The organism is Parapedobacter pyrenivorans, from assembly GCF_014636865.1.
GTDB lineage: Bacteria > Bacteroidota > Bacteroidia > Sphingobacteriales > Sphingobacteriaceae > Parapedobacter > Parapedobacter pyrenivorans.
Window position 1 is genome coordinate 460,419 of record NZ_BMER01000003.1, and the last position, 46,579, is coordinate 506,997.

35 protein-coding genes (1 of these 35 running past the window's edge) are annotated in these 46,579 nt (G+C 48.2%); 16 read left to right on the forward strand and 19 right to left on the reverse strand.

Annotated elements, in window-relative coordinates; translation table 11 throughout:
* Positions 1 to 2,049: the 5' portion of a SusC/RagA family TonB-linked outer membrane protein gene (locus tag IEV98_RS16805; protein ID WP_188507174.1), read on the reverse strand. The gene continues 1,053 nt to the left of window position 1, outside the view; 2,049 of the gene's 3,102 nt are visible here — the first part of the coding sequence; the start codon lies at positions 2,047 to 2,049; its stop codon lies off the left edge, out of view.
* Positions 2,050 to 2,240: 191 nt separating this feature from the next.
* Between IEV98_RS16805 and IEV98_RS16810 the strand changes: the two genes are divergently transcribed.
* Together IEV98_RS16810 and IEV98_RS16815 are read left to right on the forward strand one after the other, a co-directional pair.
* A complete protein-coding gene (locus IEV98_RS16810) occupies positions 2,241 to 3,248 on the forward strand; it encodes a LacI family DNA-binding transcriptional regulator (RefSeq protein ID WP_188507175.1) in 1,008 nt (335 codons plus the stop codon).
* Between the two features lie 69 nt (positions 3,249 to 3,317).
* Complete coding sequence (locus IEV98_RS16815) at positions 3,318 to 4,940, forward strand: ABC-F family ATP-binding cassette domain-containing protein (protein ID WP_188507176.1); 1,623 nt, start codon at positions 3,318 to 3,320, stop codon at positions 4,938 to 4,940.
* A gap of 7 nt (positions 4,941 to 4,947) precedes the next feature.
* On the opposite strand, the gene IEV98_RS16820 is transcribed toward IEV98_RS16815, so the two are convergent.
* Both IEV98_RS16820 and holA read right to left on the reverse strand, forming a co-directional pair.
* The gene (locus IEV98_RS16820) at positions 4,948 to 5,508 is read right to left on the reverse strand and encodes a hypothetical protein (protein WP_188507177.1); all 561 of its coding nucleotides are present in this window, start codon (positions 5,506 to 5,508) and stop codon (positions 4,948 to 4,950) included.
* Positions 5,509 to 6,513 carry a DNA polymerase III subunit delta gene (holA, locus tag IEV98_RS16825; protein ID WP_188507178.1) on the reverse strand — a complete coding sequence of 335 codons (1,005 nt, stop codon included), beginning with the start codon at positions 6,511 to 6,513 and terminating at the stop codon, positions 5,509 to 5,511.
* 81 nt (positions 6,514 to 6,594) lie between these two features.
* Here holA and IEV98_RS16830 point away from each other — a divergent pair, with 81 nt between their 5' ends.
* From IEV98_RS16830 to IEV98_RS16850, 5 genes are all read left to right on the forward strand, one after another.
* Complete coding sequence (locus IEV98_RS16830) at positions 6,595 to 7,050, forward strand: type I restriction enzyme HsdR N-terminal domain-containing protein (protein WP_188507179.1); 456 nt, start codon at positions 6,595 to 6,597, stop codon at positions 7,048 to 7,050.
* Between the two features lie 180 nt (positions 7,051 to 7,230).
* Positions 7,231 to 7,926, forward strand: a complete 696-nt coding sequence (clpP, locus tag IEV98_RS16835; protein WP_188507180.1) for an ATP-dependent Clp endopeptidase proteolytic subunit ClpP — start codon at positions 7,231 to 7,233, stop codon at positions 7,924 to 7,926.
* A gap of 2 nt (positions 7,927 to 7,928) precedes the next feature.
* Positions 7,929 to 9,176 (forward strand): ATP-dependent Clp protease ATP-binding subunit ClpX, encoded by a 1,248-nt coding sequence (gene clpX, locus IEV98_RS16840; protein WP_188507181.1) that lies wholly within the window; start codon positions 7,929 to 7,931, stop codon positions 9,174 to 9,176.
* A 68-nt stretch (positions 9,177 to 9,244) separates the two neighbouring features.
* The gene (locus IEV98_RS16845; RefSeq protein WP_188507182.1) at positions 9,245 to 10,066 is read left to right on the forward strand and encodes an AMP nucleosidase; all 822 of its coding nucleotides are present in this window, start codon (positions 9,245 to 9,247) and stop codon (positions 10,064 to 10,066) included.
* Positions 10,067 to 10,138: 72 nt separating this feature from the next.
* On the forward strand, positions 10,139 to 11,500 hold the full coding sequence (locus IEV98_RS16850) for a pyridoxal-phosphate dependent enzyme (protein WP_188507183.1): 1,362 nt from the start codon (positions 10,139 to 10,141) through the stop codon (positions 11,498 to 11,500).
* 57 nt (positions 11,501 to 11,557) lie between these two features.
* Here the strand turns inward: IEV98_RS16850 and IEV98_RS16855 are convergent, their stop codons facing one another.
* The 5 genes from IEV98_RS16855 to dnaB form a co-directional block, all read right to left on the reverse strand.
* The gene (locus tag IEV98_RS16855) at positions 11,558 to 12,190 is read right to left on the reverse strand and encodes a YceI family protein (protein ID WP_188507184.1); all 633 of its coding nucleotides are present in this window, start codon (positions 12,188 to 12,190) and stop codon (positions 11,558 to 11,560) included.
* A 116-nt stretch (positions 12,191 to 12,306) separates the two neighbouring features.
* Positions 12,307 to 13,632, reverse strand: coding sequence for a UDP-N-acetylglucosamine 1-carboxyvinyltransferase (gene murA, locus IEV98_RS16860; protein WP_188507185.1), 1,326 nt, complete (start codon positions 13,630 to 13,632; stop codon positions 12,307 to 12,309).
* Positions 13,629 to 14,294, reverse strand: coding sequence for a DUF4290 domain-containing protein (locus IEV98_RS16865; RefSeq protein ID WP_188507226.1), 666 nt, complete (start codon positions 14,292 to 14,294; stop codon positions 13,629 to 13,631). The genes murA and IEV98_RS16865 overlap by 4 nt, the downstream gene beginning before the upstream one ends.
* A gap of 25 nt (positions 14,295 to 14,319) precedes the next feature.
* The gene (locus tag IEV98_RS16870) at positions 14,320 to 16,590 is read right to left on the reverse strand and encodes an ATP-dependent helicase (RefSeq protein WP_188507186.1); all 2,271 of its coding nucleotides are present in this window, start codon (positions 16,588 to 16,590) and stop codon (positions 14,320 to 14,322) included.
* A 56-nt stretch (positions 16,591 to 16,646) separates the two neighbouring features.
* A complete protein-coding gene (gene dnaB / locus IEV98_RS16875) occupies positions 16,647 to 18,227 on the reverse strand; it encodes a replicative DNA helicase (RefSeq protein WP_188507187.1) in 1,581 nt (526 codons plus the stop codon).
* Between the two features lie 345 nt (positions 18,228 to 18,572).
* Between dnaB and ubiE the strand changes: the two genes are divergently transcribed.
* The 4 genes from ubiE to IEV98_RS16895 are packed head-to-tail and all read left to right on the forward strand — an operon-like array spanning position 18,573 to position 22,779.
* Positions 18,573 to 19,334, forward strand: coding sequence for a bifunctional demethylmenaquinone methyltransferase/2-methoxy-6-polyprenyl-1,4-benzoquinol methylase UbiE (gene ubiE, locus IEV98_RS16880; RefSeq protein ID WP_229738802.1), 762 nt, complete (start codon positions 18,573 to 18,575; stop codon positions 19,332 to 19,334).
* Positions 19,331 to 20,095 carry a type IX secretion/gliding motility protein PorT/SprT gene (gene porT / locus IEV98_RS16885; protein WP_188507188.1) on the forward strand — a complete coding sequence of 255 codons (765 nt, stop codon included), beginning with the start codon at positions 19,331 to 19,333 and terminating at the stop codon, positions 20,093 to 20,095. The genes ubiE and porT overlap by 4 nt, the downstream gene beginning before the upstream one ends.
* Positions 20,096 to 20,150: 55 nt before the next feature.
* Complete coding sequence (locus tag IEV98_RS16890; protein ID WP_188507189.1) at positions 20,151 to 20,921, forward strand: SDR family oxidoreductase; 771 nt, start codon at positions 20,151 to 20,153, stop codon at positions 20,919 to 20,921.
* 58 nt (positions 20,922 to 20,979) lie between these two features.
* Positions 20,980 to 22,779 carry a M61 family metallopeptidase gene (locus IEV98_RS16895; protein WP_188507190.1) on the forward strand — a complete coding sequence of 600 codons (1,800 nt, stop codon included), beginning with the start codon at positions 20,980 to 20,982 and terminating at the stop codon, positions 22,777 to 22,779.
* Here the strand turns inward: IEV98_RS16895 and IEV98_RS16900 are convergent.
* A complete protein-coding gene (locus IEV98_RS16900; protein WP_229738803.1) occupies positions 22,776 to 23,279 on the reverse strand; it encodes a hypothetical protein in 504 nt (167 codons plus the stop codon). The genes IEV98_RS16895 and IEV98_RS16900 overlap by 4 nt on opposite strands.
* Before the next feature lie 157 nt (positions 23,280 to 23,436).
* Between IEV98_RS16900 and IEV98_RS16905 the strand changes: the two genes are divergently transcribed.
* A complete protein-coding gene (locus IEV98_RS16905; protein WP_188507191.1) occupies positions 23,437 to 25,200 on the forward strand; it encodes an AMP-dependent synthetase/ligase in 1,764 nt (587 codons plus the stop codon).
* A gap of 57 nt (positions 25,201 to 25,257) precedes the next feature.
* Positions 25,258 to 26,217, forward strand: a complete 960-nt coding sequence (locus IEV98_RS16910; protein ID WP_229738804.1) for a YihY/virulence factor BrkB family protein — start codon at positions 25,258 to 25,260, stop codon at positions 26,215 to 26,217.
* Here IEV98_RS16910 and dinB read toward each other — a convergent pair.
* The 6 genes from dinB to IEV98_RS16940 form a co-directional block, all read right to left on the reverse strand.
* Positions 26,199 to 27,263, reverse strand: a complete 1,065-nt coding sequence (gene dinB / locus IEV98_RS16915) for a DNA polymerase IV (protein ID WP_188507193.1) — start codon at positions 27,261 to 27,263, stop codon at positions 26,199 to 26,201. The two genes, IEV98_RS16910 and dinB, sit on opposite strands and share 19 nt — an antisense overlap.
* Positions 27,264 to 27,285: 22 nt before the next feature.
* Complete coding sequence (locus tag IEV98_RS16920; protein WP_188507194.1) at positions 27,286 to 30,009, reverse strand: carboxypeptidase-like regulatory domain-containing protein; 2,724 nt, start codon at positions 30,007 to 30,009, stop codon at positions 27,286 to 27,288.
* A 94-nt stretch (positions 30,010 to 30,103) separates the two neighbouring features.
* Positions 30,104 to 31,597 (reverse strand): cardiolipin synthase, encoded by a 1,494-nt coding sequence (gene cls, locus IEV98_RS16925; RefSeq protein WP_188507195.1) that lies wholly within the window; start codon positions 31,595 to 31,597, stop codon positions 30,104 to 30,106.
* A gap of 8 nt (positions 31,598 to 31,605) precedes the next feature.
* The gene (locus IEV98_RS16930; RefSeq protein WP_188507196.1) at positions 31,606 to 32,613 is read right to left on the reverse strand and encodes an ATP-grasp domain-containing protein; all 1,008 of its coding nucleotides are present in this window, start codon (positions 32,611 to 32,613) and stop codon (positions 31,606 to 31,608) included.
* An 8-nt stretch (positions 32,614 to 32,621) separates the two neighbouring features.
* Positions 32,622 to 34,469, reverse strand: coding sequence for a flavohemoglobin expression-modulating QEGLA motif protein (locus IEV98_RS16935; RefSeq protein ID WP_188507197.1), 1,848 nt, complete (start codon positions 34,467 to 34,469; stop codon positions 32,622 to 32,624).
* Positions 34,470 to 34,483: 14 nt separating this feature from the next.
* The gene (locus IEV98_RS16940; protein ID WP_188507198.1) at positions 34,484 to 35,260 is read right to left on the reverse strand and encodes an N-formylglutamate amidohydrolase; all 777 of its coding nucleotides are present in this window, start codon (positions 35,258 to 35,260) and stop codon (positions 34,484 to 34,486) included.
* Positions 35,261 to 35,471: 211 nt separating this feature from the next.
* On the opposite strand from IEV98_RS16940, the gene IEV98_RS16945 reads away from it, so the two are divergent.
* The 3 genes from IEV98_RS16945 to IEV98_RS16955 all read left to right on the forward strand — a co-directional run bounded on the left by IEV98_RS16945 (position 35,472) and on the right by IEV98_RS16955 (position 41,377).
* Positions 35,472 to 36,644 carry an efflux RND transporter periplasmic adaptor subunit gene (locus IEV98_RS16945; protein ID WP_188507199.1) on the forward strand — a complete coding sequence of 391 codons (1,173 nt, stop codon included), beginning with the start codon at positions 35,472 to 35,474 and terminating at the stop codon, positions 36,642 to 36,644.
* Between the two features lie 87 nt (positions 36,645 to 36,731).
* Positions 36,732 to 39,911: an efflux RND transporter permease subunit gene (locus IEV98_RS16950; protein WP_188507200.1), complete on the forward strand. Its 3,180-nt coding sequence runs from the start codon at positions 36,732 to 36,734 to the stop codon at positions 39,909 to 39,911.
* 2 nt (positions 39,912 to 39,913) lie between these two features.
* Positions 39,914 to 41,377 carry an efflux transporter outer membrane subunit gene (locus IEV98_RS16955; RefSeq protein ID WP_188507201.1) on the forward strand — a complete coding sequence of 488 codons (1,464 nt, stop codon included), beginning with the start codon at positions 39,914 to 39,916 and terminating at the stop codon, positions 41,375 to 41,377.
* An 11-nt stretch (positions 41,378 to 41,388) separates the two neighbouring features.
* Here IEV98_RS16955 and IEV98_RS16960 read toward each other — a convergent pair whose 3' ends face one another.
* From IEV98_RS16960 to IEV98_RS16975, 4 genes are all read right to left on the reverse strand, one after another.
* Entirely contained in the window at positions 41,389 to 42,297 is a 909-nt protein-coding gene (locus IEV98_RS16960) for a DUF6807 family protein (protein ID WP_188507202.1), read from the reverse strand.
* Between the two features lie 48 nt (positions 42,298 to 42,345).
* Positions 42,346 to 44,532, reverse strand: coding sequence for an outer membrane protein assembly factor BamB family protein (locus IEV98_RS16965; protein WP_188507203.1), 2,187 nt, complete (start codon positions 44,530 to 44,532; stop codon positions 42,346 to 42,348).
* 98 nt (positions 44,533 to 44,630) lie between these two features.
* Entirely contained in the window at positions 44,631 to 45,746 is a 1,116-nt protein-coding gene (locus IEV98_RS16970) for a Fic family protein (RefSeq protein WP_188507204.1), read from the reverse strand.
* A 237-nt stretch (positions 45,747 to 45,983) separates the two neighbouring features.
* The coding region (locus IEV98_RS16975) for an OmpA family protein (RefSeq protein WP_188507205.1) at positions 45,984 to 46,579 on the reverse strand (596 nt) is incomplete at its 5' end.

A 46,579-nucleotide genomic window follows, 5' to 3' on the forward strand; every position in this document is an offset into this window, starting at 1 on the left:
GAATGTTTGTCCATCACCTGTTGCATACATGGTCAGATACTGAAACGGGAGTATAGCGTCGTTCCCTAACTGCCCCCATGAAGCTTTTAACTTAAAATAATTGATTGCCTGGATATTGTTCTGCCAGAAATCTTCGCTTGAGGCGGTCCACCCTAACAGCACACTCGGGAAATTCCCCCAGCGACCGGCATCTTTGGAAAACCGCAGCGAACCATCTCGTCGAAAAGTAAATTCAAACAGGTATTTACTGTCATAATTATAGGCAAGTCTTCCAAAATAGTTTAGCCGTGCATCTACGCCTACAGACGAGGAATTACTCATCTCTTCAGTGGATCCAAAATTCAGATAAGGCAGGGCTACTGTTTGAAAACCTCTGCGATATGCCGTGATCCCCTTGTCTAAGTAATCCATACTTTCAACAGCAGCAAATGTGCTTATGGAGTGTTTGTCAAAAGATTTGTCGTAATTTATCTTCAAACTGTTCGTTACTCTTCGTGAATCGCTGTATGTATCCTCTACCCTCGGATCGGCTATTTCAGCTCTAATTTGTGGGGTGAGAAATGCCTGGCCATTTTGGCTACCATCATTTCCGGCAGCTAAATAGGCGTCTTTATCCAAAAAATATAACGTCGCCAGATCCTGTACATATTTCTGTACGCCGAAGAGCATATCGTACGAGTAGTTGCCAATTACAGATAGTCCATCCACCCACGGAATTTTTACCGTGGCGGTTAGCATATTCTGACTCGTGTAACGCTTATTATCCGTATAGCCTGTTTTGCTCGCATCCGTATCGGTTACCGGTTGCTGAGCCTTTTCAATATCAGGCCCGGGTTCACCGGTTGGCCAGATAGCGGTGGATACAGGCAGATTTCGGATAATACTGGTAAACTCCGTATTGTACGGGTCCATTATATTGGATTGAGTCCCTGCTACATTCAGGTTGAGTGTGATGTACTCATTTAAGTCTGCTTGTAAATTAAGTCTATAATTATACCGATGATGAGATGAGGACCCGGATCTATAAATCCCATCATCCTTCATCGCACCGAATCCGCCGTAATATTTAATATCTTTGGACCCGCCTGATACCCTAAAATTATATTGATCACTCTTCGAATAGTCTTTTATCACCGTACTGAACCAATCGGTGTTCGGATGCGTCCATGGATAATTACCCGATTTGAACTTTTCAACATCTTCGGCTGAATACGCCATATTTTCTTCAGAAATACCCCTGTAGGATTGCACTTCCCGTACCATTGTGGCATACGTCGTAGCATCCGTCATCTTTGGAAGTAAAGATGCCGATGACCATCCTGAGTAGAAATCGAATTCGAACCTTGGCGGACTTTCTTTTCCTGATTTTGTAGTGACAAGTATTACCCCATTCGCAGCACGGGAGCCGTAAATTCCGGCCGAAGCGTCCTTTAAAACAGAGAGACTTTCGATATCCCCGGGCGCTATGGAATTAAGGTCCCGCCCAGGAATGCCATCAATAACGACGAGAACGGCAGTATTGTCATAAGAATTACCGATAGTTGAAGTTCCTCTGATACTTAATGATGCATTATCGGCTCCGGGACGCCCGCTTGACTGTGCAACGAATAGTCCGGGCACACGGCCGCTCAATGCACTGGAAACATTGGGAGACGGTGTGGCAGTAATCTCTTCAGGTGACAAGGTTGAAACGGAACCTATCACGTTAACCTTTTTCTGAACTCCATAGCCTACAACTATTGCCTCTTCCATCTCTGTGGCCTGTCCGGTTAGCTCAACGTTAATGATTGCCCTGTTCTCAACGGCAATCTCTTGGGTCGTCATTCCGATAAATGAAAATAGCAAGACTGAATTTTCTGGAACATTGGAAAGCGAATAGTTTCCCTCGTTGTCGGTAACTGTTGAAATTGATGTGCCTTTTACGGTCACCGTGGCACCTGTAAGTGAAACCCCGGAGGGATCCGTTACCTTGCCTGAAATAATAGCCTGACCAGTCGCATGAAAAACAACGAACAAAAGCAAAACATTAAAAAATAATACTTTCCTCATAATCATAGATGTTAAATTGGACGCTTTTATGCTGAGGGCATATACTAGCTCATATAAGAGCAATGATAACGACAATAATTAATTGTAGAACTGACTTTACCTCAAAATATCTACGCAATCGATACCGGTAACGATTGCGAAACCTGTATTTCACTGAAATTTCTATATTTGTCTTCTAGCAAAATTAAATCGTGTTCAAACCCATCACTATAAAAGATATTGCACAAGCATTGGATCTTTCCCCTTCCACGGTATCACGCGCACTTAGTGACAGCTATGAAATCAACGAGGAAACCAAAAAGCGCGTCATCGAATATGCAGAGCAGCATAGTTATCGCCGCAACCCGATGGCGTCCAGCCTACGGCATGGGCGTAGCTATTCCATCGGAGTGATTGTGTGTGAGGTTGCAAACAGCTTCTTTTCCCAAGCGATTGACGGGATTGAATCGGTAGCATATGGAAAGGGGTATCACGTTATTATTTCGCAAAGTCATGATGCTTACGAGCGCGAAGTCGTGAATATCCAACACCTGGCCAATCGTGCGGTCGATGGCTTACTCATTTCGATGTCTGCTGAAACAAAAGATTTTTCGCACATCATAACCCTTCACGAACAAGGCTTACCCATTGTGTTTTTTGACCGTATTATCGATGTCTTTGATACCCATACGGTCACGTCAGATAACAAAAAGGGTGCGCAGAAAGCCACGCAGTCGCTCATCGACCGTGGTTTTAAAAAAATCGCACACCTAGCCAATGCCCCGCACCTATCCATTACTGCCGAACGGCTGGAAGGGTTTGAATCCGCTTTGCGGGCCAATAATATACCGCTCAACGAATCGCTTATCCGCTATTGCCATCACGGGGGGCGGATTCAACGAGAAGTTGAAGAGGCCGTGCGCTACTTTCTCGACCTCGATGAAAGGCCAGATGCTATTTTTGTGGCAAGTGATCGCCTAAGTATGGGCTGCTTGAGTGCTTATAACAAACTGGCACCAAAAGCCGAACATCCCGCAATTGCGGGCTTTTCCAATTCGGATGTGCTTGACCTCTTGCAACCCGGATTCACATGTATCCGGCAACCTGCCATTGAAATGGGCCGGGTTGCCATGGAGATGCTCATCCAACTGATCGAAAGCAGATATCCTGTGTACGAATTCGAAAATACCGTATTGGAAACGGAATTGATTTCACGCTAGACGGGATACAACACCTACACCTATTACATTTGGGCGGAATTTCCCTTTTTAAACCGTACCTTTGCGCCCATGATTAATGTATCCAACCTGTCACTCCGCTACGGAAAGCGGGTATTGTTTGAAGATGTCAACCTCAAATTCACCCAAGGAAACTGCTATGGCGTCATTGGAGCCAACGGTGCCGGCAAATCCACGTTCCTGAAAATCATCTCCGGTGATGTAGACCAAACCACGGGCTCGGTCAGCTTCACCCCGGGCGAACGAATGGCCGTACTGAAACAAGACCACTATGCCTTTGATGAGTATTCGGTTATAGAAACCGTCATGATGGGGCATAAGGAACTGTACGACATCATGAAAGAGAAGGACGCCATCTACGCTAAGGAAGACTTTACCGATGCAGATGGTGAGCGGGCGGGCGAATTGGAAAGCCGTTTTGCAGAAATGGACGGATGGAATGCGGAAAGTGGCGCGGCTACATTGCTTAGCAACCTGGGCATCGATGAAAGTGTACACTATAAGCTGCTGAAGGAACTGGATGGTAATCAAAAGGTACGCGTACTCCTCGCTCAAGCACTTTTCGGCAACCCCGATATCCTGCTGCTGGATGAACCTACCAACGACCTTGACATCAATACCATCGCGTGGCTCGAGGATTTCCTCGCCGGCTACGAGGCCATCGTATTGGTGGTATCGCACGATAGGCACTTCCTAGACTCGGTATGCACCCACGTAGTAGACATCGATTTCGGCAAGATGAACATCTATACGGGCAACTATACGTTCTGGTATGAGTCGAGTCAGCTTGCCCTGAAACAGCGTACGGATCAAAATAAAAAGATGGAAGACAAGGTAAAGGAACTTCAGGAATTCATCCGCCGGTTCAGTGCCAACGCTTCTAAATCCAAGCAGGCTACCAGCCGGAAGAAGGCCCTGGAAAAAATAAATTTTGAGGAAATCAAGCCTTCCAACCGGAAATATCCCGCCATCATGTTCAACACGATGGCCCGTGAGGCTGGCGACCAGATTCTACAGGTCGAAAAGCTGGGCAAATCCTTAAACGGAGAAACATTGTTCAAGGATGTAACCTTCATGGTAAACAAAGGCGATAAAATTGCAGTCCTCTCGCAAAACAGCCTGGCCACCACCGCTTTTTATGACGTCTTAACAGGAAGAGATCAAGATCATACCGGTAATTTCAAATGGGGTATCACCATCAGTATCGCTGATATCCCGATGGACAACAGCCCGTATTTCGAAGGGAAGAACGAAAACCTCATCGACTGGCTCCGCGAGTACTCCGCAACGGATAAAGATGAGCAATTCATCCGTGGCTTCCTGGGCAAAATGCTGTTTTCGGGAGAGGAAGTACTCAAGAAATGCTCGGTGTTATCGGGTGGCGAAAAAATGCGTTGCATGTTTTCGCGCATGATGCTCCAACAAGCCAATATGCTTTTGTTTGATGAGCCTACCAATCACCTGGACTTGGAATCCATCACCGCGCTCAATAATGGTATGGTAGATTTCCGTGGCAGCATCCTTTTTACCTCACGTGACCATGAGCTTACCCAAACCGTGGCGAACCGCATTATCGAACTGACACCAAGCGGCATTATTGATAAGCTGATGTCCTATGACGAGTATATCAACAGCGATGCGGTAAAAGAGCAACGGGAGGCGATGTACGCCTAAAGAGCAATCAATGTACAAACAGGCCGACCGTCAGAAACACGTTGTGCTGATGGGAGCTACGGCTCGAAAACCGGGAGTCGAACTGCTGGAAGCCATACCCCGCACTGAATAGCAGGTCTGAGCCGAGCACCAACATGTGGCCATACGTGATACCGGCCTTGGCGACAAACCCCTTAAAATAGTCGTTCCCAATGCTGGGCGCATAGCCGGCATTGGCTACCACACCAAGGGTACCCAATGGAGACAATTGTGCAAAAGGTGCCCGGAAATCGGCAAATATGGGCAACGTGTTTACCCGGCGGGTGGATCGCCTACCGTCTCCAAGGGTGGTCTTGCCTCGGTAAACATCATTACTGATTCCCAGCCCCAGATACATGCGGTCATAAAAATTGCGGCCAAATGCAAACTGGAATTGGTAGCCATGCATCGGGTTTTGATCGCTGGTGGTTGCTATACCGAAAATACCGCCCGCCTGCAACAACGTATAGGTACCACGGCGCTGGGCTTGCCCATCAAAACAACAGCAAATTAATAAGATTGCAAATACAAAAGTAGCTTTGTTCATCATTCAATTAAGGATTTTATAAACCAATTCCTTGAGCAGATCGCCTTGTTCCACGTTTGCCGCGTTCAGTCCCTTGCACTTCAAATCACAATCACGCAAATAAGCGATGATGTCAAACGTTTTCCGCCGGCTATAACTACGGGCAGCTGTATCGTATTCCCGTGTAAAAAATGGATGCACCCCCAACTCACGAGCAACAATCTGCGGCGATTTATCCGATAAGTAGTGATATTTCAGTATCTTGGTAAAATAACCGGCCATAGCGCCTAATATGACCTGTATCGGATTGCTACGCGGATTAGCTGCAAAATAATCTACGATTTGGAACGCTTTGACAATGTCTCGCTTTGCCAGCGCAGTATTCAATTCAAAAACATTGAAGTCTTTGCTGATTCCGATGTTCTGTTCGATGTCCAACGCCGAAATCTCTCGGTCCTTCGGCACATTGAGCATAAGCTTCTCCAGTTCATTAACAACTTTTGATAAGTCATTGCCCAGGTATTCGGCCATCATAGCTGCTGCCTGCGGATGGATACGCCATCCTCGGTCCTTTGTGTAAGTGGTAATCCAAGGCGCTATCTTATCGTCATATAATTTGGCTGACTCGAGCACCACTCCCGCTTTCTCTGCCACTTTATAGATCTTCCGTCGTTTGTCGAATTTTGAATGTTTATGGGCTAACACCAAAACCGTACTTTTCATGGGATTGCTCAAATACGCCAACAACAATTCGTCGTCTTTCCATTTGAGGTTTTGCGCCTCTTTAACGATAATCACCTGATGGTCGCTCATCATCGGATAACGCTTGGATGCATTAACAATGGTCGAAAAGTCGGTATCCTTGCCATACAGCACGGTTTGATCAAATCCTTTCTGTGCCTCTTCAAGCACGTTCTCTTCAATGTAATCGCTTACCAAATCAATGGAGTACGATTCTTCGCCATGAAGCAGGTAAACGGGCAGAAGCTTCTTGCCTTTTATATCTGATATGAGTTGGTTGGCATCCATATGATTCTAAACAACAACTGGGTAAACAGCGTTCTATCTTTCGGGTCGCCAAATTACACATTTAAACCCTACTTTTGCAATATGTTTATACCCATACCGCTTAATTTGCCTGCATATGCGGCCAAAATCCAACGGGATGGCAGCAGGTTATTCATATTTGACGAACTACGGAAAAAACAGCTCGTGCTGACCCCTGAAGAATGGGTACGCCAGCATTGGGTACAACACCTTATACATGTCAAAAAATATCCAAGATCACTTATCAACATAGAGGGCGGGCTTACCCTCAACGACATGCGTCGGCGGAGCGATTTGGTGATCTATGATAATGAAGGCAACAAGATTCTGTTGGCGGAATTTAAAGCACCATCTGTGAAGATCACGCAGGCTGCATTCGAACAGATTGCTCATTATAACACGGTGCATCGGGTCCCTTTCCTGCTGGTCAGCAACGGCCTGCAACACTATTACTGCCGCATTCATTTTGAACAGAAACGCGTTGAGTTTCTGACCGATTTACCCAATTATTCCTATTGAACAAATCATAAATTCCGCGACAAAACAGACAGGCTGGCAGTATAATCGCACGGCATTTTGACAGTTATATTCCCAGCAAATCCAATGGCGCGATGTTTGTCCAACCATTTAATACCATTCAAGTATTAGAAAAATTGGACGAAATCACATATATTAGCAGGATTAATCGAACAAACAACCATGAGTATAGATAAAAACGAATTCAGAAAATATGCGATCAAACACCACCGTATCGGCAGCCAGCATGTGGATGGTTTCATCGGACGTGTGGAACGCAAAATGCCTACATCGCTCACCCCATACATCATCGAAGAACGGCAATTGAATGTTGCCCAAATGGATGTGTTCTCCCGGCTAATGATGGACCGTATCATTTTTTTGGGTGATGCAGTGAGTGATCAGGTCGCCAACATTATACAAGCGCAACTCCTGTTTCTTCAATCTGCTGATGCCCAGCGCGACATCCAAATTTACATAAACTCACCAGGCGGCAGTGTTTATGCCGGATTAGGCATTTACGACACCATGCAGTACATCACGCCCGACGTGGCCACTATCTGTACAGGAATGGCTGCTTCGATGGGAGCGGTATTGCTTTGTGCGGGGGCCAAAGGAAAACGCGCAGCGTTGACCCATTCGCGGGTGATGATACACCAGCCTTCCGGAGGCGCCCAGGGCGTGGCCACGGATATGGAAATCAACCTCCGGGAAATGCTAAAATTGAAAAAAGAATTATACGATATTATCGCGCACCATTCTGGGAAACCTTACGAATGGGTTGAAAAGTCGTCCGACCGCGATTATTGGATGACCTCTTCAGAAGCCAAAGAACATGGGATGGTAGATGAGGTACTGACGTCCAAAAAGGAAAAATAGGCATGGCAAAGAATATGAAGGAAGTAACTTGCTCATTTTGTGGCATACGAAAGCAGGATGCGCTGATGCTCATCGCTGGTGATGGTGCACATATCTGCGACCGATGCATCACCCAGGCCGGTGAAATATTGACCGAAGAGATGAACCTCCGCAAAAGCAAGGCCTTACAAACCGCGCTGAAACTCATACGGCCCATCGAGATCAAAGAACATCTTGACCGTTATGTGATCGGGCAGGACGATGCCAAGAAAGTGATGGCGGTATCAGTATACAACCACTACAAGCGGCTCAACCAAAAGGTGGAGAAGGATGAAATCGAGCTAGAAAAATCAAACATCATCATGGTGGGCGAAACCGGCACCGGTAAAACATTGCTGGCGAAGACGATTGCCAAAATCCTGAACGTCCCTTTTTGCATTTGTGACGCCACCGTTTTGACAGAAGCGGGGTATGTGGGTGAGGACGTAGAAAGTATACTCACCCGGTTGCTGCAGGCTGCGGATTATGACGTGGCGGCCGCCGAAAGGGGTATTATCTATATCGACGAGATCGACAAGATCGCCCGCAAAAGCGATAATCCTTCCATTACGCGTGACGTATCTGGTGAAGGGGTACAACAAGCGCTGTTGAAAATACTGGAGGGGACCATCGTGAACGTACCGCCGCAGGGTGGGCGCAAGCATCCCGACCAAAAGATGATTGCAGTAAACACCAACAATATCTTGTTTATGTGCGGTGGAGCGTTTGATGGCATCCAGAAAAAGATAGCCAATCGTTTGCGTACCCAAACCATCGGATACAAGGTCAACAAGGATGATGTTGATATCGACATGAACAATCTGTATAAATACATTACACCGCAGGATTTAAAGAACTACGGGCTTATCCCCGAACTTATTGGCCGGTTGCCTGTACTCACCTACCTCAATCCGCTCGATAAGGAGACGCTATTGAATATCCTTACTGAGCCAAAAAATGCACTGATTAAGCAGTATAAAAAATTATTTGATTACGAAGACGTCGAGCTGAAATTCGATAACGATGTCTTTCGGTTCATCGTGGATAAAGCTGATGAATTCAAGCTCGGTGCACGCGGTCTCCGTTCGATCTGCGAGGCCATCATGCTGGATGCCATGTTCGAAATCCCTTCCGAAAAAAATAAGGGCGAACAACGGGAGCTCTATATATCACTCGAATACGCCAAACATAAATTCGAGAAATCTGACTTAAAGAAGCTGAAAGCAGCTTAACGTTTCCCCCGCCAAAAACGGGGGATTTTTTTTAAGTTTGTATTAACGCACGATATCACCCCACGGCTATGACAAAAGAAAAGACAAAACCGGTACAAAGCCCCATCAAGCCTGGTTTGAAAAGCAAGGCGGATATCGTAAACAACTGGTTACCCAGGTACACCAGTCGCCCATTGGAAGAATTTGGAGAATATATTCTGCTTACGAATTTTTCCAATTATGTTAAATTATTCTCGGAGATGCATGATAACGCCCCCATCATGGGGTTGGATAAGCCCATGCAAAGTGTCACCGCAGCGGGCATTACCATCATCAATTTCGGAATGGGCAGCCCCATGGCAGCCACGATTATGGACCTATTGTCGGCCATATCTCCAAAAGCGGTATTGTTTCTGGGCAAGGCGGGCGGGCTGAAAAAGAAAAATAAAATTGGCGACCTGGTACTCCCCATTGCTGCCATAAGGGGTGAGGGAACATCCACCGATTATTTCCCACCTGAGGTACCTGCACTGCCTGCCTTTGCTTTACAGAAAGCCATATCGACTACCATACGAGACCATGCCTTAGATTATTGGACAGGCACGGTTTATACGACGAATAGGCGGGTATGGGAGCACGACAAGGATTTCAAGAAATACCTTAAAAGTATCCGCGCAATGCTGGTGGATATGGAGACGGCTACCATATTTTCCGTAGGTTTTGCCAACAAAATCCCTACAGGCGCCTTGTTGTTGGTATCAGACCAACCGATGATTCCCGAAGGTGTAAAAACAGTAGAAAGCGATTCAAGTGTCACCGCCCAATTCGTAGAAACCCACCTAACTATTGGCATCGAATCACTCCGTCAATTGATCAACAACGGCCTCACCGTAAAACACCTGAAATTCTAAATCGGATAATTTATCCTATTTTTGTACAAATGGCCGCGCGTCCGCTTACCATTGCGGCCAAGTATATAAATTATGTGGCACAACAATATATTGGAGACGATTGGCAATACGCCGTTAGTCAAACTCAACAGCATCACCAAACAGGTGAAGGGCACGGTGTTGGTCAAGCTAGAAACTACGAACCCTGGCAATTCCATAAAGGATCGGATGGCCGTAAAGATGATAGCGGACGCCGAGGCTTCAGGCCTGCTCAAACCGGGGGGCACCATCATAGAAGGCACATCGGGCAATACAGGCATGGGACTAGCCATTGCAGCCGTGATCAAGGGATACCGATGCATATTCACCACTACGGATAAGCAATCCAAGGAAAAAATAGACGCCTTGCGGGCATTTGGCGCCGAAGTAATCGTATGCCCCACCAATGTCGATCCCGAAGACCCTCGCTCCTATTATTCCGTATCCAGCCGCCTGGAACGTGAAATCCCCAATTCCTGGAAGGCAAACCAGTACGACAACCTATCCAATACCCAAGCTCACTACGAGCAGACGGGCCCTGAAATCTGGGAACAGACCGAAGGGAAAGTCACGCATTTGGTGGTAGGTGTCGGTACGGGGGGCACCATCAGCGGCGCAGGAAAATACCTCAAGGAGAAGAACCCCCGTATTAAAGTATGGGGTATTGATTCGTACGGTTCTGTCTTTAAGAAATACAAAGAAACCGGCATTTTCGATAAGGATGAGATATACCCCTATATTACAGAGGGGATCGGTGAGGATTTTCTGCCTAAGAATGTGGATTTCGACGTTATTGATTGCTTCGAGAAAGTCACCGACAAAGATGCGGCCCTCATGACCCGCGATATTGCCCGCAAGGAGGGAATCTTTGCCGGAAATTCTGCGGGCGCCGCCGTGGCTGGTCTACTACAACTTAAAGATAAGCTTACAGAGGACGATGTGGTGGTTGTTGTTTTCCATGATCACGGCTCGCGCTATATGGGTAAAATGTACAACGAAGATTGGCTCCGCGAACGCGGGTTCCTCGAAGACGAAAAGCTCACCGCACAGACCATCCTTAGAAAACGCGGGGATGTACCCATCGTCATGGCCGATGTGGAACAATCTGTAATAGAGACCTTCAACAGCATGAAAACCCTTAATATCTCCCAGATCCCAGTCACACAACAGGGCATGGTCATCGGTAAAGTCACCGAATCTGATATTTTGAATGCACTATTGGAAAACCCGGCATTGAAGTCCGCTCAAGTCATGGAAATCTGTACGCCACCGTTTCCCTTCGTGGATCTCCGTACCTCTATTGACAAAATATCATCGCTCATCCACAAAGACAATCAAGCGGTGTTGGTGGAAGATGAATATGGAAAAATCGCCATCATTACCCAATACGACATCATCAATGCCATTTCGGGATAAACAAAAGCGGGTGCCCCCGGAAAGGGCACCCGCTGCTATTCAATTTCTTTCACCCACTTATGCCCCGGCAACAAGTTTCACTTTCAGGTTGATTTCCTTGCTGATCAGGTCATCGGCTTGACCTTTATAACTCACGCCCCAATCTTCACGTGCGATATTGAAATCGGCTGTCGCTTTCACTGCTGTATCGCTCGACTCTTCCACTTGCGCATCAAAGGTGATGTTTTTACTCACGCCGCGGATGGTCAGGTTTCCGGCAATCACTACGGCACCTGCCTCAGTGCCATCCTTTACTTCGGTGATTTCGAAAGTGGCCTCGGGATGGTTTTCCACATCAAAGAAATCCGGTGATTTCAAATGCCCTTCCAACTTGCCTTTGTATTCACCTTCTAAATCCAGATTGTTAATCGACGTCAGGTCGATAACGAAATTACCACCTACCAGTTTTCCTTCATCAACGGTCAGCTCGCCGGATTTAATTTTAACATGACCATGATGCTGACCACTAACTTTCCTACCGGTCCACTCCACGTTTGACAACGCGGTATCAACAGTCAGTTCACTGCCCCCATCAGACAGCGCAACATTTTCGACGCTATCCGCGGTTTCCGCTTTCTTTCCTTCGGGATTGCTAACGCACGACGCCAGCACCAAAGCACCGGCAGCTAATGATAAAAATACTTTTTCCATGATTTTTCTAACGATTACGTAATAGATGGTTAAACATTAATTTTACAAAAGTAATAAAGTATGCAGTGACTTTTATGCTACATAGCAAAATTAACAATCAACCGACAAAATTGTTCTCAATGAAGCGTTGGGTTTGCTTGAATACGCTTAATATCGGCGCCCAACGCTTGCAACCGAAGCTCGATATCCTGGTAGCCGCGTTCTATTTGTTCAATGTTGTGGATAATGGACTTGCCTTGGGCAGAAAGCGCAGCAATCAGCAGGGAGACACCCGCCCGGATATCCGGGGATGTCATTTCAATGCCCCGCAACCTGAATGCTTTATTCAGTCCGATGACCGTTGCCCGGTGCGGATCGCAGAGGATAATCTGGGCACCCATGTCAATCAATTTGTCGACAAAAAACAACCGGCTCTCAAACATTTTCTGATGGATCAGCACATTTCCCTTCGCCTGTGCGGCAGTCACCAGCACGATGCTCAGCAAATCCGGCGTGAAACCAGGCCAAGGCGCATCGGAAATGGTGAGGATCGACCCATCAATAAACGTATCGATTTCATAGGTATGCTGGGTGGGTATGTAAATATCATCGCCACGGAGCTCAAATTGGATACCCAATCTGGAAAACACGGACGGGATAATGCCCAGCTCATGGAAAGCAACGTCTTTTATCGTTATTTCCGATTCGGTCATCGCAGCCAATCCGATAAACGAGCCGACCTCAATCATATCTGGCAGCATACGGTGTGTAGTACCACCCAACTGGTCCACCCCGTCGATGGTCAGCAGGTTAGAACCGATCCCGCTGATCTTCGCCCCCATCCTATTCAACATTTTACATAGCTGCTGCAGATAAGGTTCACATGCCGCGTTATAAATAGTGGTTGTCCCTTTGGCCAATACCGCAGCCATAACGATATTGGCGGTACCGGTTACCGAAGCTTCCTCCATCAGGATATAGGTACCTGTTAGGTTAGTAGCATCGACATTAAAGAAATGCGTATCGGCATCATATTGAAAACGTGCACCCAGTTTTTCAAACCCAAGGAAATGTGTATCCAACCGTCTCCGCCCTATTTTATCCCCTCCAGGTTTTGGAATCGCAGCCTTACCAAACCGCGCCAACAACGGTCCGACAATCATGATGGATCCACGCAGGCCGCTGCCTTTCGCTCGGAACTCCATGGATTTGAAATAATCAAGGTTGATGTCTTTAGCCTGAAAGGAATAGGTGTCTTTATTCAACCGATTCACCCGGACACCTAAATCGCCGAGCAGCTCGATCAGCTTGTTTACATCCTTGATATCCGGGATATTACTTATGGTCATTTCTTCTTCCGTAAGCAACACCGCCGACAAAATCTGCAGGGCTTCATTCTTGGCGCCCTGGGGAATGATTTCGCCCTTTAACGGTTTTCCACCGTGTATCTCGAATGCATTCAATGCTTTTTCTTTTTCTTTTGGTTTTGATTTTGATTCTGACCTTTCTTGTTCTTTCCGCCACCATTTTGCTGGTTGTTGCTAGCCTTTATCCGGCTGCCTGGAGGCGGGGTTTTGAAATCAAGCTTCGTCAGGCTCACATTGGGTCCAAGTTGCAACTCGCCACTTGACAACTCGGTGAGATCGCTGATGATCGAATCATCTTCCACGGAATCCTTATTCCATGTCACATAGGCCATTTTCATGAAATTAGCGATAGCCTGGGCCATTTGCTGCTTCTTCTCGGGGTCAGCAATCATACGGGCACGTTCGATCATTTTTTCGATCGTATGTCCATAATGCTTATACCTGATCCGATGCTGCGGATAATTAAGCAGTTCGGGTTTCGGGTGGATGGTATCCCGGTCGGGCACCGGATACGGCGAGTCCACATCGATTTTAAAATCCGATATGATGTGCAGGTGGTCCCAAAGTTTATGCTTGAAATCCGCCACATCGCGGAGATGGGGATTGAGGAATCCCATCATGTCAATGACGACCTGCGCATAGCTGTTGCGTTCTTCCTTGGTAGGCAACGCACAGATATAATCCACCATGTTCTGTACATTCCTGCCGTATTCAGCCAAAATAAGTTTCGGCCGCGTACTATTATAATCAAATTCTATTTCCATAGTCATATAGTTCCTGTTTTCATCCCACAATTCTCAATTTTGCAAATTTAAGCAACAATTGCTTCTGCCCCAATTCTTTGAAGAAAATAGTTGCTTTTATATCATTTTTGCTTCCCTCCACATTGATGACTTTGCCAAAGCCGAAGCGTTCATGCTCCACTTCCATACCTACCTGTAAGTTGCTGGTATCCGATGGCGAAAAACCCGGCGTCGGGGTATGGGCCTTCGGCAGCATAGCTGTCGTTTTAGGCAATACCTTAGGTTTGGGCTTCGTAAAGACATCCCGTTCACCCCACGATGACCGCTCATCGGCAAAAGACGCTGCGTTATCGGGGACCATCTTGGGCTTGAAATCCAATTCCAGATAAGCTGGGTTCAATTCATCCAAAAACCGGCTCGGTTCACAGTTATTAAGCGTACCCCAGCGGTAACGTGATGTGGCGTAACTGAGCGTCAGCTTCTTTTCCGCCCGGGTCACCGCAACGTAAAACAGCCGACGCTCCTCTTCCAGCTCGCTGCGCGAATTAAGTGACAATTGCGAAGGGAATAGGTTTTCCTCCAACCCGACGATAAACACGTGGGGAAATTCCAGTCCTTTCGAAGAGTGGATCGTCATCAACGACACGGTATCTGCATTGGGATCTTTGTCATTGTCATCATTCGTAAGCAGTGCCACATCCTGCATGAATACGTCAAGCCCCTTTTCCTCGATATCCTCGCGCTCGCTGAATTCCTTGATACCATTGAGCAGTTCCTGGATATTTTCGTAACGGCTCAGACCTTCTACCGATTTATCTGCATAAAGATCTTTCAATATGCCCGAATGCTGCGCAATGTGCATGGCTGCGTCGAATGCGGAATGGTTCTTGGCGATCGCCTGGAAGCCCTGCACCATTGTTGCAAATGCCCCTACTGCCCCGGCACTACGACCGTCCAAATAGGCGGCTGCATTGCTGATCACCTCCCACAATGTCAGTTGGCGTTGATCTGCAGCAACTAGGATACGGTCTACCGTGGTGTCGCCTATTCCCCTACGGGGATAATTGATCACCCGCTTGATGGCTTCCTCGTCGTTCGGATTGAACGTCAGCCGAAAATAGGCAATCAAATCCTTGATTTCCTTGCGCTGGTAAAAAGAGGTACCGCCATAGATTTTATACGGGACGTTAAGTTTCCGAAGTGCTTCCTCCATAGCCCGCGATTGGGCATTGGTACGATAGAGGATAGCAAACCCCCGATAGTGCCCTCCAGTGAGTGCGCGTTCTTGGGTAATGGCTTCCGCAACGATCTTACCTTCTTCATTATCGCTGAATGCCCGATACACCTTGATCTTGTCGCCGGTTTCATTTTCAGAGAATACGTGCTTCTTCAGCTGATTTTTATTGTTGGCGATGATGCTGTTGGCCGCATTCACAATATTCTGCGTAGAACGGTAGTTCTGTTCGAGCTTAAACACCTTCAGATCTGGATAATCCTTTTCGAAATTGAGAATATTCTGGATGTTGGCACCCCGGAATGCATAGATACTCTGTGCATCATCGCCCACCACACAGATATTCTCGTTGATGGCCGCGAGCTTACGGACAATCAGGTATTGCGAAAAATTGGTATCCTGATACTCATCCACCATCAAGTACTTAAACTTATGCTGGTACTTGTGAAGTACATCGGGGCATTCGCGGAACAGCACATTGGTTTTGAACAGCAAATCGTCAAAATCCATGGCTCCGGCTTTGTAGCAGCGCTGGGTATACGTGAGATAGATTTGACCGAGCTGTCCCCGTCCGTTGGAAAAATCGTCAGCCTGTATTTGCTCGTTGCTGTTGTACTCCTGCGCCGAAATCAGGTTATTCTTGGCCGACGAAATCCGGTTGTAGACGAACGAGGCATTGTATAATTTATCATCCAGTTGCATCTCCTTAAGGATACTGCGGATGAGGCTCTTACTATCGTCGGTATCATAGATGGTGAAATTACGCGGGTAGCCGATGTGCTCCGCTTCCACCCGCAATATCTTGGCAAACACGGAGTGAAACGTACCCATCCATATATTCTTCGCTTCATCGCCCACGACACTCATGATGCGCTGCCGCATCTCCTTGGCGGCCTTATTCGTAAAGGTAAGCACCAAAATATGGAACGGATCGACGCCACGGTGCACCAAATGGGCCACGCGGTACGTAATCACCCTCGTTTTGCCCGAACCCGCTCCCGCCACGATCATCACGGGCCCTTCGGTTTGTTCTGCAGCGGCCCGCTGTGAAGGGTTTAAACCTGCTAAATAATCCAAAATCCTGTTTCTCTTATATCTTTTCCGATTGAGGCGTAAAGGTACGAATTTTTGGGTTAGAACGGCGAATCGTCATTCATATCGTTCATGCGCGACTGACGGACAATGCTCCCTGGCTGTTCGAACGATGCTGACGGAGCGATTCCCGAGGAAAAAGAACCCGAATCGGGGAAGCCCGAGTTGCCGGCAAAAGAAAAATCTTCTTCCAGATCGGCAAATTTCACATACTTTCCGATGAATCGCAGCTGCACCGTGCCGGTTTCCCCATTCCGGTGTTTGGCAATGATAATTTCCCCAACACCAGCGGTTGGGCGTCCGGCCTCATCTTCGGTGAGACCATAATATTCCGGCCGGTAGAGAAATAACACCATATCGGCATCCTGCTCAATAGAACCCGACTCCCGCAAATCCGACAGCATCGGTCGCTTGCTGCCCCCCGGACGGCTTTCTACGGCACGGCTAAGTTGCGAAAGCGCAATAACCGGAATATTCAATTCCTTGGCCACCGATTTCAACGAGCGGGAGATGCTACCGATTTCCTGTTCGCGGTTCCCTCCTTTTCCATCGTTTTTGCCGTGCATCAATTGGAGGTAATCCACGATGACCATCTGGATATCATATTGCGCTTTGAGCCTGCGGCATTTAGCCCTAAACTCAAAAATGTTGAGTGCCGGTGTATCGTCGATGAGCAAAGGTGCTTCGGTAAGCCGTCCGATGCGTGAGTGGAGCTGCGTCCACTCGTGATCCGCCAGGTTACCCTTGCGGAGCTTCTCCTGTTCAATTTCGGTTTCTCCAGCAATCAAGCGGTTTACCAATTGCACAGAGGACATCTCGAGGGAAAAAACCGCCACGGGTTTGCTATGGTCTACCGCTGCGTTGCGCGCACAACTCAATACAAATGCCGTCTTACCCATCGCTGGCCGCGCAGCCACGATCACCAGATCTGAAGGTTGCCATCCAGAAGTCATCCGATCCAATTCGGTAAAGCCAGACGGAACACCGGTCAGGCCATCCGTACGATCCCTGAGCGTCTCCAATGCTTCCACGGCCTCCCGCATGATGTCGTCCACCTTACGTGTATCCCGCCGGAGGTTATTCTGTGCGATATCAAACAGGCTCTTCTCAGCATGATCCATCAAGTCGAATATATCCGTGGTATCCTCGTATGCATTATTGATGATTTCGGTAGACACCTTGATCAGTTCGCGCTGGATGTATTTCTGGGAAACGATTCGGGCATGGTATTCGATATTGGCAGCAGACACCACCCGATCGGTCAACTGGGTGATGTAGTAAGCCCCCCCCACTAATTCCAAGGCGCCCATTTTCCGCAGCTCTGCGGTAACGGTCAGTAGGTCGATGGGTGAAGTTTTCTGAAATAAATTGTATATGGCCTCAAAAATCTTCTGGTGCGCTTCTACGTAGAAAGTTTCCGGCTTCAGGATATCGATGACTTCGCTGAGCGCGTTCTTTTCCAGCATCAACGCGCCTAATACCGCCTCCTCCAGATCGACGGCCTGCGGCGGTAATTTCCCCAAACCGCTCACCAGGTTATTCAACCGTGTACGTCGCTCAGCAAACGTACCCCGAGAAGAAGCACTGGTTTGGTTGGGGGCATATTCATTTTCGCTAGTCATAGTTAATAGTTACATAAAATTAATGAGGGTAGTTGGCCTAACAAAAGTATGGATTTTTGACTGCCCCGTTTCGACAAGTTGTGAACAGCCTTTTCACACACCCTTTTCCTTAAATCGTTTCCGCTTGAAACAAGTACAATTAGCAATATAGGTTATTAACACGAGCTGTGCAAAAAATGTTGAAAAAATCGAATTCCCATTGAGCTTCAAGCAGCTACACCAGTGTTAATAACTTTCCAAACTGTTAGTTATCAAAAGCAACATAATCTAAAGACCATTTTTACGGCCCTAGAAGTAAGCGCAAAATGATACCACTTGATTATCAATCCTTAGCGAAAAAAACCAATGAAATCCGTACCTTTGCCCATCATGACAACGCCCGAAACAGTAAAACCCTATAAAGATACCGACACGGATAAAAAGCAACAGGTAGCCGATATGTTCAATAACATTTCGGGCACTTACGATTTCCTCAATCACTTCATGTCCCTCGGTATCGATATCATTTGGCGCAAAAAGGCCATCCGGGCATTGAAAACCGCCAAACCACAGTTCTTACTGGACGTTGCTACCGGTACAGGTGATTTCGCATTGGAAGCCCTCGATATCCTGCAACCCGAAAAAATCATAGGCGTCGACATTTCCCAAGGCATGTTGGACATCGCCAAGGAAAAAATCGCAAAAAGAAGACTCAGCGACCGGTTCGAGGTATCTCTCGGTGATTCCGAGAACCTGCCATTCGCCGACGCCACGTTTGATGCCGTTACGGTGGCTTTCGGCGTGCGTAATTTCGAAAACCTCGACAAAGGCCTTGCCGATATCTATCGGGTACTCAAACCTGGGGGTAAGGCCGTCATCCTTGAGTTTTCGAAACCAAAAGGCTTTCCCGTAAAACAGCTTTACCACTTTTACTTCGACCACATCACCCCACTTATCGGCAGGATATTCTCAAAAGACTACCGTGCATATAGCTACCTTCCCGAATCCGTTGCACGGTTTCCCGATGGCAGGCAGTTTACCGCGATCATGCACCAGGTAGGATTTACCGAAGCCCTATACCGCCCGCAGACATTTGGTATTTGCACCATCTATATCGGTACAAAATGAAAACGTCTACCCCGATATTTATTGTGTATGCAATTTGTGTGTTCATGCTGGCGCCTGCCTATGGTCAACAGCGGTTCCAGCGTTGGGGTGGCGGCGTGGACGACGAAACCCTTCATTTCGGTTTCAGCTTCCATTACATCAATGCAGACTATAAAATTGCGTTGAAGCCTGACTGGCAGCTGCCACACCCGGATGCCACGGAGATGGGTAACCTCATTGGCGTATCTTCTCCGTTTTACCACGGCATGGGATTGGGATTATTGGCGGATCTTAAACTTGCCGAAAACATCAACATACGGTTCACCCCTTCGTTGGTTTTTTCAAACAAAATCGTGAACTACACCTTTGCTGCGCCTACTGGCTCACCAACGATCGATTCGAACACAGTCATTGAAAAATTAGTACGAGCCTCCTACATCGATCTGCCTTTACTGTTCAAATTCAAATCGGACCGCAAAGGCAATTACCGGGGTTACCTGATTGGTGGCGGCAAGTACTCCATCAACGTCACGTCGGGCAAGCGGTATGACGATACTGGTCTCGCTCCCGTTGAGAAATATTTGAAGACAAAACCCGGTTATTTCTCTTATGAGGCAGGTATCGGGTTTGATATCTATTTCGACTTCTTCAAGATGTCGCCCGAAGTGCGATGGGTACAAAGTGTCGGTAACCTGCTTGATAACAGGGATCCGAATATGTATAACCACCCGATCGAACGGCTTATGCTGCGGAATTTTCAGGTCAGTCTGTTTTTCGAGTGAGTGTGTAATCCGGCGGTCTATGGTCTAATGTCGAACGTCTAATAACTCAAACGTCATGTCCACTAACAAAATAGCATTCATTACAGGAGCAAGCGCTGGTATCGGTGAGGCGTGCGCCAGGGTATTCGCCCACGAAGGGTATGATTTGTTGCTTGCGGCACGCCGCCTCAATCGCCTGGAAACACTGTCGGCAAAGTTGGCGGATGAGTATGGTGTCAAAACCCACCTCCTTACCCTCGATGTCCGAAATGCCGAAAATGTGTTTTCCGCGTTCAGCAATCTTCCAGGCGAATGGCAGCAAGTCGATGTACTGGTCAACAATGCGGGGCTGAGCCAGGGGCTCGATCCCATCCATCAAGGTGATATCGGTGATTGGGATCGGATGATCGACACCAATATCAAAGGGCTGCTTTACGTTACCCGTGCGGTAACCCCCATCATGGCGGCACGCAAAAGTGGACACATCATCAATATCGGCTCCATTGCTGCCAAAGAAGTATACCCCAACGGCAACGTATATTGCGCAACCAAACATGCCGTGGATGCGCTCACCCAGGGTATGCGGATTGATCTGCTCGACAAACACATCAAGGTAACGGCCATTCATCCCGGCATGGTCGAAACGGAGTTTTCGGAAGTACGTTTCAAAGGTGATAAAGACCGCGCGGCGGCAGTATATCAGAACCTCGAACCCCTGGTAGCCGATGACATTGCTGAAGCGGTGTGGTTTACTGCTTCCCGCCCCGCGCATGTCAACATCAATGACCTGATCATTATGCCTGCGGCTCAAGCCAATGCCACCTTGGTGGTGAGGGACCCCCGGTAATCCCAGTTGCATATGACCTGCAATATCATTAAGTTTGCGGCTCCTTAATTGCACCATCATGAGAAGAATCCGTACTAATCTGCTTATCCTTATGACCACCGTTGCCACATCCGCATTTGCTGCGCCACGCATCCATTTTGAAGTTTCCTTTAAGGAGCCACAGGCACATTACGCCGAAATAAAAATGGAGATTTCGGATCTACGTCAGGACTATATTGATGTAAAAATGCCGGTATGGACTCCTGGTTCTTACCTGGTACGTGAATATGCAAAGCATGTGGAAAGCGTAGAAGCCTGCGATGCAGATGGCGCCTACCTGCCCGTGCAAAAAATCAGCAAGAATACTTGGCGCATCGCTTCAAATAAAAACAGTAGCGTCACCCTCAGCTATCGCATCTACGGCTTTGAAGTCTCTGTACGAACCAATTTTATCGATGATACCCATGCATTCCTGTCGCCGGCGGCTACGTTCATGTATGTGGATGGAATGATTGATCACCCTGCAACGGTTACGGTCATCCCCCCTGCTGCTTGGTCCACGATCTCCACGGGCTTGGAGCCCGTCAGTGACAAACCCAACACCTTTCATGCCGCAGATTTCGATATTTTGTTTGATTCGCCGATTGAAGTCGGCAATCAGGATGTGTTCACCTTTGAAGCGGCTGGCGTACATCACGAAATCGCGATGGTAGGCGGCGGCAATTACGATAAAGAGCGATTGAAAACCGATTGCGCGACTATCGTGGAAGAGGCGACACGCATATTCGGCGTAAATCCCAACAAACGCTATGTATTCATCGTACATAATTACCAATCCGGAGGTGGCGGGTTGGAACACCTCAACTCAACGGTGCTGGGGGCAAGCAGAAATGGCTACCAAAATGAGCGATCCTACGTCGGGTTCTTAGGACTTGTAGCACACGAATACTTCCATTTGTGGCACGTCAAACGGCTCCGGCCCATCGCGCTCGGCCCGTTTGACTATGACGCAGAAAACTACACCACATCCCTATGGATCATGGAAGGCTTTACGGCCTATTTTGACAATCTCCTACTCAGACGATGTGATTTCCTGAATGAAAGCAACTACTTGCAGGCCTTGTCTACCGACATCAATACGGTCGAAAATCGCGCCGGAAACAAGGTCCAACCCGTGGCACTAGCCAGTTTCGATGCTTGGATCAAGTACTACCGGCCCGATGAGAATTCCGCCAATACCAGTGTTTCTTATTACAATAAAGGAGCCTTGCTGGCCATGCTGCTCGATCTCAAAATCCTTGCGGCGACACAGGGGCAGAAGCGTCTGGATGATGTATTGAAGATGGCGTATAACGAATTTTACGTCAAAAAGCAACGCGGTTTCGAAGAGCACGAGCTCCAGTCACTGATCGAACAAGTCGCCGGCGTACCTGTAGCTGATATCTTCAAGGCAGCGCATACCGTTGAACCCCTGGATTACAACAGCTACCTCAACGCGGTAGGCTATGAACTGGTGAACCTCAACGACGGGCGTGAGCAAGCCGACCTGGGCATTACCATGTCGACGAACGATGGCCGCACCGTGGTGACCGGTGTAAATCGGGGTACAGGCGCTTGGGACGGGGGTATCAACGTTCGGGATGAAATCATTGCCATCAATGGTGAACGACTCGATGCCAATGGCCGGGAACTGAATCGTGTCTTGCAGACCGCGACCATCGGCGATGAACTCCGCGTGCTCGTTGCCAGGGATGGAAAAATACGTGAACTAAAAATTACCCTGGGCAAGGATACGAAAGGCGCTTTCAGTATTTTGCCCCTACAAAATGCCTCCGCAGCGCAGGAAAAGTTAGGAAAAATCTGGCTTTCGTTAGATTAAAACACAAATCGTATCGACAACCCGATGCCATCAAACCGCACGCCGGATTCTGGTGTCAGCTCCATGGTCGGCTTCCAGTCCAGTGAAAGGTTAATAGGTGCCGTTGGAATTTTGTAATCCAAACCGACAACGCCGTCAAAACTCCATGCCAACCCGCTCGCATCGGTATCTTTATAACGGTATCCGCCCAGTCCACCGCCAAAGCCGTAGTACCATCGCAGTCCTTCTACATCGATAAAGGTTATCGGTTGATGGATTTCATACAAGCCCAACACTTTGAAAATGGTAAAGCTTCTGTTACCCTGGAAATTCACGATACCATCTATTGCATGGCTATCATTAAGGAAATGTTTGTAGGTAATTCCATTTGCCACCCCAAAACGCCCCCCTATCGCTCGCGCATACGTGTCGCTCTCGTGTGAAACACTTTCCTGAGCAACAGCATGTTGCCCTCCAATAAAAATAAGCGCAATAAATAAGGTTAATCGTTTTGTATTCATGCCGCTATCCGCGCAAAACAAATGCCAACATTACGACCAGCGGCTACAATGGCAGATAATTATCAAAAACTAGGTTTTCCACCAAATAGTTATTAACTTTAGATGCGCCAAAGCTTGATTTTCGGCGCCAGGATTGTAAACCCAACAGGTAAGCTATATGACTGCTCCAACTCGCATTTTTGATATACTGATGCATTATAAAGCCCATTATGCCAAGCCGGTAATGGTTGCCGGAAAAGCGCAGGGCCAATGGACAAACTACAGTACGGATGAGTTCCTGTCTATCGTAGACAACCTCAGCAAGGGGCTGCTAAATAAAGGTATACAAAAGGGCGATAAAATCGCATTGATGTCGCATAATCGACCCGAATGGAATTTCTGCGACTTTGCGATCAATCAGCTCGGTGCTGCCGTGGTGCCTTTGTATCCTACCTTATCCGAACAGGATCTCTCATTTATCATCAATGATGCAACGGTCAAATTCATTTTCTTGAGCAACACTGAGCTGTATGAAAAAATAGCGGCCGCTTTACAGGAGAATAAGCTTGATATTCCTATTTACGCGTTTGACACCGTACCCGGTATACCGTCCTGGCAGACGCTGGTCGACGAAGGCAAGCAGCAGCAGGTAGATCTCGCTCCGTACCGCGATGCCGTTGATGAAGACGACTTGCTCACACTCATCTATACGTCTGGCACTACGGGCAAGCCAAAGGGCGTGTGCTTGTCGCACAAGAACGTGTTGACGAATGTACATGACTGTCACTACCTGTTGCCGGACTACTTTAAGAAAGCACTTAGCTTCCTACCCCTATGCCACATTTTCGAGCGCATGGTCGTCTACCTCTACTTTGCCAAGGGCGTGGAGGTGCATTATGCGGAAAGCCTGGATACCATCGTGGCAGACATCAACGATGTGAAACCCGATGGATTTACCACCGTACCCCGGGTGCTCGAAAAGGTTTACGACAAGATTGTTTCCAAGGGTAAGGAACTCAGTGGGTTCAAAAAACACATCTTTTTTTGGGCGCTCAATATGGGGCTCGGCTACAAGGAACCGGGCAAAAACGGTGCGTGGTTTGATTTCAAATTAGGAATCGCCCGCAAATTGGTTTTCGGCAAATGGCAGGCAGCACTCGGCGGCAATATTAAGTTGATCGTGTCCGGTGGTGCAGCACTTCAGCCGAGGCTTGCACGGGTGTTCTGGGCAGCTGGCATACCCGTGCTCGAAGGATACGGTCTTACAGAAACTTCGCCGGTGATTGCGGTTAACAGCTTGGAAAAAGACGGAGTTAAGTTCGGGACGGTAGGCAAAGTACTCAAAAGTGTGGACGTGAAAATCGCCAGTGATGGCGAAATACTATGTAAAGGCCCGAGCATTTTCAGTGGGTACTACAAAAACGATACAGCTACCGCCGAGGCTATCGATAATGACGGCTACCTTCACACGGGGGATATCGGTGAATTGGATGCCGAAGGTTTCCTGCGTATCACGGACCGCAAGAAGGAGATGTTCAAAACCGCTGGCGGAAAATACGTAGCCCCCCAAGCGCTGGAAAACAAATACATGGAATCTACACTCATCGCCCAGGTGATGGTCATCGGTGAAAACCGCAAATTTCCAAGCGCACTCCTAGTCCCGGCCTTCGATGTCTTGCAAAACTGGTGCAAAATCAAGGGTATCCCCTTCGATTCAAAGGAAGAGGTGGTCAAGAAACCGGAAGTCATCGAGAAATACCAACGGGAAATCGATCGGCTTAACCAAGGTTTCGGCCAATGGGAAAAGGTGAAGAAATTCGCGCTGTTGCCCAAGGAATGGACGATAGACGCCGGGGAGCTCACCCCAAAGCTGAGTTTAAAGCGGAAGGTGATCTTGCAACGCCACGAAGAGGTAATCAACGACATTTATGCGGAAAACTAATCTGCGATTTATTGGTTTCTTTAATAAGAACTACATTAACGCATGAAATTTTTCAGCATGAGGTTTTACAAAGAAACCTTCAAACTACTTAGCGACACCTTTTCTGAGTTTTCTAAAGATAGCGCGATGAAGATGAGTGCCTCGCTTGCTTATTACACGATATTTTCCATCGCGCCCTTGCTACTCATCGTTATCTGGTTGGTGGGTTTCTTCTACGGCGAATTGTTGGCAGGTGAACAAGATGCACAGACTGAGGTCTTCGAGGAATTTGCTCATCTCTTCGGATCGGATACGGCAGCTCAGATTCAGCAGATCATCAAGAACATCAGTGTTTCCAACAAATCGGGTATTGGCATTGCTATAGGAGTAGGTACGTTGGTTGTGGGATCGACGACTATATTCATGGAAATACAAGACTCGCTGAATAGGATATGGGGGGTACGTCCAAAGCCAAAAAAGGGTTGGCTGAAAATGTTGCTCAACCGTGCCCTTTCCCTTTCCATGGTGCTCGGCCTTGGCTTTCTGCTCATCGTATCCTTGATCGCAAATGGTATTGTGGTAGCCCTTAGTTCGCAAATCATGAACTATTTCCCAGACATTTCCGTTATTGTCGTCGAATGGGTCAACATCGGTCTTACTTTTATCGTTATCACCTCGTTATTCGCCATTATTTTTCGGTTTCTTCCTGATGCCCGGATGCGGTTTCGGGATGTGGTTGGCGGTGCCATCTTTACGGCCGCGCTTTTCATGCTCGGCCGATACCTGATTGCGCTTTACATGCAATATAGCGCACCCGCATCTGCATATGGAGCTGCTGGAGCCATCATTGTTTTATTGTTATGGATATACTATTCGGCCGCTATCCTATATTTCGGCGCTGAGTTCACCAAGGTTTATGCACTGAAATACGGCAAGGGTGTCTGGCCCTCTTCATACGCCGTAAAGGTTGTGTTAAAAGAGCAAGAAGTGGAAGGTGAGCCCATTCGCTTGCCACCAAGTCAAAACAATTTGAGCTGACTAGACGCCAAATTGACCCGGTCGAAATTGCTCATGGCAATTCCCAATAACCGGATTGGCATGCGGTCTTCAGCCACCACTACTTGCAGCGATTGGTGAACCGTGGCTATGATTTCATCGAAGGCATCGGTATAGTACGGTAAAGAATGGCTCCTCGTAACCGTCCGAAAATCTGAAAACTTGATTTTAAGTGTCACGGTGCGCCCTTTGAGCTTACGGTTTGTCAATCTACCAGCAAGCTTAGCGGCGATTTTGTCAAGCTCATTCTCCATAGCGCTTAGTTGGTCGAGATCTTTATGGAAGGTATCTTCCACCGCTAGCGATTTGAGCTCGCGCTCGGGCTGCACCGCCCGATCATCTATCCCACGTACAATGCGATAATAGAAGCGGCCGCTTTTACCAAACAAGCGGACCAGATCCATTTCGGCCATGCGCTTGATGTCTGCACCGGTAAATAGCTGCAATTGCCTCATCTTCGCCGCTGTCACCTTCCCAACCCCGAAAAACTTCTCAACGGGAAGCTGTTCCATAAACCGCTCCACGCGGGATGGGCCGATAAATGTAAGTCCGTCCGGCTTATCCATATCAGATGCGATTTTAGCAACAAATTTATTGATGGATACGCCCGCAGACGCTGTCAACTGAAGCTCGGTCCGAATAGCGTCCTTAATCTGTCGAGCGATTTCAATCGCAGATCCTATCCCCTGTTTATCGGTCGTCACATCCAAGTAGGCCTCGTCGAGCGATAAGGGTTCGATCATATCCGTATAACGGCTAAAAATTTGCCTGATGCTGTTGGAAACGGCTTTGTAGGCATCAAACCGGGGAAAGACAAATAAGGCGTGGGGACAAAGCTTAACCGCTCTGCTACATGGCATTGCGGAGTGTATCCCATACTGCCTTGCTTCATAACTCGCCGTTGCCACAACACCCCGGGTATCAGGGGGCCCACCCACAACCAGTGGCTTCCCGCGGTACGCCGGAAAATCGCGTTGCTCGACCGATGCATAAAACGCATCCATATCGATATGGATGATTTTCCGCATAGCTATTTACGGTTTGTGTGTATTACTTAACGGTATACCGGTAAACAGAACGCCCGATGTTACCCTGTTCGTCCACCCCTTCCACCACCACACGGTAGCTGCCTACACCGTCGGCATTATAAAAATCGAGTTGGGCGAGACCGTCTTCACCCGTCTTTACATCGGGGTTCCAATAGATCGTCGTACGGATATCATTTACCGCGCGCCGCTCGGGTGTGTCATACTTGGGTGCATAGAATTTACGGGCTTCGATATATCCCAGGGGCGTAAGGTCTACGATATTGCTTTTCGGCAATAAGCTTTCAATTTGGCTAAGTGACATCCGCGGGGCTTTCTCCACTTTTTTCGTATAGATGGATACCACACCGTTATTCTGATACATGCGGCTCACCGTGCCCAGTTCATCCCGAAGAAAAATCTCAATACCCTCCACCTCGGAAGGCATAATCCCATTGAGTGCAGGCACATCCATGGCCATACCGTTCACAAAGAATTGCACGGGGATGCGTCCACCTGCATTGTAGTCGCGCGTGATGAAGAAAAGTTGGCTCTGCGCATCGTAGGTGATACCAGTAAGCGCTGTTTGCAAACACATAATAAGGTTATTGCAACCCTTTAAGCGGTCGGCATTGATTTGATGGTCCGCCATGCCCAACCCCGAAATCGACGAATAGTCCTTATGTGAAAAACTCGGTCGGGTCGAAGCAGTTACTTCCACTTCCTCCAGCAATATCGATGTCCGGTATTCATTCCGGCTATTATCCAGGTAGCCCGCTAGTCTTTCATCGATATTCAGTACATCATCAGCCCTGTAGGCAGTCGTATCGATTTCCGGAAACCGCATTGGATCGACATTGATTACCATATTCCGATAATTGTCATTTCCCCGTGCATTGATGGTGACCCGCGCGGAATCCGTAAATAGCAGGTCCGTAAAAACGAAACGTCCATTTTCATCGGTATAAGTATCCTTACGGAAGCTCCTGTCCGGAATGGACAACAACAGCCCTCCATTGACGACCGGTTTGCCGTTGTTCAGCCGCAATACGCCCGACAGTTCAATACCCTGTTCTGGAAAGAAATGCACCTGTGGGTAGTTATCTGCGAGAATATCCGTGTACGAAAATCTGCGGTAACCCTGTGTGAGCAGCAGGGCGTCCAGTGCAGCCCGCTTCTGTTCGTCCGGTTGGATGAAATAATAATTAGGTTCTTCCACGTAACCCTTGAGATCCGACGTCAACAACAGATTGCTAAGGATACTCGTTTCTTTGCTTTCCTCATAAGGTACTTTGGTTTCATCAACTACGGATATCGAATAGTTTCCAGTCGTAGGCGTACCATTGTTTTCAACTTTTAATCCCAGCTGTACCAATTGCTTGGCGGTATATTCCTTTTTGTCGGTGCTGATCGCGATATCCAGCGGTTTGATATTTTCCACAAAAACCAATCGCTCACTCAATGGCTTACCCGTCGAATTGAATAACGTAAGCTGGGCAATGCCTGTGGGGAAACGCGCTTTGGGTAAATTTACCAATATGGATTCATTGCGCAAGGTGGCCTGTGCGGCATAGCAGAGTATCCCGTTGGCTTGGGCAATTAGATAAAACGCTTGGTCTTTATTCGAATTGTAATAAACATCGTTGGCTACGATAGCCAACTGCAATTGGGCCGTATCGGACTTCAATACGGTGACGCTGATCCCCTGGTCGGCCACGGTTGGCAACGGGTAGCTCCGGCTCTCGCCGTTTTTAAAGGTAAGGTTGGCCGTATAGGTATTACCGGCTTGGGGAACAATCGTAAAATAGCCCATCCCTTTGTGGGTATCCGCGATGGTGGCCACCTCCACTCCGTCCTTATCCACCACGTTACCTGTCACGGATAGGCCATGGCCATCACTACCGATGGCCTTGAATGCCACTTTCTTGGATAGCCCGGCGATGAATTCGCCGCCCTCTGGGAAAAATTGCACATCGGCATCCCACAATGCGGACCGCAATGGAAAACTGCCCACCATGGGCGACGCGCTCCCTCCTGATTCAACGGAGACATGTAGGTTTCCCTTTTTAAACAGTTCCCGGTCTTTTCCATTGATGTTAATGACCACATTGCCCACGGCATCGGTTTGTGCCTTTCCGTCATCGATGGGGTCCCATCCGGCAACCGCTGCCCATGTCACCTTCCGATTCCCCAACGGCTTTCCTTCCCGATCCTTAAACTGGATAACAGCTGCGGCACGCGCGCCTTTGCCTTTGCTTGCATCATTGAAGGAAATGGTGTAATGGAGATTATTATTGAGCACATCGCCAACCGGAACAATTTTATTAAAGAAGTAGGCCGCATCAAAATTTACCATCCACTTGGTATAAGCCCTGAAACGGTAATTACCCTGTGTGTACCATTCCTGGTCAAGTACCAAGTGACCCTCACCCCCATTGGCTGTCAATGGTATCCGCATGCTTTGCATCAACGAATCCTTACCGTTCATGACCTCCACATACACCACTTTGCTCAGATCGTAGTTGTACATGTTGCTGGTCAGGTAAGTCTTAAACCACAGGGTATCACCTACTGAATAGTAGGGCTTGTCGAAATGTAAATGCACTTTTTCGATGGGGTAAGCCTCCAGCAATTTCTGTGTTTTCTCAACGATGGTGTTGATGCCGACAGTATCTTGCTGGGCAGATAAACCGATGGATTGACAACAAATAAAAAGTGAGCAGCCTACTAATCTTACAATACGGTTCATTCCCATCATGTTTAGAATCAATGAGCCGCTAAGATATCTTTTTTTGACCGCTTATACCAAATGGCCGTTTAATTTTAACATTTGGCGTTCCGTCTTACAACAGGGGTGCCAATAAGCGGCATATGGAATCCAGGCCACGCTTCCATCTCGGCCGCATCAACCAAGTATCCATCGTCATGCGGGCACTGTTCAGCTTATCCTCCTCAAATTGGGCGTTCAATTGCCTGCACAGCTCTTCATCATTGATAATGGCACTGACTTCGAAATTGATGTAAAAACTGCGAATATCCAAATTGACAGTACCAATAAAGGCTAGCTTGCCATCTATACAAATGGTTTTGGCATGCATAAATCCTTTTTCGTACAGGTACACCGATACACCTCGGGCCAAAAGGGGTTTCAAGAACGAAAATGACGCATGCTGCACGAGAAACGAATCCGATTGCGCGGGCAGCATGAGCTCAACCGCTACACCCGAAGCCGCAGCCAACTGGAGTGCGGTCGTCAGCTCATCACTGGGAATGAAATAGGGAGTACAGAGTTGAATCGTTTTTTCTGCCTCAGCTATACCAATCAATATCGCCTCCATGTTGAATGGCGCAGCCGAGCCCGGATCACTGAAAGCAAAACTCACCGATGCAACGCCCGCAGAAATGCGATCCGCCATATAAAAATAATCGCTTCCGAGATTAAAGGGGCTGCCGTCGGCAAGGTGCCAATTCATCCAAAACTGTGCTTGGAGTACATTCACTGCTTCACCTTCGATTTTTACTGCGGTATCTCGCCAAAACAACGACTGGTTGTCGCCATTAATATATCGATCGCTGACATTAATGCCGCCAACAAAAGCCGTATGCCCGTCGATAATGGCTATTTTTCGATGATTTCGATAATTACTATTGGCCAATGAAGTAAAGGTCACCGGCAAGAACGTGACAAACTCGATACCTGAAGCTGTAAAGCGCGCCTGTAGCCTGCTGAGTGCCGGCGATCCAAACGCGTCTCCAATAATCCGAACTACCACACCAGCCGATGCTTTTTCTTCAAGCAAATCGATCATTGAGTTCCCAATCCCGTCGAGCTCAAAAATATAATACTCCAGATGAATATGATGCTGCGCAGCTTCCATCGCGTGGATAAGCGCCGGAAACTTCTGCTCACCATTGATCAACAATGTGGTTTTATTATGCAGTGACGGCGGAGAAACCCGTTGATTTTTGAGAAATACAAACACCCTGCTTAGTGGGCCGAGCGTCTGTCCTAACTCCTGTAGTTTATCATCCATGATCGGACTCAGCTCATCCCAAATCCGAATCAATTGGATCCGTTTTTCACGGTCTTGAACCCTGAAAACCTTCACTTTTTTGAATTTCTGGCCAAACAGGTAGTAGATGATCACCCCCAGGATGGGCAGGAAGACAATAACCATAATCCATGCGATGGTCTTGGCAGGGTTACGGTTTTCTATTAAGATCGTTGCAATGACGGCGAGGTAGATCAGCAACAGCGGTACCCAGTACCATTGGTAAATAAACGTACCCAACTCCTGAAGCGTGTTCACGATGGCTATCGTACCCCCTATATGCATAACCAAACTTAGTCATTCCGGGTCACATCTCCTACTTTTTTTTCTACCGCCGTAATCACGTCTTCCATAAAATCCACACCGTGAAATTCACTCGCATGTATGAGCCCGCCCGGACTGAATACATTGATTTCCATCAACTTATCACCCACAATATCCAAGCCTACCAAAAACATCCCATCCTGCCGCAACAACGGCCCTACCGTGTCTATGATCGCCTGCATTTCTTTATTCATGGTTGCCCGCTTGGCTTTGGCTCCCTGGTGGATGTTGCTCCGGATCTCCCCCGCCTGTTGTACACGTTGGATGGCGGCGACCTTACCGTCTTTGATGATGGGTTCCCCATCCATCAGAAAAAGGCGGATATCCCCCTTTTTCGCAGCCGGCAGGTATTCCTGCGCAATGGCGAATCCATCCCGGCATATCGCCTCCACAATCTGTTTGCGATTCTTATCGTCTTTTTTATCGACAAGAAATACATTTTTCCCGCCCGATCCTTTCAATGGCTTCAAAATGATCCGATGGTTTTGGGCACGATAAAATGCCTCCACATCAGCCATGTTACGGGTAATGACTGATTGGGGCCGTACAGATTCGGGGAAATATTGCAAATACATTTTATTGGAAGCCTTTATCAGTCCGTCCGGGCTGTTTAACACCAATACCCCCTGTTGGCTGGCCAACTGTCCAAACAATACACCAGCATCCTGTGCCCAGGGGCGCTTTTCCATATCCGCAGCCGGATCATTACGCAGCCACAACACGTCCCAGTTTTTCGAGCTTGTCAGTTCTTTCTCCGTCTCAACCACCGCTTCCAGAAACGTATGCAACGAGCGAAACTCACGGTCTGGCACCTTGCGGCAATGCGCCCCAATCCTACCATCGGCTTGGTATACCAGATCCCCTACCCCGGCGTAGTAAACCGTGTGGCCGCGCTTATGCGCTTCATAGGCCAAGGCGGTAGTGGTATACCCCGCCGATTCTTTACGTACTTGATTGACAACGAATGTGATAGTCATATATTTTACTAATTAATCATCTTAAAAACGCTACCGCTCTTTTTGATTTCATTGATTTTGGTGATGTAGGGCTCTTCCAAAAACTTCGGCCGTATCGGCGATGGGCTCAATAGCTGCCGGTGCATCAGTTCCTCGATAATAGGGAGGTAATCCTGCCTGATCTTGCCGACCAGCAGCTGTGAAATATCTTTACCCTGTTTGATATATTCGATTACATTCAATAGGCCCTTGAGGTACACGGCATCTTTCGTGAGTCCGCCGCCGCGGTAAACACGCATCGTGATGTGAAAAGCGGCTTCGTGTTTAAATCCGTATTTATCGGTGAGGATATCAAATGTATCTGCAAAAGAATTCCCTGCCAGCATACTATGCACCACCACTACGCGGGCAGCCAATATACGCATGCGTTGGTTGGTAAGTCCACCCGCCATATATTCACTAAGCACGGCCAGCCCTTCCTGCAGTTGCTCATACCCCGGCACCCCCACATAGAATAGCTTGAACGGCTGTGCCATACCATTGTAGTACGTGGCCACATGCGTGCCCACCTCATGCTGGAGCAAGGCAAATGCACGGTCCTTGGATATGCGGTAACGGCTACTGATGTTGAGCGTACCGCGGGATACCATCACGCCCTCCACATCGTCTCGTACCCGTACCGCGGTAGACACGGCATCGTATTGCTGTTTCAGGTATTGCAACTCGACCTTAGCCAACGCCGCAAACGCATCGGCGTCGAGCATTTCGCGTTCCAAAGGAGGGTGTTGGGGCTCCGAAGCTACTAAAATGGCACGGGCAGTCTCCAGCAAGGTTTCCTCAATATTACCGAAAAGCTGCTGGCTGCTGTAGAGAAAATCCGGCTTTTCCCGATCACTCAGCATGTTGAGCATCCGATCCACTTCTTTCCTTTTGTCTCGGAAAAGGTACGCGATGGTAGGGTCGGAAATGTCCTCAATAGGAAGATTATACAACTTCCGTTTAATGAGTTCGGGGTCTATGGGCATGGGCCGGTAGTGAAATACGGGGTTTTTACGAAATTTGCTCTTAGCGAAGCTTTTCCACGCCTCCTGCGCATTTATCGGTGTAACCAACAGCAGAAAATCAAACTGGTTGCTGTACTCCGCTAATTTCTCGTCGATTACCCCCACCCCCTCGTGCAACTCCGTAGTGCCCAGCATCTCAAAGTGTGCCGCACTGTACGACGTTTTCATCCGCACAAACTCAAAGAAGCTTTTTCGTAGCGCTTTTCCGAAACTCTCGCGCAATTCCCTCAAAAATAATGGAAAAGGGGTACCTGTTTGCTGGTTGATATAAATGGGGGTGATTTCAAGTCCAATAACGATAATTTCACTTTTCCGTGCTTCTTCTACATTGAACAGCGCATCATAGTAAGGTGGCGAAGGCATCCGTTTATCTTTCTCCAGCTCAACCTCGATACCCGGCACCTGCGTGAGGTGTATATTCTGTAACTCCGACTGCAATTTCTCCGCAACGCTAAGCGCACTCTTTTGACTGATGTGGATCGAAAACGTGGGTGAATCCGCCCGATCCGACAACCAGACCTCCAAGAGCATAAATCCACCGAATTTATCCGCCATAGCGGCCGCAATTTCCCGGATGATCGGGGTCACCGCACATTCATCGGTATCTGAGGCGACCAGGTAAGCCGACTCGGTCTTGCCGAGGGTTGATGTAAATGCGTCTTCACCATTTGGCGGTACGCGGTACACGAGTAAATAAGGAACTGGCCTATCCATATGGAGTTGACCATCACAGGGTAACGTTACGTGCAACGGATTGCCTTTCCGTAACTTATCGAGTATGCGATTAATATGCTTCTTTGTATCAGTGGCCATGCAGATCAGCGGGTTTAAGCGACGTCATCAAGTTTATCCAACAGAAAAGGGATACACCCCATTAGCATGGACCTGATCTGATCGAGGTGTTGCACATCCAACCTACCCGTCCACTCGTCCATAAATGTCTTTTTGAATTCCAACGACAATACACATCCATACTCGCCGTAATGTTGGTTTATCCATTCGGAAAATCCGCCACCTTTGAACTTCACGTTCTCCCGTGCATCCAGTAACCGGCCATCGATGTGATGATGAGCCAAGAATCTGGTCATCGAATGACCGAATGGTTTCCACCGTTCTTGGTTGCAGCCGGTTCCCACATTGATTTCGGGGTTTTCATTGCGGTCTGCCATTTCCATAGGATGTTCACGCCGGTGATTGTAACTGTGGATATCCAAGACCACAAACTTTCCAAACTCCGCGATGGTCCATTCGAGCAATTTCGCCATGTCGGCATAGAAACGATCATACGCTTTCAGCAACTGCGCCACCATTTCTTCCGGCAACGCCGACCGCCAAACCGTCAATCCCCATGCATCTTCGGGCTTGCGGTAGATGGCCTGTTCCCGCCTACGGTTGAGATCCGTTTGAAACCGCGATGTATCCACCCGGATGCGGCTTACGGGCAGATCAACCAGGTAAGCGGTATAAGGATCCTCTTCGCGGAAACGCTCGTGCTCTTGCAAGTTCATGTAATCAACCAATGGGGGTGCCAGCAAATGACCATCATGGATAGCAGTCGCAATGATGGGGCTTTTTGTACGGTGTATGTGATAGACCAATTCCATTTTGCAATCAATAACACGGAGATGTGCCAAATGTTTGGACGCACAAAACTGAATGCCGATTCCCGATAACCGATGGCTGAATCCGACCGCCGACAAGCACGTTGGCATACAATCTGAAATTTGTTGGGTAACCGCATGCTGTGGAGAACGCAGCATCCGCAACTAAATAAGCAGCAAACATTAAGTACTAAAGCAATAAAAACGATAAAACATGAACACATCCATCAGATTTAACACTAAAACACTAATATACATCATTTTATCCGCACCAATACTACTCTTTATTAGCAGTTGTTCCACAGGATCATCCAAAACAAATAACGACGAAAATAATGCGATTGCCTTGCCCGTGCAGCAAATAGACACCACCACGGCTGTTACCATAAAGGACTATCTGGGAACGATCGAAGGCAAAGTAAATGTAGAGATACGTCCACAGGTTGAGGGCATTTTGGAAGAAATCTATGTAGATGAAGGCGCATTTGTCAAAGAAGGACAAAAACTTTTCAAAATCAATCCGCTACCTTATCAAGAGGAGTTGAATAATGCCCTCGCTAATGAAAATGTAGAGAAAGCAAAGCTTGAAAACGCCAAACTGGAAGTGGAACGGTTGAGGCCGCTAGTCGAAAACGATGTCATATCGGAGGTCCGCTTACGTACCGCCAAGTCCGATTTTGACGTTGCTAAGGCTTCGCTCGATCAAGCGTCGGCAGCCGTAGCCAGTGCCCGGATCAACCTGGAGTTTACCACCATAAAGGCACCGGTCAGTGGTTTCATCGGTCTTATACCGAAGCGTATCGGAAACCTGGTCAGCGGAAGCGATCCACTTACCGAGCTTTCCGATATCAGTGAGGTGTATGTGTATTTTGCAATGAGCGAATCTGACTTCCTCTATTTCCGAAAAAAATACGGAAAGCAGGATTCTACCGCGCAAGTCACCGATACGATCCAGCTGATTCCCAACGTGTCACTCGTCATGGCCGATGGGACGGTATATCCCGAAACGGGCGTGGTTGACGCCATCAATGGCCAAGTAAACCGTACAACAGGAGCGATAAGCCTCCGCGCCACGTTCCCCAATAAAGATTTTGTGCTCCGCTCGGGCAATACGGGTACCATCAAGATGGAGGAACGCCAACCCGGCGTGATCACCGTTCCCCAGGTAGCAACCACGGAATTGCAGGACAAGGTTTTCGTCTATACCCTTTCAGCAGACAACAAAGTCAAGCAACAGGCCATCGAGGTAATCGGAAAAAGCGGCGATCAATACGTCGTCCAATCCGGAGTCAACGTGGGCGATCGGATCGCCCTTTCAGGGATGGACAAACTATCGGACGGAATGGAAATCAAACCATTGAATGTTCCGGATACCTCGGCTAAATAAAGCTGTCCAGTTTCAATTCCGTATTTAAATCATGCAGGTATGAGCCGCGCATCTGGCTAACGCATACCAGCCATAGAACGACGTATAATGCTAAAAACATTCATCAATAGACCCGTATTGGCCACCGTTATTTCGATCCTGCTTGTTATCCTCGGATTGGTATCGATGTGGCAATTGCCGATTACCCGATTTCCTGAAATCGCCCCACCCAGCGTAACCGTTTCGACCTCCTATCCGGGGGCCAACGCCGAAACCGTAGCCGGAGCAGTACTCCTGCCCATAGAGGAAGCGATCAATGGCGTCCCCAATATGGCCTATATCCGCTCATCAGCCACCAACTCGGGCTCCGGTAACGTCACCGTGTTCTTCAAAACAGGCACAGATCCCAATCAGGCATCGGTAAACGTGCAGACGCGTGTCTCCAAAGCAAATGCCCGTATTCCCGCTGAAGTGATCGAATCGGGCATTACCGTGGAGCCCCGTCAAAGTGGGATTATCATGACCATCAATATTTTCAGCGACCATCCGGATACCCTCTATGATGAGACATTCCTGCAAGCCTATGCACAGATCAACCTCATGCGTGAACTCTCCCGCGTAGATGGTGTTGGTGAAGTGCGGCGCGTAGGCGCGCGTGACTATTCCATCCGTACCTGGCTCAATCCGGAAAAAATGGCGGCCTACGGATTGATTCCCCAAGATATACGGGATGCCATCCGCGATCAAAATTTTGAAATCGCACCAGGAAAATTCGGTGAAACATCCGATGAGGCCTTCGAAACCATCCTGCGGCACAAGGGTAGGTTTACCCTGCCCGAAGAATTCGAACAGATCGTGATCAAAACTAATGAGGACGGATCCGTGCTTTACCTCAAAGACATTGCCCGTACCGAACTCGGTGCCACCAACCTGGGTAGCGACAACAAGGTAAACGGGTATCCGGGCCTTACCTTGAATATTCTTCAAACCAGCGGCTCCAACGCCCGAGAAATCGACATTCAGATACGCGATGTATTGGAGCGACTGGCTGCGCACTTTCCAGATCACGTCCAGTACGAAATATCCTATAGCGTACGTGATCAAATCGACGAGTCGATCAGCCAAGTACAACATACCATCTTTGAGGCCTTTATATTGGTCTTTATTATCGTATTCATCTTCCTACAAAACTTCCGTTCTACGCTGATTCCGGCAATTGCCATTCCGGTATCGCTGGTAGGTACGTTCTTTTTCCTCCAGCTTTTTGGGTTCTCCGTCAACGTGTTAACCATGTTCGCATTGGTATTGGCTATCGGCATCGTGGTTGATGACGCCATTGTGGTGGTGGAGGCGGTGCACCAGAAGATGCATTTAACAAATCTAGGCCCGCGCAAAGCCACGCTTTCCGCGATGAGCGAAATTACGGGCGCGATTGTTTCCATTACCCTCGTCATGGCCGCGGTATTCTTTCCGGTCGGCTTTATGGGGGGGCCATCCGGCGTGTTCTTCCAGCAGTTTGCCTATACACTGGCTACGGCTATTTTGATCTCGGCATTGAATGCGTTGACACTCACACCAGCGCTATGTGCTTTACTGCTGAAGAAAGAAGCCCACCACGAACCGTCGGCAGCCAATCCCGACGCGGCCAGCGGCAACAAAAAGGGGATCAATCGGTTCATGTCGCGCTTTTTTGATGCATTCAATACCGGCTTTGCCACCGTCACCACTAAATACATCGGCTCCATTCGCTTTTTGATCAGCCGCAAGGGGCTCGCCCTCGGTGGGCTTGCGGTGGTCACGGCAATCGGCGTCTGGCTGATGAACAGGACTCCTACAAGCTTTATCCCCACCGAAGATGACAGCTTCATTACCTACTCACTTTCGATGCCCCCCGGGGCGTCCCTTGCCCGCACCACCGACGCCCTCGCCAAGGCCGACAGCGTACTAAAAAAGCGGGAAGCCATAGCCGGCATGACGACGGTGTCGGGATATAACGCAATAGATGCCAGCGCTAGCTCGGCTTTCGCCGTAGGTTACATCAACCTCAAACCTGCTAAGGAACGGGGTGAAATAAGCGATATCAATGCCATCATGGATACCATCCGCAATGATCTCACACAGATCACCGATGCGTCGTTCAGCGTATTCCCACGGCCGACTATCCAGGGCTTTGGCGATTTCTCGGGCCTCGAATTCGTGCTACAGGATCGCATGGGCGGTTCCATGTGGGATTTCGGCATGGTGGCCGATACCTTTATGCGGGAATTAGAAAAACGGCCGGAAATTGCTTCGGCATACACCACGTTCAATGCCAACTTCCCGCAATACCTCCTCGAGGTGGATCCGGTAAAAGCCAAGGCGCTGGGGGTTAGCGTTAACGATATGCTGCGTACCATACAGGGTTACTACGGCCGCGTGATGGTCAGTGACTTTAACCGCTTCGGACGGCAATACCGCCTATACATGCAGGCCGATTTCGAGTACCGCGCCGAACCCGAGTCGTTTAAGTCCATCTTCGTGCGGAATAACAAGGACGAAATGGTGCCGGCCAACACCCTTATCAAACTCAAAAAGGTTATGGGGCCAGAAATCGTAAACCGGTATAACCTGTATAACGCTATTGGTATTAATGCCATCCCGGCAGACGGCTATAGTACCGGCGAGGCCATGGCCGCCATGGAGGAAATTGCAGCAGATCAGCTACCGGGGAATTACAGTTATGAATGGACCGGGATGAGCTTAGAAGAGCGTAAATCCGGTAACGAAACACTCCTGATCTTCGCCTTGAGCATTCTTTTCGTCTATTTTCTCCTGGCCGCCCAATACGAAAGTTATATCCTGCCATTGGCGGTGATGTCGTCCGTACCGGTAGGGCTGATCGGTGTATATTCCGTTATCAATTTAGTGGGACTTGAAAACAACATCTACGTGCAGGTGGGGCTCATCATGTTGATCGGTCTACTGGCAAAAAATGCCATCCTCATCGTGGAATTTGCCGTGCAGCAGCGCAGCGCTGGGTTAAGCATACTCGAATCCGCCTTAGAAGGCGCACGCATGCGCCTACGCCCCATCCTGATGACGTCATTGGCATTCGTAGCCGGACTGATTCCCCTCATGTGGACAGTAGGTCCTTCCGCACAGGGCAATCATTCCATCAGCTTCGGTGCCGCCGGCGGCATGCTCATCGGTGTTACCCTCGGGGTGTTTATCATCCCGGTGCTCTATGTGATCTTCAAGCACCTGGATGAAATCGTTAAAAACAAATTGACAACGAAAGAAGAGGATTAACCATGAAAATCATAAACTGGCAAATAGGTGCACTGGCAGTAGTTTGCTGCCTGTTGATCTCATCGTGCAAAGTGGGACGCGACTATGTCCGTCCGGAAACGGGTGTCACCGATACGTTTCGCGGCGTAAACGGCACCCCAAGTGCCACCGATAGTGTAACAATCGCTGATATCCCGTGGTCCGATTTCTTCACGGACAGCATGCTGATGATGCTTATCGATAGCGGCATCGCCAACAACTACGACATGCAGGCAGCACTGAAGAACATCGAAATCGCCAATCAATCCCTTCGGCAATCCCGCGCGGCATTCTTGCCCGAGATTGAGGCCCAATTGGGGGGTACCGGTCACCAGTGGCGGTCTAGTGATTTCTACGGCGGACCTTCTTCCGGGTGGTATGAGCAAGAAGGTAAAGGCGATGCGCCGAAGGACCTCTTCATGTATCAGTCCCAGTATTTATCATCCGTGGGTATGAGCTGGGAAATAGACATTTGGGGTAAATTGCGCCGGCAAAAAGAACGTGCATTGGCGGAGTACCTGCAGACGTTCGAAGCCCAAAAAGTCGTTCAAACGAGTTTGGTGTCCACCATCGCCGAGGGGTATTACAACTTGCTGATGTTGGATGCCCAATTGGAAGTCGCCCAACGTAACCTGAAGCTCAACGACAGTACGCTACAGATTGTCAAACTTCAGCGTGACGCTGGGGAGGTAAGTTCCCTGGCCCTCCAGCAGACGGAATCGCAAATGCTCGTTGCCGCATCGCTCATCCCCCAGCTAGAACAGGAAATCGCCATCCAAGAAAATACGCTCATGGCATTGACCGGACGCATGCCGGATAGCGTATACCGTTCATCTGCCTTGACAGATTGGCGTATGCAGGAGGCTTATGAATCAGGCGTTCCCTTACAATTGCTAACCAACCGTCCCGACGTGAGGGAAGCCGAACTCGCCTTACGGGCCGCCAATGCCGATGTAGGCGTTGCACAGGCGTACCGCTACCCCACACTCACCATAGAAGCATCCGGGGGGCTTAATGCCATGCTGCCCCAAAACTGGTTCAATATACCCGGCGCACTGTTTGGTGGTATCATCAGCGGGGTTACCCAACCCATCTTCGCCGGCCGACGACTCAAAACCCAGCATGAGGTTGCCAAACTGGAACGGGACAAAGCCGAGATTGGTTTTCAACAGACGGTGATGGATGCGGTACACGAAGTAACCAACGCTCTGGTGATGATCGAAAAGCTCAATGAGCAGCATACCATCGCCGAACGGCGCGTAACCACCGCACAACTCGGTGTAAAAAACGCGAACCTGCTCTTTAAGAGCGGTGAAGCGACCTATCTGGAGGTCATCACCGCCCAAAGCAATGCACTCAACAGTGAACTAGACTTAGTCAGTGTCAAACAGCAGCAACTCAACGCCAAAGTAACGCTTTACCGAGCGCTGGGAGGCGGTTGGAAATAAGGATAACAATGTCAATAATCTAGGATAAAGTCTTTCCAAGCCCTCGTCATTTCTACGTTGCTTAGTGGTCCGGTATAAATCAGCAATCTATACCTAAAGACCTCAGTCTCCCCTTTATTTAGGCTCCAATCCCCTAAGATTTGTGCGGAAGGGCCTAAACCTAATTGGGAATCTACCCGCCAAGGGGTTGGAAAAGATCGATTGTCAGGATGATCAAAAATAGCAATATGAGCTAAATCATCCCGTCCATCAACCTTTATCCCGAGGTCACTCCATATCGCGCGTTGGCCTTCCATTTCCATATCCCGCAGCCCAGCCGAATTAACAGTCTCACCAATGGTTTCTTTACTCCAAGGCATTCTAATAAATAGTCCCCCTACATAAAACTTACCCATCGTGACATCCGTCTTGGCTTCACCTTTCCACTCCAAATCAAGTATATATTTCCCAGCGTACGCTTGCATGGACCAATGCTGTGTTTCTGTCATGATTATATTCCCATCCTCATCAATCATATCATAAACGGATTGCCACTTAACCGCTTTCCCTTTTTCTTTAATGGTCTTTGCAGCGGTACCGCGCCAGTAATCTTCATTCCAATTCATAAAGTAATCACGTCCATTGACCAATTTCAACCCCCAATAGATACCTGTTTGATGAGGATGGTGGGATGGACGATATTCTGTAAGAACTCCTTTGCCATCAGGAGCGATAATTGGATGAAGGTAAGGACGTTCGTTCATTTTTGCGACCTGAGTCAAAATTGGCGCTTTACCTTTATCACGATAAATGGCTATTGTCCCATCTGTTTTGGACTGTTTAATGTGCAGTGTCTTTTTTTGCTTGTTGTACTTAGCGGTTTGGCCGTAGCTCCCATAACTCATAACCGTACACATCACAACGAATAGTATTAATCTCATGTCAATTGATTTATTTTCCTAACGTTCATCATTCAATTCTTCAACACGTTAATCGGGTAATGCAAATGCAATCACCGAATCACCTACTTTGGTACCGTTTTTACCACCTCCACCAGCAGCAATTACGATGTATTGCTTTCCATTGATCATATACACACTGGGTGAAGCATAGCCCGCTGCGGGCAATTGATACTCCCATAGTACCAAACCAGAACGCGAATCAAAAGCCCGAATCTTCTCATCTGGAGTACCAGCCATAAAGACCAGATTCCCCGCCGTCGCCGCCGGTCCTCCGAAACTTTTTGAACCCGTATTACGAATGCCTTTAGCAACTAACTCGGGATATTCACCAAGAGGCACCTTCCACAAAATCTCTCCACTAATCATATCAACCGCATTAAGTGTCCCCCACGGCGGTGCAATAGCCGGATACCCATGCTGATCAACAAAAAACGGGGTACTATTTGCATATCGAGGAGCCCGGCTTGAATCATCACTGCTATTACCTTGGATTTGCGCCGCTAGCGGGTCCTCGTTTTTCAAGTAAGCAACCATATCATCTAGCTCAGTGCCCGTAATATGGCTGAAGCTTGGCATCATACCACGACCGCTATTAAGAATTGACTTGATTGAATCACTGCTCAATTTCAACTGCTTAAGCGCTGGAAATAACGGGGGATTGCCGACTTTATCTAAACCGTGGCATGCTGTGCAATTCGTATTATAAAGCATTGCTCCACGCTGAATCGGCGTGGCAGTGGCCAGATCAAAATCATTGGTCAAAGGGGTGAGCTTATGAATCGTAGGCGCTTCATTGACGTTTACAAACATGACATTTTTAACCGGATCAAAAGCACCTCCACCCCATTCTACCCCACCTTGGTGACCTGGCATGGTAATAACACCAGCAGTAGAAGCGGGCGTATATTGCGGGCCTGTTTCATGTTTTCTGAATATTGCTAAAACATAAGCATGCGTTTCCGGATCAATGTTACTTAGATCCGATTCAAGAACCGTAGTTCGATTAAGAACGCGTGGTAATAACGGTATGGGCTGAGTTGGCCACGCCGCTTCTCCGGGAACCTTAGAGACGGCGACCGGCATTTCTACTACTGGAAAAATCGGCTTTCCGGTATCGCTATCCAATACAAATGTCAACCCTTGTTTAGTAAGCTGGATAACAATATCGCTTGATTCCCCGTTATTGTTAACGGTAACCAACATCGGAGCAGGGGGAGCATCGTAATCAAAGATGTCGTGATGTAAGGTCTGATAATGCCATACCAATTTGCCGGTATTCGCATCCAGTGCCACCACACAATTAGCAAATAAATTTGCCCCTTTTCTCATCCCACCATAAATAAAATCAGGCGCTGCAGATCCAGTCGCAAAGAAAACCCAGCCCCTTTTTTCGTCCACCGTAAAACCACCCCATGGATTAGCTCCGCCAATCGGTTCATCCTCCTCAAATTCCCAAGTATCATATCCCAATTGACCTCGCAAGGGTATGGTATTAAAAATCCATTTATAGGCTCCTGTGAGAACATCATAACCTCGAATATCTCCAGGTGTTGCACCGGTTCCTTCTTGAACACGCCCCCCAACAATCAATGTATTTCCATACACAATGCCGGGGCTGGTCATTTCAATATCAACCGCTTCGGGAGGTAGGATCATATGCTTTCGCAAATCAATAAATCCATTTTCCCCAAAAGATTTGATCAATTCGCCCGTTTTTGCATCAATGGCGTATACGCGATCCTTCACAAAATTGAGTATGCGCTTATTATTCCCTTCACTGTCTTCCCAATATGTAAGCCCCCTGTTACGTCCACTGAAGGGCTTTTCATCACCTTTATGTTCATTGGAAACAAAAACCCAAGCTTCCTCTCCGGTAGCTGCATCCAACGCCACAGCATTTACTTCAGGTGTAGTAAAATATAATAGCCCATCTATGATGATCGGATTAGCATACATACCCGGGCCCATTGGTTTTCCATGTTTATATTCCCAAACTTTCTCCAGTTTGTCAACATTCCCCGCATTAATCTGATCAAGAGAAGAATATTGAGAAGACCCAAGATCTCCTTTATAAATCCCCCAGTCTGTAAAATTATTCAACCTATTTTTAATCGAAGCATGCTGCTTATCTCCTATTTTGGTTGTACAGGCTACAAACCATAATAAGCCACTTAGGTATAAAGCAGGCTGCCAGACGATCCTAATCTTTTTCATAAAAATTGGTTTACTCCTGTCTTTAAAATTCGTTAACCCACCCGTACTGATTTCAGCTTGTCAAACAGCAGCAAGTCAACGCCAAAGTAACGCTCAGATTATTCCGCCAGGATACGGTGAAGTTCCAAATTTAAATAATATGCACTTCCTTGCATCATCCGTTTTTCCAAAATTCCTTGTTCGGTCAGGATATCCAAATACTTTCTGGCTGTATTCTCGGCATAAAATTCCTGCAAATGTTTCACACGAGTGAATGGCTGGGTAAACAGTGCATTAACCAGTGTCTCGGGTCTGCTGATATCCGTATTATCCTGCACATGGTGCATGATGGCATCCTTAGCATTTACGATGTCATTGATTTTATTGAAAGTCAAATTGCCTGTAACTTCAACCGCCTTGAGGATGTAGAGCAACCAGTTTTGCCAACTGCCCCGTTGCGTGATGCCAGCCAATCCGCTGTAATAATCCTCCTTATGATCCAATATATAACGGCTTAAATACAGGATGGGGAAATCCAGCAACTCCTTTTTAGTCAGGTAATGGATATTGAAAATACGGCCGGTACGTCCGTTGCCGTCCCGGAACGGATGGATTGCTTCAAACTGGAAATGCCCGATGGCCATTTTCAATAGCGGGTCGAGCGGATACGTGGCATCATCGTTCAGGAAATTGATCAGGTTGTCCATTTTGGCTTCCACAATCCCTGCACCGCGGGGCGGGGTGTAAAATGCTCTTCCTGCATTCGGCCCCGTACCACCTTCTTTGATGTAGATTTGTGCCACCGGCGTCCGTATCCCATCATTGTAACCAGATACAATTCGATACATCTTTACAAAGTAGTCAAAATCAAATTGCTGCTCCCCCTGCAGGTAACCGAAGCCTGACCATAGGGCCTCGCGGTAGTTAAGTACTTCCTTAGCTGCACCGGCTGGTTGCTGAGCCTGTACTTGGCTGAACGCCTTGTAAAGCTCGTCATCGGTTGTAAAGATATTTTCAATGGCACTCGAGGCCTTTGCTTCCTGTAAACTGATGGAGTTGATTAACAAGCCTTGGTTCGGAATCACCGCACTTCGTCCCTGCAATCGTGCAAGTGCGGCCTTGGTGTTACCAAGCTGTCGCAGAACCGGAACGGTCTCGCAGTAAGAAGTGTCAATCGGCAACTCCGGTAATCCATTCCAAGGCTTACTGCGATCTGAATTTATTGCGTACGCCATGCATCAAAGATACAAAATAAACCAAAACAACCTTAAAATCATACCAATTTTGAGGTCAACATCCAGTTAGGCCTTAAATAATTGCTTATTTCATGAGTTCGCCTCAAACCAACTTAATTTTAAGGTTAGCTCACTACCTCGCCTCAAAATCATGGGAAACCGACTCGATTGATGCAAAAAAGCCAATCTATATAAATAGACTGGCTTTACAGTGGGTATTTAGTTGATAACAGATTTTTAATACGCTAATACGGTCACTTCCGTTCGCCTGTTGGCCTGGTGCTGCTCGCTCGAGCAGGGCACCCCGTTGCCGCAGTCGTTCACCAACCGCGTCTCCCCGTAACCTTTCGCTACCATCCGGTCACGCGCTATCCCACGGCTCACCAGGTAGTCCACAGCAGCCTGTGCCCGCCGCTGCGACAGCGCCTCGTTGTAGGCGTCGCTGCCTCGGCTGTCCGTATGGCTCGACAGCTCGATCTTCAGCGTCGGGTTATCGCGCAGCGTACGCACCAGCTCATCCAGCACCGCCGCGGCATCCGGCCGGATGTTGTGCTTATCAAAATCATAATAGATATTTTCCAGTTCAAAGGTCTTGCCAACTTCGAAAACCGGCTCCAGCAGCAGGGCTACCTCCAGCGTGTCAGACTTCGTTATACCCAGTGTGTTTACTTTAGCCGAATCCGCATGGTACTTCTCCTTCTGCCCCAATACGGTGTAAGACTTATCCCTGTCCAGCACGAATTCAAAAGCACCTTCTCCGTCGCTGCTCTTCCTGGCCACGATCTCCCGGTTGCCATCGTACAGCGTCACCGATGCCCCGGCCAGCCGTTCGC

Coding starts and splice junctions, on each gene's coding strand:
- IEV98_RS16890 (WP_188507189.1), top strand. CDS start 20,151: ATGTCCACTAACAAAATAGCATTCATTACAGGAGCAAGCGCTGGTATC.
- IEV98_RS16945 (WP_188507199.1), top strand. CDS start 35,472: ATGAACACATCCATCAGATTTAACACTAAAACACTAATATACATCATT.
- IEV98_RS16855 (WP_188507184.1), bottom strand. CDS start 12,190: ATGGAAAAAGTATTTTTATCATTAGCTGCCGGTGCTTTGGTGCTGGCG.
- IEV98_RS16950 (WP_188507200.1), top strand. CDS start 36,732: ATGCTAAAAACATTCATCAATAGACCCGTATTGGCCACCGTTATTTCG.
- cls (WP_188507195.1), bottom strand. CDS start 31,597: ATGCATATAGGGGGTACGATAGCCATCGTGAACACGCTTCAGGAGTTG.
- IEV98_RS16965 (WP_188507203.1), bottom strand. CDS start 44,532: ATGAAAAAGATTAGGATCGTCTGGCAGCCTGCTTTATACCTAAGTGGC.
- IEV98_RS16960 (WP_188507202.1), bottom strand. CDS start 42,297: ATGAGATTAATACTATTCGTTGTGATGTGTACGGTTATGAGTTATGGG.
- IEV98_RS16955 (WP_188507201.1), top strand. CDS start 39,914: ATGAAAATCATAAACTGGCAAATAGGTGCACTGGCAGTAGTTTGCTGC.
- IEV98_RS16820 (WP_188507177.1), bottom strand. CDS start 5,508: ATGATGAACAAAGCTACTTTTGTATTTGCAATCTTATTAATTTGCTGT.
- IEV98_RS16940 (WP_188507198.1), bottom strand. CDS start 35,260: ATGGAATTGGTCTATCACATACACCGTACAAAAAGCCCCATCATTGCG.
- IEV98_RS16935 (WP_188507197.1), bottom strand. CDS start 34,469: ATGGCCACTGATACAAAGAAGCATATTAATCGCATACTCGATAAGTTA.
- IEV98_RS16905 (WP_188507191.1), top strand. CDS start 23,437: ATGACTGCTCCAACTCGCATTTTTGATATACTGATGCATTATAAAGCC.
- IEV98_RS16845 (WP_188507182.1), top strand. CDS start 9,245: ATGACAAAAGAAAAGACAAAACCGGTACAAAGCCCCATCAAGCCTGGT.
- IEV98_RS16895 (WP_188507190.1), top strand. CDS start 20,980: ATGAGAAGAATCCGTACTAATCTGCTTATCCTTATGACCACCGTTGCC.
- IEV98_RS16970 (WP_188507204.1), bottom strand. CDS start 45,746: ATGGCGTACGCAATAAATTCAGATCGCAGTAAGCCTTGGAATGGATTA.
- IEV98_RS16850 (WP_188507183.1), top strand. CDS start 10,139: ATGTGGCACAACAATATATTGGAGACGATTGGCAATACGCCGTTAGTC.
- IEV98_RS16920 (WP_188507194.1), bottom strand. CDS start 30,009: ATGAACCGTATTGTAAGATTAGTAGGCTGCTCACTTTTTATTTGTTGT.
- IEV98_RS16815 (WP_188507176.1), top strand. CDS start 3,318: ATGATTAATGTATCCAACCTGTCACTCCGCTACGGAAAGCGGGTATTG.
- clpX (WP_188507181.1), top strand. CDS start 7,929: ATGGCAAAGAATATGAAGGAAGTAACTTGCTCATTTTGTGGCATACGA.
- IEV98_RS16910 (WP_229738804.1), top strand. CDS start 25,258: ATGAGGTTTTACAAAGAAACCTTCAAACTACTTAGCGACACCTTTTCT.
- IEV98_RS16930 (WP_188507196.1), bottom strand. CDS start 32,613: ATGACTATCACATTCGTTGTCAATCAAGTACGTAAAGAATCGGCGGGG.
- porT (WP_188507188.1), top strand. CDS start 19,331: ATGAAAACGTCTACCCCGATATTTATTGTGTATGCAATTTGTGTGTTC.
- IEV98_RS16900 (WP_229738803.1), bottom strand. CDS start 23,279: ATGAATACAAAACGATTAACCTTATTTATTGCGCTTATTTTTATTGGA.
- dinB (WP_188507193.1), bottom strand. CDS start 27,263: ATGCGGAAAATCATCCATATCGATATGGATGCGTTTTATGCATCGGTC.
- IEV98_RS16830 (WP_188507179.1), top strand. CDS start 6,595: ATGTTTATACCCATACCGCTTAATTTGCCTGCATATGCGGCCAAAATC.
- dnaB (WP_188507187.1), bottom strand. CDS start 18,227: ATGACTAGCGAAAATGAATATGCCCCCAACCAAACCAGTGCTTCTTCT.
- holA (WP_188507178.1), bottom strand. CDS start 6,513: ATGGATGCCAACCAACTCATATCAGATATAAAAGGCAAGAAGCTTCTG.
- ubiE (WP_229738802.1), top strand. CDS start 18,573: ATGAAATCCGTACCTTTGCCCATCATGACAACGCCCGAAACAGTAAAA.
- clpP (WP_188507180.1), top strand. CDS start 7,231: ATGAGTATAGATAAAAACGAATTCAGAAAATATGCGATCAAACACCAC.